Source organism: Paenilisteria newyorkensis, assembly GCF_000766145.1.
Taxonomy (GTDB): Bacteria; Bacillota; Bacilli; order Lactobacillales; family Listeriaceae; genus Listeria_A; species Listeria_A newyorkensis.
Genome location: NZ_JNFB01000005.1, coordinates 1 through 57,671, shown reverse-complemented (window position 1 = coordinate 57,671; position 57,671 = coordinate 1). Strand labels below are relative to the sequence as shown.

The 57,671-nt window shown below is 45.3% G+C and carries 56 protein-coding genes (1 of these 56 running past the window's edge); 42 read left to right on the top strand and 14 right to left on the bottom strand.

Annotated elements, in window-relative coordinates; translation table 11 throughout:
* Together EP58_RS01970 and EP58_RS01965 are read right to left on the bottom strand one after the other, a co-directional pair.
* Positions 1 to 225, bottom strand: the start of a protein-coding gene (locus tag EP58_RS01970) for an FtsX-like permease family protein (protein ID WP_036089384.1). Its footprint begins 3,159 nt before the window's first position; the window shows 225 of its 3,384 coding nt (coding positions 1-225); its start codon is at positions 223 to 225; its stop codon lies beyond the left edge, outside the window.
* 10 nt (positions 226 to 235) lie between these two features.
* Positions 236 to 937: an ABC transporter ATP-binding protein gene (locus EP58_RS01965; RefSeq protein ID WP_036089381.1), complete on the bottom strand. Its 702-nt coding sequence runs from the start codon at positions 935 to 937 to the stop codon at positions 236 to 238.
* Positions 938 to 1,164: 227 nt separating this feature from the next.
* On the opposite strand from EP58_RS01965, the gene EP58_RS01960 reads away from it, so the two are divergent.
* The 3 genes from EP58_RS01960 to EP58_RS01950 are packed head-to-tail and all read left to right on the top strand — an operon-like array spanning position 1,165 to position 2,135.
* Positions 1,165 to 1,467 (top strand): hypothetical protein, encoded by a 303-nt coding sequence (locus tag EP58_RS01960; protein WP_036089379.1) that lies wholly within the window; start codon positions 1,165 to 1,167, stop codon positions 1,465 to 1,467.
* A 14-nt stretch (positions 1,468 to 1,481) separates the two neighbouring features.
* On the top strand, positions 1,482 to 1,847 hold the full coding sequence (locus EP58_RS01955) for an ArpU family phage packaging/lysis transcriptional regulator (RefSeq protein ID WP_036089378.1): 366 nt from the start codon (positions 1,482 to 1,484) through the stop codon (positions 1,845 to 1,847).
* Between the two features lie 33 nt (positions 1,848 to 1,880).
* Positions 1,881 to 2,135 carry a BhlA/UviB family holin-like peptide gene (locus tag EP58_RS01950; RefSeq protein ID WP_051999458.1) on the top strand — a complete coding sequence of 85 codons (255 nt, stop codon included), beginning with the start codon at positions 1,881 to 1,883 and terminating at the stop codon, positions 2,133 to 2,135.
* Positions 2,136 to 2,181: 46 nt separating this feature from the next.
* On the opposite strand, the gene EP58_RS01945 is transcribed toward EP58_RS01950, so the two are convergent.
* The 3 genes from EP58_RS01945 to EP58_RS01935 all read right to left on the bottom strand — a co-directional run bounded on the left by EP58_RS01945 (position 2,182) and on the right by EP58_RS01935 (position 5,742).
* Positions 2,182 to 3,084 (bottom strand): ABC transporter permease, encoded by a 903-nt coding sequence (locus EP58_RS01945; RefSeq protein ID WP_036089400.1) that lies wholly within the window; start codon positions 3,082 to 3,084, stop codon positions 2,182 to 2,184.
* Positions 3,085 to 3,088: 4 nt separating this feature from the next.
* A complete protein-coding gene (locus EP58_RS01940; RefSeq protein ID WP_036089370.1) occupies positions 3,089 to 4,039 on the bottom strand; it encodes an ABC transporter permease in 951 nt (316 codons plus the stop codon).
* A gap of 140 nt (positions 4,040 to 4,179) precedes the next feature.
* Entirely contained in the window at positions 4,180 to 5,742 is a 1,563-nt protein-coding gene (locus EP58_RS01935; protein ID WP_036089369.1) for an ABC transporter substrate-binding protein, read from the bottom strand.
* A gap of 187 nt (positions 5,743 to 5,929) precedes the next feature.
* On the opposite strand from EP58_RS01935, the gene EP58_RS01930 reads away from it, so the two are divergent.
* Complete coding sequence (locus EP58_RS01930; RefSeq protein ID WP_036089368.1) at positions 5,930 to 6,889, top strand: DNA polymerase beta superfamily protein; 960 nt, start codon at positions 5,930 to 5,932, stop codon at positions 6,887 to 6,889.
* A gap of 41 nt (positions 6,890 to 6,930) precedes the next feature.
* On the opposite strand, the gene EP58_RS01925 is transcribed toward EP58_RS01930, so the two are convergent.
* Positions 6,931 to 7,488 (bottom strand): DUF1269 domain-containing protein, encoded by a 558-nt coding sequence (locus tag EP58_RS01925; RefSeq protein ID WP_036089367.1) that lies wholly within the window; start codon positions 7,486 to 7,488, stop codon positions 6,931 to 6,933.
* Between the two features lie 159 nt (positions 7,489 to 7,647).
* Here EP58_RS01925 and EP58_RS01920 point away from each other — a divergent pair, with 159 nt between their 5' ends.
* The 5 genes from EP58_RS01920 (at position 7,648) to EP58_RS01900 (ending at position 9,579) form a co-directional block, all read left to right on the top strand.
* A complete protein-coding gene (locus tag EP58_RS01920; protein ID WP_036089365.1) occupies positions 7,648 to 8,013 on the top strand; it encodes a VOC family protein in 366 nt (121 codons plus the stop codon).
* Positions 8,014 to 8,143: 130 nt separating this feature from the next.
* The gene (locus EP58_RS01915; RefSeq protein WP_077917790.1) at positions 8,144 to 8,323 is read left to right on the top strand and encodes a type II toxin-antitoxin system Phd/YefM family antitoxin; all 180 of its coding nucleotides are present in this window, start codon (positions 8,144 to 8,146) and stop codon (positions 8,321 to 8,323) included.
* A gap of 8 nt (positions 8,324 to 8,331) precedes the next feature.
* Complete coding sequence (locus EP58_RS01910) at positions 8,332 to 8,850, top strand: GNAT family N-acetyltransferase (RefSeq protein ID WP_036089364.1); 519 nt, start codon at positions 8,332 to 8,334, stop codon at positions 8,848 to 8,850.
* Positions 8,851 to 9,009: 159 nt separating this feature from the next.
* Positions 9,010 to 9,231, top strand: a complete 222-nt coding sequence (locus EP58_RS01905; protein WP_036089361.1) for a hypothetical protein — start codon at positions 9,010 to 9,012, stop codon at positions 9,229 to 9,231.
* Between the two features lie 45 nt (positions 9,232 to 9,276).
* On the top strand, positions 9,277 to 9,579 hold the full coding sequence (locus tag EP58_RS01900; RefSeq protein ID WP_077917789.1) for a type II toxin-antitoxin system RelE/ParE family toxin: 303 nt from the start codon (positions 9,277 to 9,279) through the stop codon (positions 9,577 to 9,579).
* Between the two features lie 42 nt (positions 9,580 to 9,621).
* Here EP58_RS01900 and EP58_RS01895 read toward each other — a convergent pair whose 3' ends face one another.
* Positions 9,622 to 10,647: a LacI family DNA-binding transcriptional regulator gene (locus EP58_RS01895; protein WP_036089359.1), complete on the bottom strand. Its 1,026-nt coding sequence runs from the start codon at positions 10,645 to 10,647 to the stop codon at positions 9,622 to 9,624.
* 230 nt (positions 10,648 to 10,877) lie between these two features.
* Between EP58_RS01895 and EP58_RS17320 the strand changes: the two genes are divergently transcribed.
* From EP58_RS17320 to pgmB, 10 genes are all read left to right on the top strand, one after another.
* Entirely contained in the window at positions 10,878 to 12,560 is a 1,683-nt protein-coding gene (locus EP58_RS17320) for an alpha-amylase family glycosyl hydrolase (RefSeq protein ID WP_036089356.1), read from the top strand.
* Positions 12,561 to 12,611: 51 nt separating this feature from the next.
* A complete protein-coding gene (locus tag EP58_RS17315) occupies positions 12,612 to 13,871 on the top strand; it encodes an ABC transporter substrate-binding protein (RefSeq protein WP_373862717.1) in 1,260 nt (419 codons plus the stop codon).
* Between the two features lie 15 nt (positions 13,872 to 13,886).
* Entirely contained in the window at positions 13,887 to 14,768 is an 882-nt protein-coding gene (locus EP58_RS01880; RefSeq protein WP_036060744.1) for a carbohydrate ABC transporter permease, read from the top strand.
* Positions 14,755 to 15,606 (top strand): carbohydrate ABC transporter permease, encoded by an 852-nt coding sequence (locus EP58_RS01875; protein WP_036089351.1) that lies wholly within the window; start codon positions 14,755 to 14,757, stop codon positions 15,604 to 15,606. The genes EP58_RS01880 and EP58_RS01875 overlap by 14 nt, the downstream gene beginning before the upstream one ends.
* Positions 15,607 to 15,969: 363 nt before the next feature.
* A complete protein-coding gene (locus tag EP58_RS01870; protein ID WP_036089349.1) occupies positions 15,970 to 17,022 on the top strand; it encodes a zinc-dependent alcohol dehydrogenase in 1,053 nt (350 codons plus the stop codon).
* An 18-nt stretch (positions 17,023 to 17,040) separates the two neighbouring features.
* Positions 17,041 to 17,832 carry a sugar phosphate isomerase/epimerase family protein gene (locus EP58_RS01865; protein WP_036089347.1) on the top strand — a complete coding sequence of 264 codons (792 nt, stop codon included), beginning with the start codon at positions 17,041 to 17,043 and terminating at the stop codon, positions 17,830 to 17,832.
* 226 nt (positions 17,833 to 18,058) lie between these two features.
* Positions 18,059 to 19,093: a Gfo/Idh/MocA family protein gene (locus tag EP58_RS01860; protein WP_036089346.1), complete on the top strand. Its 1,035-nt coding sequence runs from the start codon at positions 18,059 to 18,061 to the stop codon at positions 19,091 to 19,093.
* Positions 19,094 to 19,098: 5 nt separating this feature from the next.
* A complete protein-coding gene (locus EP58_RS01855; protein WP_373862718.1) occupies positions 19,099 to 21,282 on the top strand; it encodes a glycoside hydrolase family 65 protein in 2,184 nt (727 codons plus the stop codon).
* Positions 21,283 to 21,303: 21 nt separating this feature from the next.
* On the top strand, positions 21,304 to 22,422 hold the full coding sequence (locus EP58_RS01850) for a glycerate kinase (RefSeq protein WP_036089344.1): 1,119 nt from the start codon (positions 21,304 to 21,306) through the stop codon (positions 22,420 to 22,422).
* On the top strand, positions 22,419 to 23,078 hold the full coding sequence (pgmB, locus tag EP58_RS01845) for a beta-phosphoglucomutase (protein WP_036089340.1): 660 nt from the start codon (positions 22,419 to 22,421) through the stop codon (positions 23,076 to 23,078). Before EP58_RS01850 ends, pgmB begins: the two co-directional genes overlap by 4 nt.
* A gap of 46 nt (positions 23,079 to 23,124) precedes the next feature.
* Here the strand turns inward: pgmB and EP58_RS01840 are convergent, their stop codons facing one another.
* Positions 23,125 to 23,679 carry a helix-turn-helix domain-containing protein gene (locus tag EP58_RS01840; protein ID WP_036089339.1) on the bottom strand — a complete coding sequence of 185 codons (555 nt, stop codon included), beginning with the start codon at positions 23,677 to 23,679 and terminating at the stop codon, positions 23,125 to 23,127.
* Positions 23,680 to 23,795: 116 nt separating this feature from the next.
* Between EP58_RS01840 and EP58_RS01835 the strand changes: the two genes are divergently transcribed.
* From EP58_RS01835 to EP58_RS01820, 4 genes are all read left to right on the top strand, one after another.
* Positions 23,796 to 24,386 carry a LysE family transporter gene (locus tag EP58_RS01835; RefSeq protein WP_036089338.1) on the top strand — a complete coding sequence of 197 codons (591 nt, stop codon included), beginning with the start codon at positions 23,796 to 23,798 and terminating at the stop codon, positions 24,384 to 24,386.
* Between the two features lie 95 nt (positions 24,387 to 24,481).
* Positions 24,482 to 25,906, top strand: a complete 1,425-nt coding sequence (locus tag EP58_RS01830) for an MBOAT family O-acyltransferase (protein ID WP_036089337.1) — start codon at positions 24,482 to 24,484, stop codon at positions 25,904 to 25,906.
* An 18-nt stretch (positions 25,907 to 25,924) separates the two neighbouring features.
* On the top strand, positions 25,925 to 27,091 hold the full coding sequence (locus tag EP58_RS01825) for a DHHW family protein (RefSeq protein ID WP_036089334.1): 1,167 nt from the start codon (positions 25,925 to 25,927) through the stop codon (positions 27,089 to 27,091).
* A gap of 11 nt (positions 27,092 to 27,102) precedes the next feature.
* Positions 27,103 to 27,495: a DUF1398 domain-containing protein gene (locus tag EP58_RS01820; RefSeq protein WP_036089332.1), complete on the top strand. Its 393-nt coding sequence runs from the start codon at positions 27,103 to 27,105 to the stop codon at positions 27,493 to 27,495.
* A 313-nt stretch (positions 27,496 to 27,808) separates the two neighbouring features.
* On the opposite strand, the gene EP58_RS01815 is transcribed toward EP58_RS01820, so the two are convergent.
* Positions 27,809 to 28,687, bottom strand: a complete 879-nt coding sequence (locus EP58_RS01815) for a helix-turn-helix domain-containing protein (RefSeq protein WP_036089329.1) — start codon at positions 28,685 to 28,687, stop codon at positions 27,809 to 27,811.
* Positions 28,688 to 28,828: 141 nt separating this feature from the next.
* Between EP58_RS01815 and EP58_RS01810 the strand changes: the two genes are divergently transcribed.
* Genes EP58_RS01810 through EP58_RS01800 form a run of 3 tightly spaced genes read left to right on the top strand, consistent with a single transcriptional unit; the run spans position 28,829 to position 31,110 of the window.
* Positions 28,829 to 29,272 carry a MarR family winged helix-turn-helix transcriptional regulator gene (locus EP58_RS01810; RefSeq protein ID WP_036089327.1) on the top strand — a complete coding sequence of 148 codons (444 nt, stop codon included), beginning with the start codon at positions 28,829 to 28,831 and terminating at the stop codon, positions 29,270 to 29,272.
* Positions 29,273 to 30,625: an MATE family efflux transporter gene (locus tag EP58_RS01805; protein WP_036089326.1), complete on the top strand. Its 1,353-nt coding sequence runs from the start codon at positions 29,273 to 29,275 to the stop codon at positions 30,623 to 30,625.
* A gap of 29 nt (positions 30,626 to 30,654) precedes the next feature.
* Positions 30,655 to 31,110 (top strand): ASCH domain-containing protein, encoded by a 456-nt coding sequence (locus EP58_RS01800; protein ID WP_036089323.1) that lies wholly within the window; start codon positions 30,655 to 30,657, stop codon positions 31,108 to 31,110.
* Between the two features lie 48 nt (positions 31,111 to 31,158).
* Here EP58_RS01800 and EP58_RS01795 read toward each other — a convergent pair whose 3' ends face one another.
* Complete coding sequence (locus tag EP58_RS01795) at positions 31,159 to 32,310, bottom strand: ROK family transcriptional regulator (RefSeq protein WP_036089321.1); 1,152 nt, start codon at positions 32,308 to 32,310, stop codon at positions 31,159 to 31,161.
* A gap of 146 nt (positions 32,311 to 32,456) precedes the next feature.
* On the opposite strand from EP58_RS01795, the gene yicI reads away from it, so the two are divergent.
* From yicI to EP58_RS01765, 6 genes are all read left to right on the top strand, one after another.
* Positions 32,457 to 34,724 carry an alpha-xylosidase gene (yicI, locus tag EP58_RS01790; RefSeq protein WP_036089318.1) on the top strand — a complete coding sequence of 756 codons (2,268 nt, stop codon included), beginning with the start codon at positions 32,457 to 32,459 and terminating at the stop codon, positions 34,722 to 34,724.
* 255 nt (positions 34,725 to 34,979) lie between these two features.
* Positions 34,980 to 36,365, top strand: coding sequence for a glycoside-pentoside-hexuronide (GPH):cation symporter (locus EP58_RS01785; protein ID WP_036089316.1), 1,386 nt, complete (start codon positions 34,980 to 34,982; stop codon positions 36,363 to 36,365).
* A 72-nt stretch (positions 36,366 to 36,437) separates the two neighbouring features.
* On the top strand, positions 36,438 to 36,932 hold the full coding sequence (locus tag EP58_RS01780; protein ID WP_052171323.1) for a peptidoglycan recognition protein family protein: 495 nt from the start codon (positions 36,438 to 36,440) through the stop codon (positions 36,930 to 36,932).
* A 202-nt stretch (positions 36,933 to 37,134) separates the two neighbouring features.
* Positions 37,135 to 37,698, top strand: coding sequence for a VanZ family protein (locus EP58_RS01775; RefSeq protein ID WP_036089314.1), 564 nt, complete (start codon positions 37,135 to 37,137; stop codon positions 37,696 to 37,698).
* A gap of 11 nt (positions 37,699 to 37,709) precedes the next feature.
* Positions 37,710 to 37,988 carry a hypothetical protein gene (locus EP58_RS01770; RefSeq protein ID WP_036089312.1) on the top strand — a complete coding sequence of 93 codons (279 nt, stop codon included), beginning with the start codon at positions 37,710 to 37,712 and terminating at the stop codon, positions 37,986 to 37,988.
* A gap of 14 nt (positions 37,989 to 38,002) precedes the next feature.
* Positions 38,003 to 38,221, top strand: a complete 219-nt coding sequence (locus EP58_RS01765; protein ID WP_137657330.1) for a hypothetical protein — start codon at positions 38,003 to 38,005, stop codon at positions 38,219 to 38,221.
* Positions 38,222 to 38,341: 120 nt separating this feature from the next.
* Here EP58_RS01765 and EP58_RS17765 read toward each other — a convergent pair whose 3' ends face one another.
* The 3 genes from EP58_RS17765 to EP58_RS01750 all read right to left on the bottom strand — a co-directional run bounded on the left by EP58_RS17765 (position 38,342) and on the right by EP58_RS01750 (position 40,695).
* The gene (locus EP58_RS17765) at positions 38,342 to 38,527 is read right to left on the bottom strand and encodes a type I toxin-antitoxin system Fst family toxin (RefSeq protein WP_112859901.1); all 186 of its coding nucleotides are present in this window, start codon (positions 38,525 to 38,527) and stop codon (positions 38,342 to 38,344) included.
* Positions 38,528 to 38,598: 71 nt separating this feature from the next.
* Complete coding sequence (locus tag EP58_RS01755) at positions 38,599 to 39,039, bottom strand: GNAT family N-acetyltransferase (RefSeq protein ID WP_036089307.1); 441 nt, start codon at positions 39,037 to 39,039, stop codon at positions 38,599 to 38,601.
* A 72-nt stretch (positions 39,040 to 39,111) separates the two neighbouring features.
* Entirely contained in the window at positions 39,112 to 40,695 is a 1,584-nt protein-coding gene (locus tag EP58_RS01750; RefSeq protein ID WP_036089304.1) for an acetate--CoA ligase, read from the bottom strand.
* Positions 40,696 to 40,841: 146 nt separating this feature from the next.
* Between EP58_RS01750 and tadA the strand changes: the two genes are divergently transcribed.
* From tadA to EP58_RS01700, 10 genes are all read left to right on the top strand, one after another.
* Entirely contained in the window at positions 40,842 to 41,315 is a 474-nt protein-coding gene (gene tadA, locus EP58_RS01745) for a tRNA adenosine(34) deaminase TadA (protein ID WP_036089301.1), read from the top strand.
* A gap of 444 nt (positions 41,316 to 41,759) precedes the next feature.
* On the top strand, positions 41,760 to 43,184 hold the full coding sequence (locus EP58_RS01740) for a cytochrome ubiquinol oxidase subunit I (RefSeq protein ID WP_036089297.1): 1,425 nt from the start codon (positions 41,760 to 41,762) through the stop codon (positions 43,182 to 43,184).
* A 1-nt stretch (position 43,185) separates the two neighbouring features.
* On the top strand, positions 43,186 to 44,199 hold the full coding sequence (gene cydB / locus EP58_RS01735) for a cytochrome d ubiquinol oxidase subunit II (RefSeq protein WP_036089295.1): 1,014 nt from the start codon (positions 43,186 to 43,188) through the stop codon (positions 44,197 to 44,199).
* Positions 44,199 to 45,914 carry a thiol reductant ABC exporter subunit CydD gene (gene cydD, locus EP58_RS01730; protein ID WP_036089289.1) on the top strand — a complete coding sequence of 572 codons (1,716 nt, stop codon included), beginning with the start codon at positions 44,199 to 44,201 and terminating at the stop codon, positions 45,912 to 45,914. The genes cydB and cydD overlap by 1 nt, the downstream gene beginning before the upstream one ends.
* On the top strand, positions 45,914 to 47,656 hold the full coding sequence (cydC, locus tag EP58_RS01725; protein WP_036089287.1) for a thiol reductant ABC exporter subunit CydC: 1,743 nt from the start codon (positions 45,914 to 45,916) through the stop codon (positions 47,654 to 47,656). The genes cydD and cydC overlap by 1 nt, the downstream gene beginning before the upstream one ends.
* A gap of 373 nt (positions 47,657 to 48,029) precedes the next feature.
* Positions 48,030 to 52,463: an LPXTG cell wall anchor domain-containing protein gene (locus EP58_RS01720; RefSeq protein ID WP_036089285.1), complete on the top strand. Its 4,434-nt coding sequence runs from the start codon at positions 48,030 to 48,032 to the stop codon at positions 52,461 to 52,463.
* A 150-nt stretch (positions 52,464 to 52,613) separates the two neighbouring features.
* The gene (locus EP58_RS01715; RefSeq protein WP_036089283.1) at positions 52,614 to 53,600 is read left to right on the top strand and encodes an ROK family protein; all 987 of its coding nucleotides are present in this window, start codon (positions 52,614 to 52,616) and stop codon (positions 53,598 to 53,600) included.
* Positions 53,601 to 53,612: 12 nt separating this feature from the next.
* Complete coding sequence (locus EP58_RS01710) at positions 53,613 to 53,870, top strand: hypothetical protein (protein WP_036089274.1); 258 nt, start codon at positions 53,613 to 53,615, stop codon at positions 53,868 to 53,870.
* The gene (locus tag EP58_RS01705; RefSeq protein WP_036089273.1) at positions 53,863 to 54,663 is read left to right on the top strand and encodes an HAD family hydrolase; all 801 of its coding nucleotides are present in this window, start codon (positions 53,863 to 53,865) and stop codon (positions 54,661 to 54,663) included. Before EP58_RS01710 ends, EP58_RS01705 begins: the two co-directional genes overlap by 8 nt.
* A gap of 23 nt (positions 54,664 to 54,686) precedes the next feature.
* Positions 54,687 to 55,862 carry an MFS transporter gene (locus EP58_RS01700; protein ID WP_036089272.1) on the top strand — a complete coding sequence of 392 codons (1,176 nt, stop codon included), beginning with the start codon at positions 54,687 to 54,689 and terminating at the stop codon, positions 55,860 to 55,862.
* 54 nt (positions 55,863 to 55,916) lie between these two features.
* Here the strand turns inward: EP58_RS01700 and EP58_RS17410 are convergent.
* On the bottom strand, positions 55,917 to 57,671 hold a 1,755-nt coding region (locus EP58_RS17410), incomplete at its 5' end, for a toxin Cry1Ac domain D-VI-related protein (protein WP_036089268.1).

Sequence of the window (57,671 nt, the reverse complement as noted above, 5' to 3'; positions counted from 1 at the left end):
AATGGCGATATCATCCTTGTTCAAACCGTACGTCGACTGCACCTGCAAATCCATCAAGTTCTGCGCGTCATAGTACTTATCCGTCGTGTTGATCATATCCGGTCCGGTCGCTTTCAAGCCCACAAAAAAGGCCACGCCCAGCGCGATTAGTAGGAAAATCGAAATAAATCTGCCTTTAGATTTTGCGATTTCTCGCCATATGTCTTTCCATAATGCTTTTTTCATCGGATTCTCCTTACCATTCAATGCTATCGATCGAAACAGGATTTTTCTGAATTTTGACATCACGAACTTTGGCGTTATTAATCTCGATAATACGGTCAGCAATTGGCGTGATCGCCGTATTATGCGTTATCACAATCACTGTCGTACCAGTGTTTCGACATGTATCCTGAAGCAATTTCAAAACCGCTTTCCCAGTATTATAATCAAGCGCGCCGGTCGGTTCATCACAAAGCAACAATTTCGGCTGTTTCGCGAGCGCTCGAGCAATCGCAACCCGTTGCTGCTCCCCACCTGAAAGCTGAGCTGGGAAATTGTCCATCCGCTCCTCCAAACCAACTTGCTTCAAAACGACCTCCGCATCCATCGCATTCGGTGAAATCTGCGTCGCTAGTTCCACATTTTCCTTCGCCGTCAAACTCGGCACCAAATTATAAAATTGGAATACAAAACCAACGTCCTGCCTCCGATATCCTGTCAATTGCTTCGCGTTAAAAGCCGCAATATCCGTTCCATCAATATAAACATGCCCCTCATCGCTCATATCCATACCACCCAAAATATTGAGTACAGTAGATTTCCCCGCGCCAGAAGGACCTACAATAATAACAAACTCACCCTGTTCAATTTGAAACGTAATACCATCATTTGCCGTCACTATTTTCTCACCTAGTTGATAGCGCTTATAGATCTGATCCATTTCGACAAAAGCCATTCCAGCATCCCCATCCGTATGTTAGTTTTCGAACATTAATATTTTTATTATAGCACAAAATTTTCAAAAAAACTCCCAAATTTAAAAATAATAAACCGCTTCATTCAAGCTGTATAGCCAACTTTAAAACACATTAAGAACAAGTGTTCGTTTTTTCCTTGACTTCGTATTCGGTGGGGTTTATAGTAGGATTACTCCTTAAAAAATGGGGCAAGGGAGAGATTAAGATGAACAAAAAAAGACAGAGAGAAATTAACGTTCTATTCTCGCGGCTGGTTGATTTTCACAACGAACAAGCGGTCACATTTTACCAATGCAATCGCAAATGCTTCATATGTCGTAAAATCAGAAATCTGAGAAAAGAACAAGAAAAACTAGAAAATAACGATGAGGAAGCAAGCGAAATACGCACACAATTATCCCTCATCAGCTACTTTTCAACCTATTCCAAGCAACAATTAGCAACATGGGACGACCAAGAACGGCAACACCTATATGAATCTATTTTAACCAAAATAAAGCAGTCTTAGGGGGAGCATAATGAATGAGCAAATGCAAAGAAGCCGAGCATTTATTGTTCAAGTACAACGCATTATTACTAAGTCTACCAAAACGAAGTATGCCGAGGCGCACGAAAGAAAACGAATTGCGATTAACCAAAAAAATCTCCGAAGAACCAGCATATATCGAAATTAGACAAATCACAAGCGCGATTAATGGATTAAACAGCGATCAACGGGAGGTCCTGTTAGCCAAATACGTGACGTGGAGGAAACGCACAAATATCGAAGTGTACATGAGTATCGGTTGGAGCGAATCGCATTATTACCGATTAAAGAAAGCCGCGTTGGAAGCATTTCTAGTTGCGTATGAAGCAGAGTGTTCGCAGGAGAAATTGGTTTTCATGTAAGAAAATCATACTGAACGGGGAGGTATGATGGAGATGGAGAAGAAAAACTATTACAGTTTGGAAGTGATTATTACGGGACTAGAGAATTTAGTGGCAAACGCGACCGAAATCACATTTGGCATCCTTTTTGTAGCCTTACTAGTGTGGATGATGCGCAAGAATGATGAACGGGAAGAGCGTTACCAAAGAACAATTGACAATTTGAGTGAATTAGCAAGCGAGATCAAAATCATCGAACAAGCCGTCAACGAGATGCGCGCAGATGTGATTGAACTAAAGGTGAAATAAATAAAACAGCCCCAGTGCTTGATTGCATCAGGGCTGTACATAACGATTATTTATGAACATCACGAGGTTCCAGGCCTTTACGGAACACATCACCAAGAACGTTAAATGACAGGATAGTTAGTAGAATCAAGGCGCCTGGGAAAAGTGCTAAATACGTAGCGTCTCCAATATAACCCTGCGCATTGTTCAACATACTACCCCATGAAGAATTCGGTTGTTGCACGCCGAGTCCAAGGAAGCTTAGCGCCGACTCGGTTAGAATCGCAGCAGCAATATTTAGCGAAGCCGCAACAACAATCGAAGGCATTGCGTTTGGAATGATATGGCGGACGATAATGTGCCAAACACCCGCACCGCTTGATTTAGAATACAGGATAAATTCGCGTTCTTTAAGCGACAGCGTTTCAGCTCGAACAATCCGAGCAACGTCCATCCACGAGAGTAACCCGATAATCAAAATAATATTTCCGATACCAGGCTTCAAATAAGCGTTCAAAATCATCAATAAGAAAAAGGATGGTATCGACATGAATATATCTAGGAAACGCATCAATAGGCTATCGACAATACCACCGAAGAATCCACTGATTGTTCCAGCTACTGTTCCCACAACGAGGGCGATTAACATAGCGAGGAAGCCAACAGTTAATGATACACGACCTCCGTAAAGCACGCGCGTGAAGTAGTCGCGGCCGTGATCATCTGTGCCGAACCAATGCGAACTGCTCGGTGGAAGTAGCTTGTCTTGGATAGATAACGCGTTTGGATCATAGGGTGATAAGAATGCTAGTCCGCAGGCTAATGCTAACAAGACCAGAATTCCAATTGAGATAAGTCCGCGTTTTTCACTTAATAAGAAATGCCAAAATGTACGTTCTCGAGGCAATTGTGCTTTTTCAGGAGGTTGGACATTTTTAGGCTTGGTGAATTTACTTAAATCAGCTTTCATCATGTTAGCTAACCTCCCTTATGCGTGGATCGATAATGGTATAGGCGACGTCGGCTAGCAAATTACCGATAATCAGTAGTAAAGCAGAGAACATCGTAATAGCCATGATCATTGGATAATCCAATTGGAAAATCGCGTTGATGCCAAGCGACCCCATACCAGGCCAAGAAAACACGCTTTCTGTGATAAAAGCCCCCGTAATAATTTGCGGTAAGTACATGCCGAGTAATGTAATAACTGGGAGCAATGAATTTTTCAGGACATGGCCACGCATAATTTGTGCTTTAGAAAGACCTTTCGCGTATCCGAATAATACGTATTCTTCTTTAAGCTGATTGATCGTGTTCGATCGCACATACCGATAATATGAAGCGCACCCTTGAAAAGTCAATGCGGTAACTGGAAGAATGGCATGTTTCGCGATATCCCAGAAAGATTCAACACCGATAGTGCGCATCCCCAGACTTGGAAGCCAATGAAGGCGAATCGCGAATACATCAATCAAAATCATCGCAAACCAAAAAATGGGAATCGAGATACCAACGTAAGAAATCGCATTGAGGACGCGATCTAATTTTGTATTTTCATACGCGGCAGCAATGAGACCAAGTGGAATGGAGAACAAGAGTGTAAAGAACAGCGCTGTTCCCATTAAACCAATTGTTGCGGGCAGGCGTTCGATAATTTGGCCGAGGACAGGCTGGTTATTAATCAAGGAATAGCCGAAATTTCCTTGTAACACATTGCCGAGCCATTTGAAATACTGCACATAAATTGGTTGGTCAAGACCGAGACTTTGACGTATCCGCTCGACATCATCAGGGTTCATATTCGGCGTAACGAAAGAAGAAATCGGATCTCCAGGCGCCAATTGAACCAATGCAAAAGAAACAAGCGAAATGATGAACAGCATTGGTATAATTTGTAGTACACGTTTGAAGATGGTTTGTATCATGAAGAAAAGCCCCTTACCAAGAAAGTATAGTGAAACAACGTAAAGCCCTCACCAGCAGGAAAATTGGAACTTGGCTTTCCTACCAGTTTGGGGCTTCATTTTATACACATTAAGTTATTATAGCATGCGAGAGGCAAAACTTACTTAATATAAAGCTTAGATAGATCACGGAACATCGTTACAGGTTGTGGTGTTGCTTCTTTCGTGCCTTGATATTTCTTGTCAATCGCAAGTACGGCGTTATCGTAAGAAATTGGATATACGACAGCATCGTCTGCAATGGTTGTTTGGATTTGCTCGTAGATAGCTTGACGTTTTGGTTCATCTGCTGTTACAGCGCCTTCGTTCCACAATTTATCTAGAGCGGGGTTGCTGTAGTTTGAGTAATTATACGGTTCGCCTGTCATATAAAGTGTTTTGTACGGATCAGGGTCGTTACCCATGATATAGCCACCGAGCATTAAGGAGTAGGCGTCACTTTTGCGATCCAGTGTGATATTGTTCATCGCTGTTGGATCGGTTGGTTTTAGTTCTATAGAAACGCCGATAGATTTCAGTTGTTCTTGAACATAGAGTGCAATACTTTCTTGTGCTTTACTGTTGTTTAGATAAATGATATTGAGTTTATCAGAAGATTTATAACCACTTTTCGCTAAAAGTTCTTTGGCTTTCGTAATATCTTGGTTATATGTTTCTACCTTATCAGTGAAGAATTTTGTGTTCTCCGTTAAGAAAGAACTTGCAGGTTTTGCGTATTCTTGGGAACCGTAAGCGGCATCGATTAAATCTTTGCGGTCAAGGGTTAATGAAATGGCTTGGCGCAAGTCTTTTGATTTAAGCGCGGCTACGTTTTGGTTGAATGCAATGTAGCTTAAACGATTTTCTGGGTACGTAATAATGTTGACGTCACTTGCTTTTTCGACTTTATTACGCTCAGCAGGTTGGATTGATTTTAGGTTGATCTCACCATTTTGTAACGCTAGGTTTGCTGCGTTTTGGTCTTTTGTGATACGATATGTTACTTTATCCAGTTTTGGTTTACCATCGAAATAATCATCGAACTTCTCTAATGAATAGTATTCGCCAGACTTATAGTTCACAAATTTATATGGACCAGATCCAACAGGTTCATTGTTTTTATCACTTTTACCGATATCTGCAACACCTTCAAAAATATGTTTTGGAATTGGGTAGAAAGTATTTAATGTATTTTCAAAGGCAGGGGCAACTTCTGGTAATGTGAATTTTACGGTCGTGGCATTTTCAGCAACTGCTTTCACAGGCTTATTGTTAAATACCCAGCTTCCGCGGAATGGGCTGTTTTGTTTTTCATCAATAATAGAGTTCACACTGAAAACAACGTCGTCAGCAGTTAACGGTTTGCCATCATGCCATTTTAGGCCATCTTTTAGAGTCACCGTGTATGTTAAGTTATCGGCGGAGACATCGAGTTTATCAGCAAGTGCTGGCTTACCATCGTACTCCCAGAATAACGGTGCATAGAGTGCTTGCTGGATAGTTAAAGTGACGCGATCGCTTGAATATAGTGGATTCACGACTTCAGGATCACCAGGTACACCGATAATGATAGAATTATTATCTTTGGAACCACTCGCACTGTCTGACGAGCTTCCAGAACCACCACATGCTGCTAATACCAACATTAAGGTTAATGTGAAAACGAATAAAATACTTTTTTTCATACTTTCTCCCCTTTTCTCAGGTAACTACTTTTTAATTCTTACTTTATAAGTAGGAATTGGTTATACTTAAAATACCCCGATTCGTATGTAAAGTCAAGATATTTTGATTGGGGAGAGAAATTATTTTTTGGGGAGCAGTTTTTGGTATACTAGTAGTAAATATCAGAGTGGGAAGAGTTGATTTGAAATGACGAAGTATGATGCTGTTATAGAGACATCTGCGTATGATTTTTTAAGGGATAATAGAGATTTGAGAGGGATTGCTTATCTGGTTGCCAGCGGTTCGCATGGTTACGGGACGAATATCGAGACGAGTGATTTGGATTTACGTGGCTTTTTGATAGAAGATAAACGGTATTTGTTCGGGTTGAATACGTTTGAGCAGTTTGAGGAAAAGGAGACGGATACGGTGATTTTCGGGGCGCAAAAGTTTATGAAGTTGTGCGCACAGGGAAATCCGAATGTGCTGGAATTGCTTGGTGTAGATGAGGATGAGATCGTTATTTGCTCAGAGGCTGGTAGGGTAGTGCGAGATAACGTGGATTTATTTTTATCGAAGCGTGTGGAGCAGACGTTTGGGAATTACGCGAACGCACAACTAAAACGATTGCAGAATGCTTTGGTTCGAAATGAGGCATCGCAAGCTGTGCAGGAGCAGCATGTATTGGAAACATTGCAGAGACAAATGAAGCATTTTGAGGGGAAGTATGCAGATTTAGGGGATAATGGTTTGGTGCTGAGGATGGAGAATGCTGAGATTGTGATGGATGCAAGGCTACGAGGGTATCCGTTACGGGATTTTGTTGGGATTTACGGGGAAATGCAGGGAACGATGCGTACGTATGGGAAGCTCGGGACAACGGAACATCCGAAAGATTTACCAAGACTATATAAGCACGCGATGCATTTGGTTAGAATGTTGGTGACAGGGCGAGATATTCTAGAGGGAAAAGGGATTATAACGAAGCGACGGATAGAGCATGAACTGTTGATGGCGATTCGAAATGGGGAGATATCGTTTGAGGAAATTTTTGAGCAGGTTGCTGTTTTACAGAAGGAGTTTGAACGGGCGGCTAGAGAGACAGATCTTCCTGAGCAGGTGGATATGATTCAGGTGGAGGAACTGCTGATTTCGTTGTATAGATAGAAATCCTAGCATAAACGCTATGCTAGGATTGGAGTTTCATATTAGTCTTCTTTTTTGTTGAACCAGCCTTTTTTAGCACTTTTCTTAGCATCGTTTTCTGCTTGTTGTGCTTGGTTTATTTCACGAGCAACAAGGTTTGCGTCCATACGAACAACGCGGCCGCCGAGTTTGTTGTTTACTAATTCGTTGATGTATTCGTTGTGCTCTTCTTCGGCGATAAGGATAACGCCGGTTTGGTCTTCAGGAATGGTTTCCAATGTCTTTTCGAAAACGTTCATGGCATCGCGAATTTCTTTAGCATCTTGTGAAGAGCCAATAATTGCGCCGGTCATCCAACCAAGAAGAACGCCTAGTGGACCGCCTAAAATACCTACTAGCATACCGATTAGGCTGCCTTTCATATTCTTGTCACCGCCTGTGAAATCTAGGAAATCTTTGGCGTTTATTTTATGATTGTGGTCGTGTTCAACAACCGCCATTTGCTCACCGCGAATTTTTCTTTCTGTATGAAGGGTTTTGATTTCTGAAAATGCTTGATAGGACTTGCTTTCTGTTTCGAAGTTCATGATGAGTACGGTTTTATTTATTTGCTTGCTCATGTCGAATAGCCTCCTAAAATTTTCTATAAAATATCGGCAAGTTGTGCCTCCATTTCAGTATACTCGTTATGTGCGGGAAAACAAAATGTTAACTGTTTTAGTTTTGTGTTGGGTAGTTAGGGAAATAAATAATAGGAAATGAAGGATGGAGGAAATGCGATGATTGAAGGCTTAGAAGGAATTAATATTGCGGTTAGTAATCCAGAAGCATTTGTACGTTTTTATAAGGAACAGTTGGGTGTGCCACTGATGTTTGAGGGACATGGCAATCATGTTGGGGCTAAATTGGCTTTTTCGAGGCATGATCCTGGGATTATTGTTTGGGATAAGGCGAGTGGGGATGTGGCAACGCACGGACCTACGGAATTTGTTTTTCGATCGGCGGATTTGGATAAGACATATGAGACATTGAAATTTAATGGTGTAGCTATTCAACCACCATTTTTGGCAGATTGGGGAGGAAAAGAGTTGCGATGTGCTGATCCAGAGGGAAACAGTATTTTGATTCTGGAAGGCGCCTATTAATTGAATTTATTGGGAAATGGCTGGTTTTAGGACTGGCTATTTTCTTTGCTTAAAATCGGTTTTTTACTAGCCATTATATCATAATTATGATATAATAATGATAATATTATGATAAGAGGAGGGCAAGGAGATGCCTGAAATTAGACCGGTTTCTGATTTGAGAAATAATTTTACTGATATTTCCAATATTGTCCACGAACGTAGTGAACCTATTTTTTTGACGAAGAATGGGCATGGAGATATGGTAGTGATGAGTATCGAAACGTATGAAGAAATGTGTCAATATGAGACGCGTGCGGTTACGAAATAAACAGGGGAATGGTGAGATATTTGGAGAAGAAGCGGAATTATCATGTGAAATTTTTGACGGAGAAAGATGTGGCTTTGGCTGAGGAAGTTTGTGCGAAATGTGAGGATTATTTCTTGATAGAGCAAGGGGTGGCAGCGACCAAGGAGAATGCGCGGGATATTATTACGGAGATACCGAAGGGCAAGACAAAGTTAGATAAGTTTGTGATGGCAGTACTTGATGAAGCGGATAAACCGATTGGGCTGATTGATGTAGTGGCGGATTTTCCACGCAAAGGACAGTGGATTATTGGACTGTTAATGTTGATACCTGAAGAGCGTAGCAGCGGATTTGGGAAAGTGCTTTATCAAGTTATTAAGGATTGGGCGTCGGATGGGAGCGCGGATTCATTGCGAATTGGTGTTCTTGAGGAGAATAAAGAGGCTATTGGTTTTTGGTCTCACCTTGGCTTTGAGAAACAGGAAGAAAAAAGACAAACTTACGGTGAAAAAGAGCATACTGTCCATGTGATGGTTCGTAATATATAGATGGCAAAAAGATACTTTGAAGGCTAAAGTATCTTTTTGTATAGGTTAAAAAAGCTTAAAGCCTATGCAAAAAACGAATTTGACACAAAACGAATGAATGAATAGGAAAAGATTTCGATATGTGTTATAATAGAAAGATAAAAGACGGAGGTGCAGAAGATGACAGCGAGCATGGAAGATAGCTTTGTAAATGAAACAGCCACAAAATTTGCATATGAACAGACATGGGTAGCTTCAACGGATGAAATGGTTCATGAGAAACTAATTCAGGCAGAACAAGACTTCGTAACTGGGCGTACAAGCACTTGGGAAGAAGTGAAGAGTCATGTAGCGATTTTGACAGAACGCGTACGCGCAGAATCTGCTGCTGAGTGGGAATAGGCGTATGGGTGATAGCGTGAAGATTAGCCTTTCTAGGCATCTAGCATCGATTATGAAAGCATCTCACTTTATTTGTTAGAAGATTTGTATCAGTCGCAAGCGGAGGAGAATTTTAGCAAGGGCGTGGAGCAGTTGTTTGTGAATTTGGCTGCATTTCCTAAAATGGGTAGCCTATACGATAGTGAGAAGTACCTTTCTAAACCCTATCGTAAACTGAGCTTTGATAGGTATACCGTTTTTTATGTATATCATGAAGAGCAACAGCTCATTGAAGTGCATCGGATTTTGTCTGGACTATCCGATTATACGGTGATTATTAAGGATGCCACGCCAACATATGAAGCATAAAAAATCTGGAAAGAGTCGGTGACAAGCTCTCTCCAGATTTTTTTATGCGTTTAAATGGCTGATTGATGCTCCATTTATGAGTTTGGTTTCGATAATCATGTTCTTGATTGGGGTACCATTTTGCTGGATTAAGTTGAAAAGTAACTCGGTGGCAGCTTTTCCTAATCGCTTAGTGGGGATGTCGATGGCGGTCAGTGGTGGAGATAGGAAGCTAGAGACTACGCGGTCATTGTAGCCGACGATGGAAAGGTCATGCGGTATTTGTAGGTTGTGCTCCGAGGCTACTTTATAAATGCTGAGTACTTTTAAATCGTCTGTGGCAAAAATGGCGGTGGGGCGGTCAGGGTGTGATAGTAGCTGGTGCGCCGCGTTGTAGGCATCTTCGGCTGTGTATCCGCTATCTAAAATCCAGTCGCGACGAATGTCTAGGTTGTGATCAAATAGGCAACTGCGGTAGCCGGCAAGTCGGTCGATGGAGACGTGATGGTTCAGTGGTGCGTGTAGGCAAGCGATGTTTTTATGCCCATTTTTGATGAGTAGGTTTGTTAGTTCGTAGGAGTCTTTGAAATTGTCTGTATCTACGGAGTAAACGTTGGTGTAGTTGCCATCGATTTTCCCAGTCACGACGATGGGGATGTTGAATGGATCGAGTTTTTCGAAAAAGGATTCGTCGGCGGGTGAGCTTAGCATGATAATTCCTTTGATCATTTTTTCTTTGATTTTGGCAATGCATTTATCGAGTTCATCGTCGGTATTGCGAGATGTTTGCAGAATTAAGTCGAAATTCTGATCTTCTGCAATGGCCGAGATGGAATGGATGATTTCTGAGAAAAACGGATTTCCTGCCGTGGTCTTGGTTGGCCGGTTTGAGATGACCATAATCGCGTCGAATCCTGAATTTGTCAGTGCGCGTGCGAGTTTACTTGGCTTATATTGCAGTTCTTCAATGGCTGTGAGAACGCGCTTTTTGGAGTCGGCGGAAATGTTTGATTGATTGTTTAGTACGCGCGAAACGGTAGATTTCGAGACTCCAGCGTGGCGTGCTATGTCGTAAATTGTGGCTCCCATTGTAGTTGTTTCCTCCTTGTTTCTATCTTGATGAGACCGTTCCCATCTTTTTATATATCTATGCTATCTATTCTACTCAATTGTGGTAAAGATGTCCAATGAGAAATGAAATGACTGATAACATAGTGTTAGAGAATATTTTTTAGGAGAATGTGAAAAATAGCATTGACAGAAAGCGCTTTCTGTAATATACTCTTTTTGTGGGAGCGGTACCATAAAAGGAGGTAGAAATGGATATTCTTTTAGGACGATTGGAAAATATATATGGCAGTGAAAGCGCTACATCTCTAGAGAAGGCGATTAGAGAGCGAATAGAAGAAGCGCGAACGAAAAAGTTGAAGCAACGGAAGTCAGGCTGGGATCAAGAAGATGTGGTAATGATTACATATGGTGATCAGTTTTGGGAAAAGGATCAGCCTACACTGACGACGCTTAAGAAGATGTATGATAGATACTTGGATGAGATGTTTGAGGTGGTTCATATTTTGCCATTTTATCCGTATTCTTCGGATGATGGTTTTTCGGTTATTGATTATAAAATGGTGAATCCAAAGCTTGGTGATTGGCGGAATGTTGGGGATTTGACGCAATCGACGCGATTGATGTTTGATTATGTTTGTAATCATATGTCGGCGAAAAGTGACTGGTTTCAAGGGTTTCTGAATCAGGATGCGGCATATGATGATTTCTTTGTTTCGTTGCCGAAAGAGACGGATTTGACGGCCGTGACTAGGCCGCGTGCGACGCCGGTTTTGACAGAGTTTGAGATGGCGGATGGTACGAAAAAGCATATTTGGACGACGTTTAGCGCGGATCAGATTGATTTGAATTTTAGAAATCCGAATGTGTTGCTGAAAATGATTGATGTTTTGGCGTTTTATTTGGAGGAAGGTGCGGAGTATATTCGGTTGGATGCGGTCGGTTTCATGTGGAAAGAGCCGGGGACGTCTTGTATTCACTTGGAAAAAACGCATGAGATTGTGAAGTTGTTCCGTGGTATTTTGGATGAGATTGCTCCTGGAACGGTGATGATTACGGAGACAAACGTGCCGCATAAAGACAATATTACGTATTTTGGAAATGGCCAGGATGAGGCGCATATGGTGTATCAGTTCCCGTTGCCGCCACTTGTTTTGCAGGCGATACATAGGGGTGATGGGCAGGCTTTGTCAGGCTGGGCGCGTGATTTGGAGTTGCCGGGTGAGGATGCTACGTTTTTCAATTTCCTCGCTTCGCATGATGGTATTGGCTTGAATCCGATTCGTGGAATTTTGCCGGAGGAGGAGATTTTGGCTCTGGTAGCGGATTTGGAAAAGGAAGGTGCGCTTGTTTCGTATAAGCAAAATCCAGATGGAACGCAGAGTCCGTATGAGATTAATGTGACGTATATGGATGCGCTGAATCGCTTGGCGGACAACGATGATACACGTTTACAGCGGTTCTTGTTGGCGCATTCGATATTGCTGACGATTCCAGGTGTTCCAGCGGTTTACGTGCAAAGTATTTTAGGCGCGCGAAATGATGTGGATGGTGTCGCACAAACGGGGCATAATCGCTCGATCAACCGCAAAAAATACCCGATTTCGGAGATTGAAACGGGGCTCGCGGACGATAAAACGTTGATGCATCGTACTTTTGAAGGGATTAAAGACATGATCCAAGTTCGCAAAACGCAAGCTTTATTCCATCCCAATGTACCGATGGAAGTCGTGGATTTAGGGAAAGAAATTTTTGCGATTAGGCGTGTGGATGCTTCAGGGAACAGTATTTTGGTGTTGCATAATTTGTCTGATCAGCCGATATCGTGTGATGTCGCTGCGAACTGGGATATTTTAAAAGATCAGCCGATTTCTGGGAGCGCTCCAATTGTTCTTGCTCCTTATGAATTCCGTTGGCTAACAAACAAAAACTAGGAGGGTTTTAAGGTGAAAAAGAGAGGTTCGATTTTACTTGTTGTTGTGTTAATGTTGAGTGCAATTTTGGCGGCGTGTGGCGGTTCATCGGGAAGTGCGGATGACAAAGAAGTGACGATTGAATTCATGCATTCTTCGGTTGAAAAGGAACGTTTGGACGTTATTAAAGAATTAGTTGCGAAATTTGAAAAGGAAAACCCGAACATTAAAGTGAAGCAAGTGCCAGTAGAGGAAGATGCGTTTAACACAAAAGTTGTAACGTTGGCACGATCTGGTAAGTTGCCGGCAGTTTTGGAAGTAAGTCAAGATTTTGCGAAAGTAATGGATAAAGATAAGTTGATCGATCAAGCGGCGATTAAAGACGTGATTAAAGAGGTTGGCGAGGATAGTTATTATGAAGGTGCGTTGAACTTGGTGCGTTCTGAGGATGGCAAAAGTTATATCGGCGTTCCGCTTACGGGCTGGGTGCAAGGTATTTGGTACGACAAGAAGGCTTTAGCTGCGGCGAATTTCGAGGAGCCGAAGAATTGGAATGACATTTTGACAATTGCGAAGCATTTTACGAATAAAGCAAATAAGAAATACGGTATTGCGATCCCTACAGCAGAAGGCGCGATGGCGGAGCAAGCATTTTCTCAGTTTGCGCTTTCCAATGAGGCGAACGTTTTAGATGCGAAGGGCAACATTACGATTGATACGAAGGAAATGAAACAAGCGTTGACATTCTATCAAGAGTTGGCGAAATACACGATGCCTGGATCGAATGATGTAACGGAAATCAAGGATGCGTTCATGAATGGTACGGCTCCAATGGCGATGTATTCGACGTACATTTTGCCGGCGGTATTCACGGATGGCGACCCAAGTAATGTCGGATTTATCATTCCGGAAGAAAAGGAAAAAGCAGTGTACGGAACGGTTTCGGCGTTAGCGCTTTCTGACGGCTTGGATGATGCACAAAAAGATGCAGGTAAAAAATTCGTGGAGTTCCTGTCACAACCTGAGAACCAAACGAAATGGGTATTAATGTCTCCAGGTGGCGCACAACCGGTAAATAAAGGCGTTATCGAGAACGAAGCGTACAAAAACAATGAAGTCGTAAAATCGTTTGGCGCGTTGTCTGAGGAAATCGCGAAATCGTTCGATGATATTCAAATTTTCGGCTTAGTTGACGGTAAAAACTTCACCAAAATGGGCGATATCACAAGTTCAGGCGTTATCGCGAAAATGGTGAATAACGTGACGGTTGGCGGCAAGGATGTCGAGTCGGAGCTTGAAAAAGCGCAGAGCACAGCCGAATCCAATAACTAAGAATAAGGAGGCACTATGAAAACAAAAGCATATAAACGCTCGGATGCAAAAATGGCGCTGGCCTTGCTGTCGCCTAGTATCCTCTTATTACTTGTGTTAGTGGCATATCCGATGATTTCAAACATTCAAATTAGCTTTTTAGAGTTACCGCTCAATCCGAATTTGGATTCAACATTTATCGGTTTGCAAAACTATATTGATATTTTAACGGATGCCGAATTTTATAAGTCATTGGCTTTAACGTTTGGTTACACGATTCTAGTAGTTGTTGGTAGTACAGGAATGGGGCTTCTGGTTGCGATTTTCTTCAACCGGGAGTTCAGATTCCGGAAAACGGCGCGTTCACTTATCATTTTGTCATACGTAACGCCGTCGATTTCACTGATTTTTGCTTGGAAATACATGTTCAACAATAGTTACGGTGTGATCAATTATGTTGGTGGCGATATTCTGCACCTTTGGAAAGACGCGCCGCTATGGTTTGATAATCCCGTTTCAAGTTTCATTTTAGTCGTGTTATTCGCGATTTGGCGCTATTTCCCGTATGCCTTCATTTCGTTTTTAGCGATTCTGCAAACGGTAGATAAGTCGCTTTATGAAGCAGCAGAAATGGACGGGGCAAGCGTTTGGGATAAATTCAAAATTGTCACGTTACCAGCGATCATGCCAGTTTTGGCGACCGTTGTGACCTTGCGTGCGATTTGGATGTTCTACATGTTCACCGACGTATACTTGTTGACGAACAAGGTCAATATCCTTGGAGTTTACTTGTATCAAACGGCCTTTGCGTTCAACGATTTAGGTAAAGCATCGGCGATTTCGGTGATTCTGTTTGTCATCATCTTCGTGGTCATCATGGTTACAAGAAAGCGAGTGAATTTAAATGGCGGTAAGTAGTAAAAAATCAAAACGGACGAAGAAAATTGTCTTTTATGTGAGTTTAGTGTTATTTCTCTTGTTCACGCTGTTTCCATTCTTGATTATGATGATGACGTCATTTAAGAGTCCAAAAGAGGCGATTTCAACGACGCCAACGTTTTTCCCGAAGGACTGGACATTTCAGCATTATTTAGATATTTTCAACCCAGATATTTTCCCATTTTTAACGTATTTTAAAAATAGTTTTATCGTTGCGTTAGTTGCAGCGGGAATTGCGGTTGTTTTAGGGATTTTAGGCGCTTATGCGTTGTCAAAATTGCGTTTTCGAGCGCGAACAACGATCAATGCGAGTTTTTACACGGTTTACATGTTTTCAGGAATTTTGTTAATTGTGCCGTTGTTTAAAATTATTTCGAGTGTTGGGTTATATGACACGAGAACGGCGTTGATTATTACGATGGTTGTGCAGACATTACCGACTGCGATTTTCATGCTGATTAGTTATTTTGATACGATTCCAGTGGATATCGAGGAAGCAGCGATGATGGATGGTTTGAATCGGATGCAGATTATTTTGCGGATTATTGTGCCATTGGCGATCTCAGGGATTGTTTCGGTGTTCGTGTATTGCTTCATGGTAGCTTGGAATGATTATCTGTTTGCATCGATATTCTTGTCGGATTCAGAATTGTTTACATTGCCAATTGGCTTGAATACGCTGTTCAGTACACCAGATTATATTTGGGGTCGAATGATGGCGGCGTCCCTTGTAACAGCACTACCAGTTGTTATCATGTACGCTTTGTCAGAACGCTTCATCAAAGGAAATCTTACCGACGGCGGCGTCAAAGGCTAGGCCAGAGCGACGAGAAGCATTCATCTTCGTCGTTAAAAGTTCCGTTCCAGTGCTCTTCTACACGGAGTTTCGCATAACTTCTCACATGGTTGGGGATAATACTCCCTCCCTGTTTTCAGTTAACGTACGCAAGTACGCTCCGCACCTGGTACTCACTTTTGCCTAGAAGCTAAAAGCTTCTAGGCACTCTGACTCATGTTTGGAGGCACGAAAGTGCCTTGGTGTTGGAAGGAATGTCTGGGTGAGGGACGATTTACCTGCACTGTTAAAAATGCTGTTCTAGTTTTACGTACGCAAGTATGTTTTGTGTTTTATGAAATTTTACAGGAAATGGATTTGGAATTTAGAAAGGAAGTTTGGATAATGAGAAAGTTGATTGCTACGGAGCCGCGGGTTGCGGATTTGGTGGAGTATGTGGATCGGGAGCTGGCGAAGGATGAGGCTCGGATTCAGGTGAAGTTTGCGTCGCCGAAACATGGAACGGAGGTCGTTGATTTTCGCGGTGTGAGCCCGTTTATTGATGAGGAATTCAACGAGGAATGGAATATGTTTATGCCGCGTCCGGAAGGTTCGGCGCGTGGGATCGTGTTCGGTGAGTTTCAGCTTGGGAACATGGTTGTCGGCGAGATCGTTGAGATTGGCGAGGACGTGACGGAGTACGCGATTGGCGACATGGTTTGCTCTTACGGGCCGATTATGGAGACGGTGATCGTGAAGGCGGTCGATAATTATAAATTGCGCAAAATGCCAGAGGGCGCTAGTTGGAAAAATGCGGTTTGTTATGATCCGGCGCAGTTTGCCATGAGTGGTGTTCGTGAGGCGCATGTACGTGCGGGTGATTATGTCGTGGTCGTTGGGCTCGGCGCGATTGGCCAAATTGCGATTCAGCTGGCGAAAAAGGCTGGTGCGAGTATCGTGATTGGTGTCGATCCATTGGAACATCGTCGCGAAATTGCGATGCGTCATGGCGCGGATGCTTGTTTTAACCCGATTGGAACGGACGTTGGATTTGAAGTTAAAAAATTGACTGGCAAACTTGGCGCGGACTCGATTATTGAAACGAGTGGGAATTCGCAAGCGCTTGAAGCAGCGTTACGCGGGATTGCGTATGGCGGAATTATTTCGTATGTGGCGTTCGCGAAGCCGTTCCCGGATGGCTTTAATTTAGGACGTGAAGCGCATTTTAATAATGCCAAAATCGTGTTTGCACGCGCGTCTAGTGAGCCGAATCCGGATTATCCGCGATGGAATCGGAAGCGGATTGAGGAAACGTGTTGGGAACTTTTGATGAATGGGTATCTTGATTGTGAAGATTTGATCGACCCGATTGTGAGTTTGGACGAGAGTGCGGAAGCTTACATGAAGTACGTAGATCAGAATCCGGATTTGAGTATTAAGATGGGAATCGAACTTTAAAAGGAGACGGAGACAGTTATGAAAATTGGGACGCAGAATCAGGCATTTTTTCCAGAGGGTATTATGGAGAAATTCGAATATGTGAAGGAAATGGGTTTTGAAGGGTTCGAAATCGACGGAAAACTGCTCGTGGAAAACGTGGCGGAGATCAAAGCGGCGATTGCGGCGACTGGGATTCCGGTTTCGACGGCGTGTGGTGGTTATGATGGCTGGATCGGTGATTTCATCGAAGAGCGTCGTTTGCGCGGTTTACAAGAAATCAAGGTCATTTTGGAGGCGTTGCAAGAGGTTGGCGGGAAAGGAATTGTGGTTCCTGCGGCTTGGGGAATGTTCACGTATCGCTTGCCACCAATGGTTTCGCCGCGTTCGGAAGCTGGTGATTTTAAAGCTGTGAGTGAGTCGCTCGTTTATTTGGACGGGGTTGCGGCAGAGACGGGGACGACGATTTTTCTGGAGCCGCTGAATCGCTATCAGGATCATATGATTAATTTGCTGGGCGATGCGCGTCGTTATATTGAGCAAAATAACTTGAAACATGTGAAAATTATCGCGGACTTTTACCATATGAATATTGAAGAAGACGGGATTTCGGAGGCACTTCACGCGAATCGTGATTTAGTGGAGCACGTGCATGTGGCGGACAATCATCGCTATCAGCCGGGCAGTGGATCGCTTGATTTTAAAAAGCATTTCGACCAGTTGAAGGCGGATGGCTACGGCGGGTTCTTGACGTTTGAATGCCGAGTTCGTGCGGATGACCCGGAAAAAGCGTATCGTGATGCATTGGAACATTTGAAGAATTGTAGATAAACTCAGCGTGGCGACAAACGCTCACTTTCGTCGTTAAAAGCTCCGCTCCAGTGCTCACGTGCCTTAGTACGCTCCGCGCTGGTACTCGCTTTTGCCTAGAAATTAAGCATTTGTCGCCACGCTGAGGTTTGGCGGTAAATCATAGATTGTAGTTTTTCTATATTCAGAAATACGATACTCCTCTAAAATCCGATTTTGGAGGCAGTATTTCAAGGGGGAACATGAGTTGAAAAAAGTGGCGATTATTGGTGCGGGGCAAGTGGCCGAGAAGGTGCATGCGGCGTATTACAAAACGCGGACGCAGGAGTTGGAACTGGTCGCGGTCGTGGATCCAGATGCAGGGCGTGCACGGGATTTTGCGGAACAGAATGGCTTTGCGCGTAGTTACGTGGATGCGTCGGCGATGTTTGAGGCGGAAAAACCGGATATGGTGAGTATTTGTACGCCGAATCGGTTTCATTTTGATAATGTGATGTTGGCGCTTTCGCATGGTGCTGCGGTTATGTGTGAAAAACCGCCTGCAATGACGGCGAATGAGGCGCAGCAGATGCGTGATTTGGCGGCGAAACAGGGGCTTGTTTTGGCGTATGATTTTCATCACCGGTTTGCGACGGATATGCGAGAGGTGAAGCAGGCTTACGCGGATGGCGTTCTGGGTGAGGTTTACATGACGAAAGCGAAGGCGTTGCGTCGTTCGGGCGTTCCTGGTTGGGGCTCGTTCACGAATAAGGCGTTGCAAGGCGGTGGACCGCTGATCGATATCGGCATTCACATGTTGGACGCGGCGATGTACGTATTGGATTTTCCAAAGGTCAAGAAAGTGACCGCCAAAATGTTTCAAAAAATTGGGACAAAGAAGTCGGAAGGTACGTTTGGAACGTGGGATCCTGCCAAATACGATGTAGAGGACGCGATTTTTGCGTTTATTGAGTTTGAAAATGGTGGCTTGTTGCAGTTGGAGACGTCTTTTGTATTGCAGATGAAAGAGAAGGCTGTGCTGAATGTCGAATTTTTCGGTGATGAGGCTGGTGCGACGTTGTTTCCGGCAGAGATTTACACGGATCGGGCTGGCGAATTGATCACAATTTTGAAAAAGGAAACGGCGGACGAGGAGCGACATGCAAAAAGTATGCAGGCGTTTGTGGACCGAGTGCTTGGTGCGGAAGTTATGGTGGCTGACGGGGAGCAGGGTTATCAGGTTCAGAGTTTGATTGAGGCGATTTACGAATCAGCAGAAAAAGGTGAGAGTGTATATTTATGAGTAGAATCAGTGTATTACGGGAGAGTAGAATAGATCCGCATTATTTCGATACGTATGCGAGTTTGATGACGACGGGGAACGGCTACATGGGCGTCCGCGCGGGATTTGAGGAAGATTATCCGGAGCAAACGCGTGGCATGTATGTGGCGGGAATATATAATAAAGCGCAGGGGCAAGTGAGTTCGGATTTGGTGAATTTGCCTGATGTGACGCGGTTTGAGTTCGAAATCGATGGTGTGATTTTCTCGATGCATAGCGGGGAAGTGCAGGATTTTGAGCGAGTTTTCGATTTGGCGACAGGGGAAGTGTGTCGTGAATTAGTTTGGCAGCATCCGAATGGGAAACGGTTCGGGCTTTGTTTGAAACGCTTTGTAAGTAAGAAGGAATTACATAAGGTGTATGCGAAAGTGGCGATTACGAGCCTTTCGGGGGACGCGGATGTGCGGATTCGGACGGGGATTGATGGTCAGCAGACGAACTTTGGGACGCAACATTTGGTGGAAAAATCGCTTCGTGTGTTTAGTGAAACGTGGATGCAGGGCGATTATGTGACGACGCAAAGTGGGCAGGATGTGACGGTGACGTCGATGATTAGCGCGCCAGGTAGTTTTGCAGCGAAGAATCGGCAGTTGCTCGTGACGGTGAACCAGAAGTTGGCGGAGAATGAACCGTTTTCGCTGGAAAAGGTAAGCGTTATCGCGACGAGTTTGGAGACGGAAAACCCAGCGGAATTTGGACTCGGTGAAATACGCGCGGCGAAGAGTTATGAGGAAGCTTTGGCGGAATCGCGCGGTTCTTGGCAGAAATTTTGGCAGGATTATCGGGTGGAGGTGACGTCGGAAAATGCGTTTGATCAGTTGGCGCTGGATTTTGCGGCGTATCATTTGGAAGCGATGACACCGGCTCACGATGAGCGTTTTAGCGTTGGGGCGAAAGGGCTGACGGGTGAAGGTTACAAGGGGCATGTGTTCTGGGATACGGAGATTTTTATTGCGCCGTTTCATTTGTATAATCATCCGGAAAAGGCTCGGAAGTTGTTGCGCTATCGTTATCTTCATTTGGAGCAGGCACGTGAAAAGGCAGCGAAAAATGGCTATCAAGGAGCGTTATTTCCTTGGGAGAGCGCGTTTAGTGGAGAAGAAGAGACGCCTGAATTTGCTGCGATTAATGTTCGCACTGGGAAGCGTCAAAAAGTGGCGTCGGCTCTTGCGGAACACCATATTGTGGCGGATGTGGCGCATGCTGTGGTCAATTATTACGAAGCGAGTCAAGATGAACTGTTTATGGAACGTGATGGTTTGCAAATTTTGCAGGAAACGGCGCGTTTTTGGTTAAGTAGGGCTGTATTAAAGGATGGAAAATATGTTATATTAGATGTAATCGGTCCGGACGAGTATACAGAACATGTGGATAATAATGCATACACGAATTATTTGGCGCACGAAAATGTGTACCAGACGTTGCGGTTTATGTCTAAATATGGCCAAAAACATACGGCATTTTATGATTTATGCGAGGCGTTTTTACGGAAAATTTATTTACCGCAGCCGGATGTGTCGAAGTTGATTCCGCAAGATGATACGTTTTTGGGTAAACCGGAAATTGATTTGTCGGAATATAAGGCGCGGCAGGGATCTCAGGCGATTTTGCTGGATTATTCGCGTGCGGAAGTGAATGAGATGCAGATTTTGAAGCAGGCGGATGTGGTGATGTTGCTTTATTTGATGCCGAATCTGTTTTCGGAGGAAATTGTGGCGCGGAATTTGGATTATTATGAGGAGCACACGATTCATGATTCTTCGCTTAGTAAGGCGATTCATGCGATTGTGGCGAATCGGGTTGGTCAGCCGGAGAAGGCGTATCGTTTCTTCGAGGAAGCGTGCCGAATTGATCTGGAAGCGGCTCCTGGTGGGACGGATGAAGGTGTACATGCGGCGTCGCTTGGCGCGATTTGGCTGTCTGCGATATTCGGATTTGGCGGTGTGGCGATTGCGGATGGCGAACTGCATTTGAATCCGCGACTACCGGCTGGATGGAAGCGCTTGGCATTTTCGTTCGTATGGCACGGAGAACGTTTGGAAATCGAGCTGGAATCGGATAAAATTCGCGTGACAAAAGACACGACGGCACCAATTCAGATGCACATTTTTGGTGAGAAGCATTGTATGACGACTGGACTAGAAATTTAAATTTTGGAAGGAAGAGCGATCATGAAAATAGTCATTGCCCCAGATTCATATAAGGAAAGTTTAACAGCGCAGGAGGTTGCGGATGCGATTCGAGTGGGATTTGCTGACGTGTTTCCAGACGCGGAGTATCAGCTTTTGCCTGTGGGCGATGGCGGGGAAGGAACAATCAGGATTCTGGCGGATGCGTCTGGTGGCGTGATGGAGGAAGTGCGTGTGACGGGACCGCTCGGTGAAGTTGTGACGGCGAAAATGGCGTTTAGCGCGGATCGGACGCGGGCGTTTATTGAGATGGCGGAAGCGTGCGGGTTGCATTTAGTGCCGCTAGAAAAACGCAATCCGTTGATGGTGAGCACGGCGGGTGTCGGCGAGTTGATCAAGCATGCGCTGGATGCGAAGGTACGGGAAATCGTGATTGGCGTCGGTGGAAGTGCTTCCCATGACGGCGGAATTGGCATGGCAGCAGCACTTGGCGCGAGATTCTACAATTTGCGTGGCGAACCGGTGCCGGCGATTGGTGCGAATTTGAGCGCGATTAGTTCGGTTTCGCTGACGGATCTCGATTCGCGATTGGCGGAAACGACGATACGGATTGCGGCTGACGTGGAGAATCCGTTATGTGGTGAGAACGGTGCTGCAGCTATTTTTGGACCGCAAAAAGGCTTGGCACAGGACAAGATTGCGAGCATGGATAACGCGATGCAAGGCTTTTATTCGATTTTTGAACAGGATGTGCGCGAGTTGCCGGGAAGTGGTGCTGGTGGCGGAATGGGTGCTGGTTTGATGCTCTTTACAGGTGCGAAATTTGAGCCGGGAATCGAGCTCGTTTTGCGGGAGTTGAAGATGGAAGAAGCTTGCGCGGACGCTGATATTATCGTGGTTGGCGAGGGTCGCATGGACGGTCAGACGGTCTTTGGCAAGGCGCCGATTGGTGTTGCGAACTGCGCGCCTGAAAACGCGACGGTGATAGGAATTTGTGGTAGTATTGGAGATGGAATTGAAGCGGTTTATCCAAAAATAGATGCGGTGTTTCCAACGATTGCAACGGCTGGGACGCTCGCTGAAATTTTGCCTAAAACGCGTGAAAATATTGAACGAACAGCCCGAAATGTGGCGGTTCTGCTGAAGGGGAGAATACGGTGAAACAGTTAGAAGCAGTTATTTTTGATTTGGATGGTGTGATTACGGATAGCGCGCACTTTCATTATTTAGCGTGGAAACAGTTGGCGGCGGACATTGATATCGAGATCGACGAGGCGTTCAATGAGACGCTAAAAGGGATCAGCCGGATGGATTCGCTCGACTTGATTCTGGCAAAAGGTGGGCGCGAAAAAGACTTCACACTGGAGCAAAAAGAGGAATTGGCGGCTAAGAAAAACGCGCATTACGTGGAGTTGTTGAAAGACTTGTCTGCCGCGGATATCTTGCCTGGCATCAAGCCATTGCTAGCTGCGATTCGCGCGGCAAACTTGAAAATCGCCTTGGCTTCCGTTTCTAAAAACGCGCCGATGGTTCTGGCAGCGCTTGGCTTGACGGATAGTTTCGACTATCTTGCCGATGCAGCCAAAATCACACATTCGAAACCAGACCCAGAAATCTTCCTTGTCGCAGCAGCTGGACTTGGCGTAGAGCCTGCAAACGCGGTCGGAATCGAGGACGCCCAAGCTGGCGTGGAAGCAATCAAATCCGCTGGTATGAAAGCGATTGGCGTCGGAACTGGCCTCGTTGGAACAGACGAATTAGTCAGCGACACATCGAAATTAACACTTGCCATGATTCAAAAAGTATTCCAGATTTAATATGAAAAAAGTAGCGTGAAATTCAAACTTCACGCTACTTTTTTGTCTAATTTGGGTAGTAAATAATCATGCTCAGCCTACAAACATCTGCGCTCGCATTCGTATACACATGTTCCTGATCCGCCTTGAACCGAATCGAGTCCCCATCTTTAGCCTTCAACTCTTCCCCATTAGTAGCAATCACAAGCTCCCCAGAAAAAACCGTGATAAACTCCTCCGTACCATCTGGATGAGGCGTCGATTCCAACCTTCCATCCGGATCAATCTCCAAATAGTATGTCTCAAAGCGGCGTTCACTGTCAAAAGTAAACATCGGATAGTTGCGACATTTCCCGTCATCAGCAATGAGCGGTTCCCGCGTTTTACGATCAATCACTTCATAATCAATCTTCGGTTTTGTCACGAGTTCTGTAAAAGAAACCTTCAACCCATTCGCGATTTTCCATAAAGTTGATATCGTTGGATTGACGTCTCCGCGCTCGATTTGGCCAAGCATACTCTTACTGACACCAGTGAGTTTCGCTAGTTCATCGAGGCTGAGGCGTTTTTTCTGGCGAGCCAATTTTAGATTTTCTGAGACGACAGCACTAATATTATCCACAAATTTGTCCTTCTTTCATGTTGACAATATAACGCACGTAATGTATCGTATACTGTATAAACGTTATAGTATCCTTTTTGTGTATTATATCATCCAACGAGAGGAAGGTAAAGAATATGTTCAATATCGCAGCATTTTTATCCTATATATTTTTGACAGCCTACACACCAGGGCCAAATAACATTATGGCGATGTCAAATGCAAGTAATGACGGCTTTAAAAAGAGTTTTAAGTTCTGTTTAGGTGTTTTGGCAGGTTTTTTCGTTATTGTACTAGCATCGGCGATTTTTAGCGCAGCATTATATGATTTTATCCCAACTATTGAACCATTTATGCGTTTTGTCGGGGCTGCGTACATTTTGTGGCTAGCTTGGGTGATTTTGCGAGACAAACCGAATAATCCAGACGCGAAAAAAGTGCGATTAGACCCAAATTGCTTTTTTACAGGCATGGTAATGCAATTCATAAACGTGAAGGTGATTTTATACGGAATTACGACCTTTTCAACGCTTGTTTTGCCGTATTTTAGCGGCGTATGGCAAGTATCCCTGTTCATATTGATTTTGACCGTTGTCGGCTTTTCAGGCACGTGTTGCTGGGCTATGTTTGGCTCGGTTTTCAGCAAAATATTTGTAGAACATAAGCGTGGACTGAACATTGTGATGGCGCTCTTGCTTGCCTATTGCGCGGTATCGATTTTGTTGTAAAATGTATATTGTTTTTTACCCTTACTCGTAGTAAAATGAATAAGATATATAGTATTCAAAAAACTTCAAGAATCGAGAGAAAAGGGAGAAAAGTCATGCTATTTAGTACTACGACGTTTTTGTTTGTATTTTTACCACTTGTTTTAGCTATTTATCTTATCACGCCGAAAAAATTGAAAAACATTATGTTACTGTTAGCCAGCTTATTTTTTTACGCTTGGGGAGAACCGAAATTCATCTATGTCATGCTACTTTCGATTTTACTTAACTACGTGTTCGGACTGCTCGCGGACAAGGCGAAGCGGGAAGGAAAGCACGGCAAGTTAGTTATCACATTGATGGTTATCGGAAACTTAGCGATTTTAGGAATTTTCAAATATGCGAACTTTGTTGTCTTTAATATCGAGACGTTTTTTGGTTCCAATTTTGAATGGACAGCGATTGCTTTACCACTTGGAATTTCGTTTTATACGTTCCAAGGGATAAGTTACGTGATGGATGTGTACCGCGGTGACGGGCGTGTGCAGAAGAATCCATTGAATATCGCGCTATACATATCGTTGTTTCCTCAACTTGTTGCTGGGCCGATTGTGCGCTATCAGACGGTTGCGGATCAGATCGAGAGTCGAAAAGTCGATATTAATTTGTTCACGAGTGGAGTAAAGCGCTTTATTATAGGCCTCGCGAAGAAGATGTTTATCGCGAATAACTGCGGACTTGTTGCGGATCAGATTTTTCAAAGTCAAGGCGGTGGCTTATCGGTCGGGACAGCTTGGATTGGCTTGATTTTCTATTCACTTCAAATTTTCTTTGATTTCTCCGGTTACTCTGATATGGCGATTGGGCTTGGCCGCATGTTCGGCTTTAAATTCCTCGAGAACTTTAACTATCCGTATATCGCAAAATCGGTATCAGAATTTTGGCGGAGATGGCATATTTCGCTTGGAACGTGGTTCAAAGATTACCTCTACATTCCACTTGGCGGGAATCGTGTTTCTCCAATTAAGGTCTATCGAAATTTGGCGATTGTATGGCTGGCGACAGGGATTTGGCACGGCGCGAGTTGGAATTTCTTGCTTTGGGGCGCGTACTACGGGCTGTTCATCATGCTGGAAAAAGCCTTTTTGGGCAAAGCTTTGCTGAAAGTCCCCGCGGCGCTGCAACACGTGTATGCGTTAATTGTCATCATTTTCGGCTGGCTCTTATTCCGAATCGACAATGTGAGCGATATTTGGAGTTATCTGGGCTCAATGTTTGGTTCCGGGGTGTTCTGGGATGCACGAGCAACGTATTATATGCATGAATATGCAATTGTTCTAATTGTGGCAATCATTGCATGTACACCGCTTGTGAAAAATTTCTTTGCGAGCGACAAACTCTTAACGTTCATGCAAAGCCATCGAGCACTCCACGTGACAAAAGACGTGGCGACACTTGCAGTTCTAGCTTTCATTTTCGTATATTCCGTCGCGCTCGTTGTTGGCTCGACATTCAATCCATTCATTTATTTCAGATTTTAAAACGTTAGGAGAATAACTGTGAATAAAAAACTATTTAACATACTACTATCGACTGGGTTTCTACTCTTTATTTTCGGCGTTTTTTTCTTCTATCTGTTTGCTGGAAAAAATCAAGTGTCTATTTTAGAAAGTCGTAACTTGGCGCAAGAGCCTGCATTTAGCTCGGAGGCAGTGAAAAGCGGTCAGTATATGAGGAGCTGGGATGTCTTTTTTAACGATCAATTTCCGCGTCGTGATGCGTTTACGGAGCTAAATATGCGCGTGAACCAAGTGGCGCTGGGGCAAGATGTGTACAAAGATGTATACGTCGCGCCAGATGGCTATTTGCTGACAAAAGTGGAGCAATATACAAAGGCTGATGCGGATAAAATCGCTGAGCGTGTGAATGATGTAGGTAAGGAATTGCAAAAACAAGGCGTTACAACCAGTTTGGTGATCGTTCCGAATAAGTCGACGGTGTTTGAGGACAAGTTTCCGACCTATTATCCGAGTTTTGGGCGTGAGGGATACGAGCGTTTGATGCCGCTTATCGACGAGCAGTATGTGCAGAATATCGATGTTTCGAAAGTCCTTTACAAAAATAAGAACGAGAAAAACATGTTTTTCTATACCGATCATCATTGGCAAGCCAAAGCCGCATTTTTAGCATCGGAAAAAGTGGCGAAAGCGATGAATTCTGGCGTGAAACAATTGACGGTGGACGATTGGACTTGGAAATTGGAGGGGTTGCCATTTTACGGTTCGGATGCTCGGAAAACGACTTCTTCGCTTGTGTCTAAGTCGGATCAGGTGATGGTCGCGGAGCAGAAAAATCTGAGTGCGCCGTATCAATTGGATGTGATCAAGGAGAAGCGCGATTCGTTATATGTGATGAGTCGTTTGACGGATCCTGCGGTGTATGCGAATCGTTACACAGCCTACATTGGGACAGATTATCCGGAGCTTCATATTAAGACGCCAGATCCGTTGACGCAGAAGAATTTGTTGATTTTCAAGGATTCGTATGCGAACGCGTTTATCCAATTTATCGCGCCGTATTATGCGAATGTGCACGTGCTGGATTTACGTTATTATAAAAATCTCGATTTGCAAGCCTACGTGAAAAAATACGATATTGACCAGGCGTTGTTGTTTTTCAATAATAATTCGATTTATACGACACCGCAATTAACGACATTTAAGTAGGAGGTAAGCCCATGTTAACGCAAGAAACAATTATGCAAGTCGCGACGAGTGAGGCGAACGCTGGTGATTTCCCGAAAGTCGTGCAAGGATTCAAAGCGGCCGGCGTCGTGAAATACGATTATCTCGTGGAAACGGGGATGTATGTTTTCTGGGATGCAGAGGGCGCGAAGGTCGAAGCGCAGCTGAACGGCGTACCGAAAAGCGTGGCGCTAGCCTCATCAGTAGTTGCCATCAAAGACGCGGTGAAACAAGCCCAATCCGGAAGCATTGATTTCGAGCAGTTTTGCGAATTAGCAGGCACGGCTGGCGTCCCAGTTTGGCATTCCGACTTGGTTGAGATGATGGTTACTTATGAGGATAAGGAAGGTAAGGCGCTACTTCAAGAGCCGATTCCAAGTAAATGATTTGAAAAGTCTTCTTCGGGAGGCTTTTTTAAGTTGGCAGCACACCTCAAAAAACGATTCCACGTGTACAAAACAGTAGAATCGTTTTTTTGCGCATATTTTTTTTCGAATAGGGTAAACAATTAGAGTTGTTAGTATTTGTTTGAAAAGGGGCTATGTGATGTATCTATTAATCATTGGGATTGTAGTGTTAGGTATTGGACTTTTCATTTTTGAACCGCAGAGCAGGGAGCGCCCAGACGAGTAACCGTTAGCGTATCTAAAAATAGCATTTTCTATCGTTTGAGTTTTGGAAATTATTCCAGAGCTTTTTTTATGTTTTCGCTTCATAAAGCAGGCAACTCAGATAAGCAAACAGCAACCCGTCCGTTTTTCGCAGCGACAGGTTCGTCAATTCTTGAAATTTATCGATGCGGTATTGAATCGTGTTGCGGTGCATGAATAGCGCTTTTGCAGTCATACTCAGATTCCCTTGTTGCTCCCAAAGCGCCTTAATCAGCGGTTTCCAAGTCTCATCTTTCTCAAAAAGCTGGCCGATTTCACGCGCTAATAAGCTGTGTGTCAACTGCTCGGCAATCATCGGTAAGCAGTTGGATTCGACGGTTTGCACGAGTTGGCTGGAATGCTGCCGGAATAGGCGTTGTTCTTCGGCGAATAAGTCGCGGAGCAAGGCGTTTTTCTCGTGGAATAGTCCCATGAAAAAGTGAACCTGCACGTAAAAATCACCTTCCAGCGTTGTCGCGATGGCATCGAGTTCTTCTTCACCGAGCAGGGATCCCGCTATTTTTTCAATCAAAATGCCGTAATTATCGGTCAGCATGAGTAATTCGGTGTCCTGCGCGAAGAAACTAATCAACGCTTTTTGCCACTCGAGTAGTGTTTTTTTGGATGGCGGTGTGGACTGGATTTGGAATTGTGTGATGCGGTAAGAATGCGGCTCTGGCTTGATTGTGAGCGATTCTTGCGTGAATAGTAATGCGTGCCATTCGGTGAGCCGTTCGTTTTTGAAAACAGGTGCTGGTGCTTGGAAAAGCGTTTGCAGTAGGTCTATTTCCTCTTTTCTGAGCGTTTTCTTAGGAATCGCGAAATAGTATGGATTCTCGTAAAAGAAGAGATGTGTCGTATTTATTTTTAACGGTTTTTCGGAATATGTAAGGTCGGGATAGCGCTCTTTTAGTTTTTTGATTTGCATCGTTCTAGCCTCGCTTTCTACTCTATTTATTGTGTCAAAACCGCTAGATAAAGTCAAATTTGATTGCGGCGGGAACTTATATTCGGTATAATGAGTAAAGTTGATGTCGCAACCATTTAGAGGTTGGAAAAGGGGAATTTTATGGTGAAACATTATGAGATTATTGCAAAATCGATGTCTATCGTGAATCGGTGTGGAAATACATTTAAGTTAGAGCGATTGAAGGAGTATGGCCTGGGCGTTGGGCAGTTACGTTATATTACGACGCTTTATCATGAGGATGCGTTGTCGCAAGATGAGATTGTGAAGCGATTTATGGTGGACAAGGCGAACGTGGCGAGGCATATTCATCGTTTGGAAGAGTTGGGCATGATTCGCCGAGAAGTGAATCAGCAAGATAAGCGTAAACATATGGTTTATTTGACGGAAAAAGGGAAATCGGTGCAACCTGTTATTGAGGAGACGATGAAGGCGTGGTCTGGCGTTTTGACAGGTGGATTTTCCGAAGCAGAGCGGGAGCAATTACTCGATTTATTGCTTCGAATGGCGGACAATGCGCAAAATCATGAGAAGGCGGGTGAGTAGATGAAGGAACAAAGTAAGCGCTTAGGTGAGGATAAAATTGGTTCGTTGATGTGGCGTCTTTCGGTTCCTGCGTTTGTCGGAATGTTCGTGATGGGTATGTACAATATTGTCGATACGATTTTCGTGGCGCGGGGCGTTGGATCGCTTGGTGTGGCAGCGCTCTCGATTGCGTTTCCAGTACAGATGATTATGATGGCGATGGCAGCGATGTTCGGAATTGGCGGTGCGTCGATTATTTCGCGGGCACTTGGCGCAGGAAAAGGCGAGGAAGCAAACCGGGTGTATCATCAGGTTATTTGGCTTGTGGTCATTTCGAGTTTGCTGCTGGCGATTGTCACGTTCATTTTCCTGGATCCGCTGGTGACGATGTTTGGCGCGACGCCGGAGATTCACCAATACGCGAAGGATTTCTTGCAAATTCTACTGCTGGGCTCGGTATTTCAAACCTTTGCGATGGCGATGAATAACATTGTTCGTTCTGAGGGCAATGCCAAAATTGCGATGCTGACGATGATTATTTCGGCGGTTTTGAACATGATTTTGAATCCAATTTTCATTATGGGACTAGATATGGGGATTCGAGGTTCGGCTTTTGCAACGTTGATAGCGCAGGCGGTTGGCGCGGTTTGGCTGTTAATCTACTTCTTATCTGGCAAAAGTTCGCTGACGTTAAAAGGGTTCCGATTCCATATTGATTGGAAATTGTCGGGAAGCATCATGGCGATTGGGTTCCCGTCGTTTATCATGATGTCGGCTGGGAGTATCGTGTCGATTTCGGTGAACTGGATGCTCAATATTCATGGTGGGACGATGGCGATTGCGGCGTATGGCGTGGCGAACAGAATCGCATCGTTCATGATTATGCCGATTAATGGCGTGACACAAGGGATGCAGCCGATTGTCGGTTTTAACTACGGCTCGCGGGAATATAAGCGCGTGGTGAAAGCTGTGAAAATGTCGATTGTGGCCGCGACCGTGATGTCCGTCGTTGCTTTTGCGGTGGTGGAACTGTTTCCAGACTTATTGGTTAGCGTCTTCACGAATGACAAACAACTGCTGAAAGATGGGGCGCATGCGGTGCAAGTTGTCTTGTTAGCAGCTCCGACGATTGGCTTCCAGATTGTGTGTGGTGGTTTATATCAAGCACTTGGCCGAGCGCGGATTTCCTTCGTGATTTCGTTGATGCGTCAGATTATTTGCCTGATTCCACTGCTCTTAATCCTACCGAATTTTTGGGGACTCGACGGCGTTTGGTATGCCTTCCCACTTGCAGATGTCGGAGCCTTTACGGTTTGTCTGATTATCATGCTGCGGACATGGCGCGGGTTGTTTAAGAATCCAGAAATGGTTTAGTTTTATGCAGAAAAAAGGAGGCGAGAAAAATGTCTGAGATTATTAAGAAATACTGGGAATCATTTGCTAAGGAGCGTGGCTTAGACTTGGAATGTCCAGAGGCGTGGGCGTTTGGCTATGGTTCTGAAATGGCGGATCGGTTGGGAGCGCTCGTTGTGGATGGCGTTAAAACGGCCTCGTGTGCGGCGCATTGTGTGCATGAAATAGAGGGCGAGCCGATTCCAGAATTTGGGGAGTATAATATCGTTTTGGATGGGAAAAATGAACCATTGGTAATTATTCGATATACGGAAGTGGAGCTTGTGAAAATGAATGAGGTGTCGCAGGACTTTGCGAGGTCAGAAGGGGAGGGCGATCTTAGTTATGAGTATTGGTATGACGCGCATGTACGGTTTTTTACGTCGGAATTAGAGCAGTTTGGATTGACGTTTACGCCAGATTTATTGCTTGTGTGTCAGCGGTTTGAGGTGGTTGATACGAGATGAAAAAATAAAGACGTGTAGCTACTTTTCGAAGTAAATGCACGCCTTTTCTTATTTTAATTCAAATTTTGGGACTTCTAAAAAGTTGGAAATTGTCACAACCGCGGCGCCGAATAGAATGGCTTCTTCGCCGAGGCTGGCTTTTTTGATTTCGATGTTTTGTGCGGTCAAATATGGTAATTTTTTCTCTATCTTCTCTGGGAAATCAGGAATGAGGCGACTGATTTCACTGTGAATCGCGATAACTTTTGGATTGTAGAGCGTGATGACATTGTGAACGGCGATGCTCAAATAGTCCACCATGTTCGCGATGAGCTTCGTAGCAATGGCATCATTCGCGGCATAAGCGCGGTACAGGTCGGGAATGATGGCTTCCTGATTATCCGTTAGTTCGCGATACGTGTCTAAAATCACTTTTTCGGAGCTGTAGGTCTCGAGACAGCCTTTACCGCCGCACGTGCAGGGATTTCCTTTTGCCTGGACAATCATGTGGCCAATCTCGCCGCTGAGGCCATTTTCGCCAGTGTAAAGGGTGTCGTTTGTGATGATTCCGGCGCCAACTCCTGCGTGAATACTGATACAAACGAGATTGTGGTAGGCGCTATGCTTGGCGTGTTCACTGAGTGCGAGCAGATTCGCTTCGTTTTCTAGGAAAATCGGATAGTCAAAGTGCTCTTGCAGGGCTTCGGCCAGCGGGAAATCAGTGAAATCATAGGCGGGCGTGAAGTTAATCTGGTTGTTGTGGACAATGCCGTGAATCGCGATGGTCATACCAACGATGCCAAAAGGTGATTTTGGGAGCTTTGCGGTGATTTCTTGGATGATGGTGACTAAATCAGCGGTGATTGTGGCTTTTTCGATGGTTCGAAAGGGAAGCAGTTTGCGATTTCGGATGGTGCCGTCTAGGTAATGAATCATCGTATCTATGTAATCGTAGCCAAGATCCACGCTAATCGCGAAACCTGCTGCTTTATTTAGCTCAAGCATAATTGGTTTTCGACCGCCTTGAACGGTGCTTTCGCCGATACCGATTTCTGTGATTAATTGTTGTTCGATCAGTTTTTTGACGATGGCGGAAACACTTGCTTTGTTTAGGCCGATTTTTTCGGAAAGATTCGCGCGTGAAAGCGGACCGTCGTTAACGATGACGCTCAAAACCGTGCGTTCATTGGCTTCTCTAATTCCAGTTCGATTTGCAAACATTGTGGTACCCCCTTGTTCTCTTATCTATTGTAGCGATAAATGAGGGCTTTGTCTAATAAGAAAGCGCTTGACAAAATGTCACGTTCGTATTATTATAATGTTAGTTAGTTTATTATGCTAACTAACTTGATGAGGAGGGACCAGTGATGAAATTTACAGATGGTATTTGGCTCGTGAAAGAGGGTTTTGAAATTCAGAATCCGAAAGAAGTATTTGACTATAGTTTGAAAGCGGATACAGTGACCGTTTTTGCTCCTTTTAAAAAAATTAAATCGCGTGGGGATACGCTGAATCTTGGTTTGATGACGACGGAGATTAGTTCGCCGCGAGAAGATGTGTTTACAGTACGTTTGAAGCATCATGATGGCGGAGAGCGCAAGTCGCCTGCGTTTGGGATTAATGAACAGCAAGTTCTTCTGAATACGACGGATGATGAGAAAGCGATTACAATTCAGTCTGGTGATCTAAAAGTCATGATTGATAAGGAAAACTATGCGTTGTCTTTTTACGGGAACGAGCAGTTTTTGACGAAATCGGATGTGAATGGGCAAGGTTATATTACGTCTGCGGATCAGAATTACATACGCGAACGGCTTGATTTGGGCGTTGGAGAAAACATTTACGGGCTTGGCGAGCGCTTTACGAACTTTGTGAAAAATGGCCAGACGGTGGATATTTGGAACAAGGATGGCGGCACGAGTAGTGATCAGTCGTACAAGAACATTCCATTTTTTGTGAGTAATAAGGGGTATGGTGTTTTTGTGAATCATCCGGAGCATGTGTCGTTTGAGGTTGGTTCGGAGCACGTGTCGAAAAATCAGTTTAGCGTTGCGGGTGAGGCGCTGGAGTACATGATTATTTATGGTCCGACGATGGAGGCAATTTTGCGGAAGTATACGGATTTGACTGGGAAACCTGCGTTGCCGCCTGCTTGGTCGTTTGGCTTATGGCTGAGCACGTCGTTTTGTACGGATTACGATGAAGCGACGGTGAACGCTTTTATTGATGGCATGAAGGAGCGCGATATTCCGCTGGATGTGTTCCATTTTGACTGTTTCTGGATGAAGGATTTTGAGTGGTGCAATTTTGAGTGGGATCGTCGTGTTTTCCCAGAACCTGAGAAAATGCTTGCGAACTTGAAGGCGAAGGGTTTGAAAATCTGCGTTTGGATTAACCCGTACATTGCTCAGAAGTCGGCGCTTTTTGCGGAAGGTAAGGAGCATGGCTACTTCATTAAAAATTGGGACGGTTCCGTGTGGCAGTGGGATTTATGGCAAGGAGGACAAGCGATTGTCGACTTTACGAATCCGGCGGCGTGCGCGTGGTATCGCGATAAGTTGAGTGCTTTGATGGACATGGGTGTGGATGCGTTCAAGACGGATTTTGGCGAGCGTATTCCGACCGATGTGCAGTATTTCGACGGTTCTGATCCTGAAAAAATGCATAACTATTACGCGTACATTTACAATGAAGTCGTGTTTGACCTGTTGAAGGAGAAGCGTGGTGAGCAAGAAGCGGTACTATTCGCGAGATCGGCAACGGTTGGTTCGCAAAAATTCCCGGTTCATTGGGGCGGTGACTGCCTTTCTACGTATAGCTCGATGGCGGAATCGTTGCGCGGCGGGCTGTCGTTCATGCTATCTGGATTCGGATTTTGGAGTCATGATATTGGCGGGTTTGAGGAGGGCGCGACGCCGGATATTTACAAGCGTTGGACGCAGTTCGGCTTGTTGTCATCGCATAGCCGTTATCATGGGAACGTGGAATATCGCGTGCCGTGGATTTTCGATGAGGAAGCGGTGGACGTGACGCGGAAATTTACGAAGCTGAAAATGCGTTTGATGCCGTACTTGTTTAAGCAAGCGGTGACGGCGCACACGGATGGTATGCCGATGATGCGTCCGATGGTGCTTTCATACATGGAAGATCCAGCTGCTGCAACGCTTGACCGTCAGTATATGCTGGGCGAGAATTTACTCGTAGCTCCGATTTTTAACGACGAAGGCCGCGGCGAGTTTTATCTACCAAAAGGCAAATGGACGAATATCCTGACAGATGAAGTTTATGACGGCGGGACGTGGGTTAGCGAGCATCATGACTACATGAGTTTCCCGTTATTGGCGAAGGAAAATAGCATTATCGTGTGCGGTTCGCGGGATGATCACGCGGAATATGATTATGCGGAAAACCCAACGATTCACGTATACGGTTTTGAAACGGCTAGCACACACGCGGAAACGGTGATTTACCAAGCAAACGGTACGCAAAAAGCAACGATTCGCGTGGAAAACAACAACTCCGAAATCACGGTTCACACGGAAGGCTTGGCGAACTATGAAGTCATCTGGCACAAACAACACGAATCAGGGACAAAAACATATGAAACATCTGAAAAAACAATCAAACTAGCATAAAAAATCAAGAGGTCGGGACAAAACTCCAAATAAGAAAAAAATCGCCTCGCCCGTTATTTTGGGTAAGACGAAGATTGAGCTTCACACAAATCGAGCGAAAGCGTTTGTATTCAGGTGATTTTGTGGAAGCCGGAAGCGGAGTGTACGACTGTACATGAGAACCGGAAGTCCGCTAAATCACCTGAATGCGAGCGCTTGTCGCCGATTTATTTGGCTTATGTCCCAGACTTGACTACTAAAAAAGGTGGAGATTTAATGGAAGCGACAGGAAGAATATCGACGGAACAGCCATTGAAAGCAATGGTGCCATGGAAAGAACGAATTAGTTACGGTTTAAGTGATACAGCATGTAATCTAGCATTTCAAGTTATTTCGACCTATTTAATGTTTTTCTATACAGACGTTTACGGACTAAGCGCGGCCGCAGTTGGAACGCTATTTCTAGTCGCGCGCGTGATTGATGCCTTTGATGGACCGATTATCGGGATTTTCATCGATCGCACCAATACACGCTGGGGCAAAAGTCGACCATTCTTCCTCTGGTTCGCGATTCCATTTGGCCTCATGTGCGTGTTAACCTTTACGACACCAGGCTTTGACGACGCTGGAAAATTGGCATGGGCATATATCACATATATTTTAGTAGGTATTTTATATTCTTGCGTGAATTTGCCGATCACATCGATTTTGCCAAGTTTGACGAATAATCCGCAAGAAAGAACGGTTTTGGGAACAATTCGCCAATTTGGTGGTACGTTAGGGCAAATCATTGTAACCGTATTCACGTTGCCAATCGTAGCAGCACTCGGAAAAGGAGACGACCAAAAAGGCTTTTTCCTCACGATTTTGATTTTTTCCATCGTGGCTGTGGTATTATTGCTGAACACTTTCTTCAACACGAAAGAACGGATTGAAAATGTGCAAAAAGTGGTGCGCGTGAAAGATAGTATAAAGGCGATTAAGCGCAACTGGCCATGGGCAATTATGATTTTGATGAACTTCATTTACTGGATGGCTATGACGATGAAAAACCAAACGACGATTTACTTCTTCAAGTACAATTTAGGACGTGAAGATTTGGTGCCGATGATTATGGCGCTGGCGTTTGGTTCACTTTTGACATTGCTGATGACGCCTGCTGTAGCGGGAAGATTGGGCAAACGAAACACGATGGTCGGCGGACTTATTTTGGCGATTATTGGACAAGTGATTATGGGCGTTGGGGCGTATAGCTTGAGCGTGCCGATTATCATTGTCGGCGTTGTGATTAACGCGTTTGGAACTGGATTTATCTCCGGATTACTGTCGGTTATGCTTGCCGATACCGTCGATTATGGCGAGTGGAAAAGTGGTGTGAGAGCACAAGGATTGCTGACTTCCGCATCGAGTTTCGGCGCGAAATTCGGGATGGGAATTGGTGGCGCGATGACTGCAGGAATTTTAGCGGCGGGTGGTTATCAAGCGAATAAAGTCCAATCCGCGAGCGCGCTACATGCGATTGAGTTCAATTTTATTTGGATTCCGATTGTCGGCTTTGCGATTGCAGCGATTGCGTTGATGTTCTATAAAGCGGATAAGCAGGAGAAAATGTATCTTGTGGAATTGGCGGAACGGAACAGGAAATTGAGAGAAGAGAAATAATGAGACGAGCCACTCCGAAATTGGGGTGGTTTTCGTGTGTTATACTTTTAGAAAAAGCAAGGAGGCGAATTCATGGCGATGATTAGTCCACTAGCGACCCCGCATGATTTTGAAAGTTTTGTGAATCCCGGTGAGGAGAGATGGAACAGCAGAGAAGGCGCAGAAATCACGACGGTTGTTGTTCATCACATGGCAAAAATCGATTTTGATGATGTCCCTGAGGTTTGGCGAGAACGGGAGGCTTCGGCGCATTATGGCATTGGACCGAGCGGGGAAATACGTGCGTATGTTGGCGAGGAAAAGAGAGCTTGGCACGCACGAGCGGCGAATTCTTATTCGATCGGGATTGAATGTTGTAATGTTACGGAAGCGCCGGATTGGAAGGTTAGTGAAGCGACGATTGATTCGCTTGTGACGCTGATTCGAGATTTTAATACGCGGTACGGAAGGAAGATGCGGATCGTTGGGCATCAATGTGCGGAGGGGAATTCGGTGGAGACGACGGAGTGTCCGGGGCCATCGCTGAGTCCGAGATTGGTGGAAATTATTCGGCGGGTGGATGAGTAAACAAATTTCGAAGCGTGGGCGTAATCACGAGTTATATAAGATGAGAGATGCAACTATTTAATTCGCTAGTATGGAAGGGTTGATCTTATGTTAATAGTTAAAATAAGAAACTAGGAAATAGCACAGCTCCATCTATAAGAGCGGCTACTACTGGGTCACCGCAAATGGCACGCTCAAAAACAAATAGGCAGGTGAGACAAACGTGACGATAAAAGCGGAATTACTGCTCATCCTAGCACCACTAATTTACATTCCATTTCTAATCAACTGGATACGAAACAAAACACCCATCGAAAAAATTGTTTTCAAAAGCTTCATGTTCTTTTATTTAGCGGGAGTCATCGGCTTTACATTGTTTCCAATTGAACTTGATCCGGAGCTTCGAAAGACGATGTTTGCGAATATGCGCTGGGTTAATGTGATTCCATTCGCGACGATTAGCGAGGTATATGTCTATCGGAATTTTGATAATTATGGCACGGTTTTTCAGGCGGTTGCGAATATCATTATGTTCATTCCACTTGGCTGTTTGTACCCGCTGTGCTCGAAATATAGCGTAACATGGAAGCGGATGTTGGTGACAGCGCTTATTTTTACCCTTGCAATCGAGACGGCGCAACTGGTTCAAAACTTGCTATACCAAGCGATTCCGCATTCCGTCGATGTGGATGATCTTCTATTAAATACAGCAGGCGGCATGATTGGATTCGCAATTTTTTGCATGTGTAGGCCACTTTTTCGGAAATGGAATGTCTACGGATTTTAGGAAGGTGAGAAATGCTGAGAAGGATATTACTGGTTGTTGGAATTTTGCTAGTCGGATTGTTGGTATACATGGGCGTCCGGTGGGTTAAAAATGTCTGGCCGATTGAGGATACTTCGCTAAAAAATGAGGGCATCGGTAAATTGTCTATTGGCATGGATGAAGCGGATATCGGGCGTTATTATCCGGAATTCACGGTGACGCGTGAGGATGAGGGGAATGCGTATTATTTTGGCGATGAGGCTGATTTTATTGTGAGAACAGATGCTAAATGGAGCTTAGGGACAAGATAGACGAGCAGGATTTTATGACAAAAAAGGGAATAGGTGTTGGGAGTAGTTTTGCTGATGTAAAACGGGAGTATGGGACGAATTACAGGAAGAAAAATACGGAGATATATGGAGAAATGATTGAATTTCAAGATTCGAAGACTAATCAAAAAATAAGATTTGGAATTGATTATGAAAATAATAGAGTCACAGTTATTGTGATTTATGATTATGATACGTATAAATTTCCGTATTAGATTATCTTGAAAAAATATGTTATACTGAATCCAGTAGAAGATATTCATATGTTACCCAAAGCGAAGCCCCCATCTCGGGTAAGGAGATGAGGGCTTCTTTTTTGGTTAGCAAACCGTCTACTATTTGTTTTTCTTACGTCGTGTCTCTAACCAATGATTGAAGACTGCAAGGACGCAACCAACAATGACCGGCGCAAGAATGGTAGAAAAGATATTCACATGTTTCCCTCCTTCCCTAGATGCAGTTCTCGTCTCTAGAGGTAGACGGCTCTTCAAGTATAGCACGCTGAGAGGGCTGGATTTCATGACTTCATCACAATTTGATTTTACCCACAATAAAAAATTGGAATGCCCAATCAAACTAGGCACTCCAATCCTCATTTATAATCTTTCCCCATCCGATAATGTCCGCCAATTTTCGGAATCACGAACTCTTCTCCAACCGAATAGAATCCCATTTTTTCGTAGAATCCAGTAGCTATCACGCGTGCGTTACACCACAGCAAATCCACATCACGTCGCTCCAGTTCTTCCTCTGCAAACACAATCACTGCTTTCCCAAGTCCGCGCAATCGTGCGTTTGAATCGCTCGCCATACCGCGTAATCGGTACTGTTTTTCACCTTCAAAATGGTTATCTGATTCTTCGTAAAAACTCCCAATCGCAACCAGTTTCTCGTCGTCATCAAACACGCCAACATGAAACGTCGTCTGATCCTCGTCTCCGGGGTAGACAAGTGCCTCCACTGGGTGATCTGGAATTAGCACGCGGTGGCGCAAATCGTGTGTTTGGGTGGCCTCTATAAACCGTGTTTCCATCTATACCATTCCCTCTCTCAAAAGCAAGTTACTTGGAATGATTGTACCCAATTTTGCGGGATTTGGCAACGATTATTGTGCGGTTTTCGCGAATTCTGCGTCGCGCAGGGCCACTCGGCGAACTTTTCCGGAATCGGTTTTTGGCAAACTTTCTACAAATTCAATGCGGCGTGGATATTTATACGGTGCGGTGTGTTCTTTCGTGAAGTTCTGCAGCTCTTTCATAAGCGCCGTATCCCCAACAAAACCGTCTTTCAAAACGATGAACGCCTTCACAACCGTACCGCGAATCTCATCAGGGCTCGCTACAACCGCTACTTCTTTCACGCTCGGATGATTTGTCAACGCATCTTCCACCTCAAACGGTCCAATTGTATATCCGGAACTAATAATAATATCGTCATTGCGGCCTTGGAACCAGTAATAATCGTCCTCATCACGATACGCGCGGTCGCCGGACACGAAATAATCGCCGCGAATCGCTTTTTCCAGACGCTCAGGTTCTTTGTAATATTCTTGGAACAGCGCTGGGAAATCCTTGCGCATCGCGATATCGCCAATTTCGCCGACACCAACAGGCTGGCCATTTTCATCAATAATCGCCATGTACTCCGGCATAATCGGCTTGCCCATCGACCCCGGACGAATCGGAAACTCCACAAGCGTCCCAATCAGAAGCGTACTCTCGGTCTGGCCATAACCATCGCGAACCTTAATGTCAAAATTGTCTTGGAAAACCGTGATCACTTCGCGGTTCAGCGGCTCACCAGCAGAAACGGCGCTGCGCAAATGACTCAAATCATACGCACCCAAGTGATCTGCTTTCGCCATCAAACGGTATTCCGTCGGCGTACAGCACAACACGTTAATCTTCCTATCTTGCAAAAGTTCCAACTGTTTCGCGGGACGGAAACGACCGCTATAAATGAAACCCGTCGCGCCCTTACCTAGAACAGACAAGAACGGCGACCAAACCCATTTTTGCCAGCCAGGTCCAGCCGTTGCCCAAACCGTGTCGCCCTCGCGGATATCCAACCAGTGGTCCGCGGCAATCCGAATATGCGCGTAACCCCAACCATGCACGTGCACCACGCCCTTCGGATTCCCCGTCGTGCCTGACGTAAAGGCCAGCAAACACGGATCATCCTTGCGCGTCGCTACCTTCTCAAACTCAGCGTCGGCATCCTCAACCAACCGCTCATAACTCTGCCAACCATCGCGCACACCGTCCGCCCCAACAACAATCCGCGTCACGACACTGGGCGCGTCCACAATTTTATCAAATTCCGCCGTACAACTCACGTCCGCAATCACGGCTTTCACGCTCGCATGATGAATCCGATACTCCAAATCATGCGCCTTCAAAAGCTCCGAGGCCGGAATAATAATCGCGCCCGTCAGCCAAATCCCCATGTAAGCCGCGTACGTCTCAAGCAATCGCGGCATCATCACAATCACATGATCGCCCTTCCCAATTCCAGCATCCTTGATTACATTCGCAAACCTGTTCGCCTGCTCCAACAAATGATGATAAGACCATTCCTTCACGTCCCCAGCCTCATTCAGCCAAATCAGCGCCGTCTTCTCCGAGTCAAATTGTGCAATCTCATCCGTAATATTATAAAATTCAGGGGCAATTAAATTTTCTGATTTCATTTGGTAACATCTCCTTGTTTTCAATTCGTTTTTTTATGACCTAGTATTAATACATGGTACTATACGATTCCAACCAAAGCAAATAAAAGACACAAACCGCATCCCTATGCTAAAATAAAGAATAATCAAGAGGGGGAAAACAATTCATGTCTAAAGAAACCTACATGCGCGAGGCCTTACTCGAAGCCGAAAAAGCACGCGAAAAAGGCGAGGTCCCGATCGGCGCTGTTGTCGTGCTTAACGGGGAAATCATCGGACGCGCGCACAATCTCCGCGAAACAACGAAAAACGCCGTCACACACGCCGAAATCCTAGCCATCCAAGACGCCTGCAAAAATCAAGATGCTTGGCGACTCGAAGGTGCAGAACTCTATGTCACGCTTGAGCCATGCCCAATGTGCAGCGGCGCGATTTTACTCTCCCGTATTGCCACCGTCTACTACGGAGCTGCCGATCCAAAAGCTGGAACTGCCGGAACACTCATGAACCTACTCCAAGATTCGCGCTTCAATCACCAGTGCGAGGTCGAATCAGGAATCCTAGTGGATGAATGCGGTGCCATTTTAACGAACTTTTTCCGAGATTTGCGCGCGAAGAAAAAACAGCAAAAGAAGCCTTAATACCTATTTTAATGCAATTAACATCCATTATACTGTTTTATGTGAAAAAATGCGCAATAAACTGATGCCACTCAACTAAGCCACCCGACTCATTTCGAGCCTCCACGTTTTCCCTTATGAAAATAGAACCAAAAGAACTAAACAAATCTAGAGCAAAATGAGATAGAATAAGAACTAGGTAAAACTTATTCTAATGAACCGAGCTGTACATATTTATGTGAGAAAATAGACAAAGCCTGAAAAATAGAAATTTTTCACGGTAAACAGGGGATTTTCACATGTTTCTTTTCTTACAAAATCATTTGTGAATTAAAACACAACCAACTGCAATAGTATTCGCAGTTTTTCACAAGCGATTAACGTGTATAGTATACAATCGGCAAATTATGATAACGCTAAACAAAAGGGGTTAAACGCCCAAATAACACAAAAGGAGGAAAAAAGGTGGATAAACTTTTCTTAGCTAGACTTCAATTCGGATCAACAACCGTTTTCCATTTCTTATTTGTACCGCTTTCTATTGGACTTGTATTTATGGTTGCTCTTATGGAAACGTTGTATGTTGTGAAGAAAAAAGAAATCTACAAAAAAATGTCGAAGTTTTGGGGGCATTTGTTCTTAATTAACTTCGCGGTAGGGGTAGTAACAGGGATTATTCAGGAATTCCAATTCGGGATGAACTGGTCGGATTATTCGAGATTCGTAGGGGACGTATTTGGGGCACCGCTTGCTATTGAAGCGCTACTTGCTTTCTTTATGGAATCGACATTTATCGGACTTTGGATCTTCGGTTGGGATCGCTTGAACAAGAAATTACATTTGGCGTGTATTTGGCTTGTTGCACTTGGAACGGTTTTCTCCGCGTTCTGGATTTTAGCGGCGAACTCATTCATGCAACATCCAGTAGGGTTCCAAGAAATCAATGGACGTGCGGAAATGAACGATTTCTGGGCGCTTATTACGAATGGACAGTTACTTGTGGAGTTCCCACACGTTATCTTTGGTGCGTTCGCGACGGGGGCGTTCTTTGTAGCCGGGGTCAGCGCGTACAAATTACTTAAAAAGCAAGATGTGGACTTTTTCCGAAAATCGTTCCAGATCGCGCTCGTTCTCGTTATTATCGGTGGTTTTGGTACGGCCTTCAGTGGTCACCAACAAGCGCAATATCTTGTTAAAACGCAACCGATGAAAATGGCGGCGACGGAAGGGATTTGGGAGGATACAGCCGATCCGGCACCGTGGACGATGATCGCGGGGATTGATGTGGAAAACCAGAAAAACACGTGGGAAGTCAATATTCCATACGCGTTAAGTTTCCTTTCTTACTCGACGTTCTCTGGTAGCGTGCAAGGTATGAAATCGCTACAGGCAGAGTATCAAGAGAAGTATAAAGATCGTTTCGGGGCGGACATGAACTACATTCCACCTGTTAAAACGTCCTTCTGGAGCTTCCGGATTATGGTGCTTTCAGGGATGTTGATGATTCTATTCGGCTTGTGGGGAGCTTTCCTTGCATGGCGCAAAAAATTAACGACTTCAAAAGTGTATCTACGTCTGATGATTCCGATGATTGCTTTCCCATTCATCGCGAACTCGATGGGTTGGATCATGACGGAAGTTGGACGGCAACCGTGGGTAGTCTTTGGCTACATGTCAACGGCGGACGGGGTTTCACCAAACGTTTCGGCGGGCTCGATATTGTTTTCGCTCATTGCATTTTCGGCGATTTATTTAGCGCTCGCGATTGTACTCGTGTGGCTATTTGTTCGTGAAATTAAGGCTGGACCTGACGCGCATAATCATGATAAGAAAAAAGGTAAAAAAGAACCGGCGTCTGTGGATCCATTTGATTTAAAGGGGGCGAATTAAGATGGAATTAAACGAACTGTGGTTCCTTTTAGTTGCTGTACTTTTCATCGGCTTTTTCTTCTTGGAAGGTTTTGACTTCGGGGTTGGGATGTCGACTCGTTTTGTGGCTCGGAATGATTTGGAGCGTCGTGTTTTAATCAATACGATTGGACCGTTCTGGGATGCGAATGAGGTTTGGTTGCTGACGGCTGGGGGCGCGATTTTTGCGGCGTTTCCTAACTGGTATGCGACGATGTTTAGTGGGTATTATATTCCACTTGTGTTCTTCTTGCTGGCGCTCATTGGCCGTGGTGTTTCGTTTGAATTCCGCGGGAAACATGATACAAAAGCTTGGGTGAAGACGTGGGATTGGGTTATTTTTATCGGTAGTATTTTGCCGCCGTTCTTGCTTGGCGTCTTGTTCTCGTCACTTGTTGCGGGGATGCCGATTAATAGTGAAATGAATATGAATGCTGGTTTCTTTGATTATATTACGCCGTTCTCGCTTATGGGTGGGGTGACGGTGACGCTGATTTGTTACTTCCACGGTTTGCTGTTTATTACGCTTCGTACGCATGATGATCTGCGTGAACGTGCGACTCGTATTGCCAAACGGATGTGGTTTGTAACGGTTCCTGTCCTTGCGATTTTCGTCGTGATGGCATTCTTCTACACGGATATTTTCCAAGCTCGTCCGATTTTGTTGCCGATTATGATTGGCGCGACGGTCGTGTTCTACGTAATCTCTGCGCTTGCTCTTTGGAAGGGCCGCGAAGGTTGGGCGTTTGCCTTTAGTGGACTTGGAATTGTTGGGACGATCGGTGCGATTTTTGCAGGATTATTCCCGCGTGTAATGATTAGTTCGACAAGCTCGTTGTATGATTTAACGATTCATAATGCAGCATCCGGCGATTATTCGCTAAAAGTAATGACAATCGTGGCTCTGACGCTTTTGCCGTTTGTACTAGGTTATCAAATCTGGAGCTATTATGTGTTCCGCAAGCGTGTATCCAGTAAGGAGAAAATGACGTACTGATGGGTAGAGATTTATTGAAATACCAAGGTATAAAACCGATCCTTGCCGTGCTAGCCGTCCTGACAATCGTTCAGGGCGCGGCTATCATTGCGATGGCGAAATACTTAGCAACTGCGATTACGACGCTGTTTCACGGGGATCCGTGGGGTGACGCGCTGTTCGATTTAGGCCTCTTTGCGGGGGCTTATCTCGTACGGCATTTTTTGAATGTATGGAAACGTAAAATTGTGTACGATTATGCTGCCAAAACGGGGACGGCAATGCGTGAGGCGTTGCTTTCGAAACTGTTTCTACTTGGGCCGCGTTTTACGAGTGCGGAGGGGACAGGGAAAGTTGTGACGATGGTCATGGAAGGTGTCGCGGATTTCCGTCGTTATTTGGAGCTGTTTTTGCCAAAATTGATGAATATGTCGATTATTCCGGCGATGATTTTAATCTACGTATTTATAGAAGATACGACGTCGGGCGTGATTCTGATTCTGACGTTGCCGATTTTGATTCTGTTTTTGGTGATGATTGGGCTGGCTACGAGGGCGCAGGCTGATCGTCAGTTTGAGACGCATCGGGTGTTGTCGAATCATTTCGTGGATTCGCTAAAAGGGCTCGAGACGTTGAAGTATCTGGGAATTAGTCGCTCGCATGAGGGGAATATTGCGAAGGTGAGTGAGGATTATCGGAAGGCGACGATGGGGACTTTGCGGATGGCGTTTTTGTCTTCGTTTGCGCTGGACTTCTTTACGATGCTTTCGGTCGCGACGGTGGCGGTGTTTCTGGGCTTAGGCTTGATTGAGTCCACGATGATTTTGCAGCCAGCACTCGCGATTCTGATTTTGGCGCCGGAGTACTTTTTGCCGGTTCGTGAGGTTGGCTCGGATTATCACGCGACGCTGGACGGACAAGAGGCTGGGCGCGTGATTCAGGAGATTATTGATAAGGATATGACGGAGGTCGCGACGGGTCAGGTTTTGGATTTTGATGCGAATACGTCGTTTGCTTTGGAAAATGTGACGGTGCAACATCAGCCGGATGCGAAGGCTTCGCTTGATGCGGCGAGTTTTACGGTGTCGGGTTTTGAAAAGATTGGGATTATTGGTGCGACGGGGGCTGGGAAGTCAACGATGATCGATGTTCTGAGTGGTTTTTTGGAGCCGACAGATGGTGCGTTTTTGTGGAATGGGGAGGAGCGTGTGGGGTTGCGTGATGCGGCTTGGCAGAGTCAGGTGACGTATATTCCGCAACATCCTTATTTGTTCCACGAGACGGTACGGGAAAATATTCGCTTTTATGCGCCGGATAGTGATGATGTCAAAGTGGAGCAGGCGGCGAATGCGGCAGGTTTGCGCGACTTGGTTGCGGAGCTTGACGCGGGTTATGATACGCTTGTTGGTGAGGCTGGGCGTGTGCTTAGTGGTGGCCAGGAGCAGCGGATTGCGATTGCGCGGGCTTTTCTTAGTGATCGCCGAATTGTGTTGATGGATGAGCCGACTGCGCATTTGGATATTGAGACGGAGTATGAGTTGAAGCAGCCGATGCTTGATTTGTTCGCGGATCGTCTTGTCTTTTTTGCGACGCATCGTTTGCATTGGATGCTTGAGATGGACCGGATTATCGTGTTGGATCATGGCGCGATTGTGGAAGTTGGTACGCACGCGGAATTACTCGCGAAAAATGGCTTTTATGCGAAGTTAATCAAAGCCCAATTGGAGGAGATCTGATGAGACAAAGTAGCTGGATTGGGCCTTATATTAAACAAAATCGGATGCTTTTCCTCTGGGTTATTTTGCTTGGTTTGCTCACCGTTTTTTCAACGGGGGCGTTGATGTTTACGTCGGGGTATTTGATTTCGACGGCGGCAACGATTCCGGAGACGATTTTATTGATTTATGTGCCGATCGTTGGGGTTCGGGCATTTGGAATTATGCGTGCGGTATCGCGGTATATTGAACGGCTGGCGAGTCATTCGCTCGTTCTGCGGATTTTGGCGAAGATGCGTGTGCGTTTGTACAGAATCATTGAACCGCAGGCGTTGTTGATGCGTTCGCGTTACCGGACGGGAGATATTTTGGGGCTTCTTTCGGATGATATTGAGCATTTGCAAAATTACTATTTGACGACGCTGTTGCCGAATATTGTGGCGATGGTTTTGTATGGCGGGATTGTGATTTCACTCGGCGTCTTTTCGATACCGTTTGCGATTTTATTTTTCGCGTATATTGCGCTTCTTGTGCTAGTGATGCCTTGGATTTCGTTACTTTACGCGCGCGGGAAAAATGCGTACATGAAGCAGGAGCGGAATAAGTTGTATCAAAAGTTCACGGATGCGGTGTTCGGGATTAGTGATTGGATGTTTAGTGGTCGTGAAAAAGGTTTTATCGCGGATTATGAGGCGGACGAGAAAGAGCTGTTGGCAGCGGAGACGAAGCAGGCGCGTTTTGCGACGTTGCGGGACTTTGTTGGGCAGCTGATTATTGGTGTCATGGTGCTTTCGATGGTGTATTGGACGAATCGGCAAGTCGTGGATGGCGCTTTTGAACCGACGTTTATTGCGGCGTTTGTGTTGGCGATTCTGGCATTGTCGGAGAGCTTTATTCCGGTGAGTAATGCGGTCAGTGATGGCTCGCTTTACAAGGATTCGATTGCGCGTTTGGAGGAAATCGAGGACGCGGAACTTCTGACTTGGGAAGAGGAAGGTGCACTTGAAAAAATCGCAATCGATACGGAAAACGTGACTTTGCGTACGGAAAAACTGACTTTTAGTTATGCGGAGTCGAAAGTGCCAGTTTTGCGTGCGTTGGATTTTGAGTTGAAGCAGGGCGAGAAGGTCGCGATTTTGGGCCGGAGTGGTACGGGGAAATCGACTTTTCTGAAATTAGTGCAGGGGGCTTTGGTGCCTACATCGGGTTCGGTTACGTTAAACGGGGATGATGTGGCGAGGCTCAGACCGCAGATTTCGGAGATGATTTCGATGTTGAACCAGAAGGCGCATTTGTTTAACACAACGGTGCTGAATAATATTCGGATGGGGAATCAGGATGCGACGGATGAGGAAGTGGCGGAGGTTGCGAAACAGGTGAAGCTGCACGACTTTATTATGAGCATGCCGGATGGGTATCATACGCAGATGACGGAGATGGGCGCGCGTTTTTCTGGTGGCGAACGTCAACGGATTGCGCTGGCTCGGATTTTGCTGCAGGATACGCCGATTGTTGTGCTAGATGAGCCGACTGTTGGACTTGATCCGATTACGGAGAAGGAATTGCTCGGCACGATTTTTGAGACGCTGCAAGGGAAGTCGCTCGTTTGGGTGACGCATCATCTTGTTGGTGTGGAGAAAATGGATCGGGTGTTGTTTTTGGAAAATGGCGATGTGATTATGGACGGAACGCATCAGGAATTGCTGCGGACGGAAGAGCGGTATCGTCATTTGTATGAATTGGATCGGCCAATCAAGCTGTGAAAAAAGTGATATAAAGTAATTTTTTTAACGTAGTAAAGACCTGTTTTTGTTGTTTTCGACAATAAAAGCAGGTTTTTCTTAGTTTTATAAAGAAATATGTGTTATTATTTACTTGCTGCGTAAAAAGTCACAATTTAGACACATTTAACTTTCGATACATATGCATCTTATCGAACAAAAAATAGTGCTTTTTTAATTGCGTTGGAAAGCTCGATTTGAGTGGACGGCGTTTTTATATGACACATCTTGAACAGGCTTATGGTTTATTGGACTCAGCAGAGAATTACCATAAAACTTAGGGGCCATCCTAGATTCAGCAACATGTTGTGCAGTGCGGGAACTGTGCAAATAAATGAAGAGGGGATATTTAGAGATGAAAAAGGCAGTAGTTTTTACGGTTTTGGTGATGTTAGTTATGTTTCAATTTGTGTCGGTTATTCCAGCGAGTGCGGATGGTGTCGCGGATGATTTTGTGAAGGATATTACAATTGAAAAGCAGGATGGAATTTCTGATGGCGATTTGAAGGTCGTGTATGCCTGGGAGTCTGGGATGGGCGTTGTGCAGGCTGGGACTGATACGGTCTTGGAGTTGCCTGAAAATCTAATTGCTGCAAAACAGGTAGTGGACTTGAAGGATGCGTCGGGGGGAGTTTACGGGAAAGCAACGTTGGACCCAGTTACCCGGAAAATGGAAATCAAGGTGGATACGGAGATTCCTCGTTCGGCGAGTGGGAATTTGTCGTTTTTGGCGAATGTGGAGAATAAAGAGGCTGACGTGAAGCTGGCGTTTGATATGGGGGCGAAGTCAAAAGAGGTAACGGTTCCGATGAAAGCTGCGCCAAAATTGAAAATGGGGAAAAAAGCAATTACCGGGTCTGTGCTTACGGACGTGGCGTTGACGGATAAGGATGGAAACGCTTTTACGGAGGGGAATCGGCCTACGGTGGATTCGGCGGCGAATATTTATTTTGAATGGGCGTTGTTGGATGAGTGGAACGTGCAAGGTGGCGATACGTACACGTTTCAATTACCTGATATTTTCAAATTGTACTCGAATGTGACGGGGTCGCTTGGGGATTATGGGACGTTTGTTGCTTATACGGACGGGACGGTGGTCATGACTTTTAATGAGAATGTTGCACTCGATTCGGGCGTGACTGGATCGCTGCAATTCAATACGAAGTTTGATTTGTCGAAAGTGGATACGTCGACTTCGCAAGTTGTGGAGTTCCCGGTGGAGGATTCGGATAGTTTGACGCTTCATTTTATGCCTGAAAATGGGAAGGATATAGATAAAACGGGCGTGGCGAATCGGGCGTTTAGTCCGGATGGTTTGAATTGGAAGATTCAGGTGAATGGGAAGCAGAACGTGATGCAGGACGCGGTTTTGAAGGATGCGATTCCGGATGGTTTGGTGCTTGATGCGGATAGTATTGAGGTTTATCGTTTGGATGTGTTTATGGATGGGAGTTCGAAGGTTGGCGAGCTTGCGGATGCTTCGGAGTATACGATTGTGAACACGGATGATGGATCGCTTGAGATTCGGTTTGCGGATGGATCGACTGCTGCGTATGAAGTGCGATACAAGACGGCGATTGAGGATATGAGCAAGGTTGATTTTACGAATGTGGCGACTTTTGAAAATGGTGGGAAGACAGTGACGGATTCGGCGACGGTTCCGATTAAGCGCGGGGAGCATTTGAATAAGCGTGGTACGTTCGATCCGAAGACGCAGCGTGTGAAGTGGACGATTGAGTATAATTTTGATGGGATGAGTGTGGCGCAGCAGGATGCGGTTTTGCATGATTTGTTTGATGGGACGCATAGTCTTGTGGACGGCTCGATTGTTGTGAAGCATGTGAGTATTGATACGGACGGGAACGCGGTTGCCGGGGATGTGGTTCCTGCTGAGGATTATGTGGTGACGCCGGTTGTGAATGGGACGCAAAATGGGTTTGATTTGCAGTTTAATGACGGGGTACAGACGGCTTATGTGATTACGTATGAGACGGAAATGACGGACGCGAATGCGGATTTGACGACGGTTGTGAACGAGGTAGAAACACCGAATGCACCGCCTAAGAAAACGACGGTAAGCGTTGTGGCGCATAGTATTACGAAGCAATTGGTGGATGCGGATTATAGTTCAAAAACGATGAAGTGGGAGCAGCATATCAATGTGCATAATTATGCGATGGATAATGCGGTGATTCGGGATACTTTTGCTTCGGGTGGTTTGACTTTATTGCCGGAAACGTTGAAGTTGGTCGATGGTGAAAAAGTGTTGACGGAGGGCGTGGATTATACACTGAGCTCGCATGCGGGCGGTTTTGAAATCGCGCTGATTGGGGATTACGCGAGTCAGATGACGCATGAGCTTGTTTTGACGTACGCGACTTCTTTTCAATTTGAGGATATTCAAAATGGCTCGGTTTTTAAAAATGATACGAAATTAGAGTGGAATTTGGGCAGTGGGAAGAAATCGAGTACGGATTCGGTGACGGTTGACCCGGGGTATTATACGCAGAAAAATGGCTTTAAATTGGGGTCTTATGATGCGTTAAGCAAGGAGATTACGTGGACGGTTGGCTTTAATTTTAACTTGTTGACGATTGAAAAACCGATTTTGAAGGATGTTGTTCCGGATGAGCAGAAGCTGTTGCCGGAGACGGTGGAAGTGCATAAGATGGCGCTTGGCAAGGACCCGTATAGTTATTCGGATGGTGGTATAGTCGATGCGGATGCTTACACGCTTGATACGAGTGATAATACGGTGACAGTGACTTTCAAAAACGAGATTTCTGAGGCGTATTATGTGACTTTTAAGACGAGTATTGCGGATGGAAAAATTTTGCCGGTGTATGAGAATTCGGCGACTTTGGCTGATGGAGATCAGGTTTTGACGAAGGTGGATGGTTTTGTTACGATTCCGCATGGTGGGAATTATGTTAGCAAAAATGGCGTGCAAGATGGCGATAATATGCGCTGGGACGTGACGATTAATGCTGGGCAGTCGGTGATTCATAATGCAAAAGTGGTCGATACGCCGAGTAATAATCAGATTTTACTGCCGGAAACGATTCATTTGTATCACACGGAAATGGCGGCGAATGGGAGTTTTGTGAAGGGCTCGGAGCTCGTTCAAGGTGAGGATTATGAGCTGGTTGTGCATCGGGATAGTGTGACGGGGGAGCAGTCGTTTGAGATTGTTTTTGCGGATACGATTTCGACGGCTTACTTGCTGAGTTACGAGACGTTTATTGATGCGGCGGACATGGAAGTGGTCAGCAACGGGATTCATTTGACGGGATCTAATTTGACGACGGAGCAAACGACGACTTCGGCGGACGTGATTGTTAGGACATCGGATGGATCAGGTGGCGCTTCGGGTGGACGCGGGATGTTGACGGTGCATAAGGTGGATCAGGCGACTTCGGAAAAATTGGCGGGCGCGGAGTTTGGCTTGTATAGCAAGGATGGGTCGGTACTTTTACGGACGGCGACATCAGATGAGTTTGGAGTCTTGACTTTTGCGTCGATTCGTTACGGGGAGTATGTCGTGAAGGAATTGACGGCGCCGACGGGGTATTTCAAATCAGAGAGCTCGGAGGCCGGGATTGTCGTTAAGATGGACGCGGCGAATAAAGATGTGACGGTTGTGAATGAGGCTTTTGTCGGTGAGGCGCGGCTCGTGAAGTATGAGAAAGGCACGACGGAACGCTTGGGGGGCGCGACTTTTAGCTTGATGAAGGGCGAGGAAGTCGTGTTGACGGATTTGAAAACAGATGAAAACGGTGAAATCGTAGTGCGTGATTTGGAGCCGGGAGATTATAGTTTTGTAGAGACGATGGCACCGGATGGCTATAAAATCAATGAGGAACCGCAGTACTTCACGATTGGTGAGAAGCAGAACGCGCTGGTAAATGTGGTCGTGGAGGATGAATTGATTCTCGGAACGTTGGTTATTACGAAGCAAGACCAGACGTCAAAAATGCCACTTTCGGGTGCGATGTTTGATTTGGTGGACAAGGATGGAAACGTTGTGGAAGCTGGACTCATCAGTGATTTTGAAGGGAAGATTGTGATTGATAATTTGCCGCTCGGGGAGTATAAACTTGTGGAAACGCAGGCGCCGACGGATTATCAATTGGACGCGACGGAGATTCCGATTGTGATTTCAAAAGCGACGGGGGATCAGAATGTGTATTACCAAACGGTGGATAATACACTGATAAAAGGTGGCGTTGTTTTGACGAAAATGGATAGCGTGGATGCCGCGAAACATTTGGCGGGGGCCGTTTTTGATTTGATGGATAGTGATGGGAATGTGATTCAGGCGAATTTGGTGACGGATGATTTGGGACAGATTGTTGTTGCGGATTTGGAGCCGGGGGATTATCAGTTTGTGGAAACTGCGGCGCCAGAGGGGTATAAGTTAGACGCGACACCGATTCCGTTTTCGATCGTGAAGTCGCAGCAAGAGTTTGTGCATGTTGGGGTGAGCAATGTGATTTTGGATACGCCAGAGGAATTGCCGGAACCACCGACACCGGTCACGCCAGAGGAACCAGGAACACCAGTGAAGCCGGATCAAGAAGTGGTTCCGCCGAGTGATGAGTCACCAGAAACGGCAATTCGTGTCACACCAGAAAAAGTTACGCGAAATCAGATGGCGCAACCTATGACTCAAAAAATGACAGCGCATCGTTTGCCGAAAACTGGCGATACAGAAAATCAGACGCTAATCTGGATTGGTGGAGTTTTTATTTTGATGAGTGGTATTTATTTAAGCAAGCGTAGAAAATAATAGTGAATGGTGCTCTCGCGCATGACAGGTCGGTTTCCTGAAGTGCGCGGGAGCTTTTTTGTGAAGAAAGGCTTTACATTTCCGGTTAATTTTTATATAATTAAGGTACTTAATTAAGTCTTTTAAATATATTCCGGAGCGGTGAAATAAATGGAAAATAAGCATGTGGTGAAAGCGGCAAATTTGAATAGAATTCGGCGTATTTTGTTCAAATATGGCTCGGCGACGAAAGCGAAATTGGCGAGCGAGTCGGATATAAGTACGGTTACGGTGAATGGTCTCGTTAAGGAGCTTGTGGAGGCGGGCGAGTTTATCGGTGGGGAATTGATTCACCCTAAAATCGGGCGTCCGTCTGTGCATTATCATTTCAACTATAATTTTGAGCATTACGCGCTCCTTTCGATTCAAGAAACGGCCGGGAAATTACATATTGTGGCGCGAATTGTGAATATGCGTGGGGATGTAAAGCTGGCGAAGGATTATCCAATGGAAAATGTGAAAATTGACGCGGTTGTTGATGCTGCCACGGAAATTTTGGCGGAGGAAATTGCGATTTCTGGCATTGCGATCTCGATTCCTGGCAAAACGGTAGGTTCCAAAATCGCGGTTAGTTGGCATAATGCGCTCAACGGCTGGGATTTGGAAGCGGAAATTGGGAATCGTTTTGGCATTCCGGTTCATGTGGAAAATGACGCGAATTTGGCGACGATCGGTTATTGCAAGGCGATGAAAATCCCGGAATCGGATTATGTTGTTGGGATTTATTATTTGCCGATGAGTATGCCTGGCGCGAGTCTTTTTCACAATAATCAGCTTTTCAGAGGGCAGAATGGTTTGGCGGGGGAAGCCCGGTATTTGCCGCAGTTGATTGGTCAGGATTGTGCGAGCTCGTTTGCGGAATCGGTGCAGAATTTGTTGGAGATAATCGGGATTTATAACAGTCTTTTGGCACCGCATACGTTTGTGATTCACATGACGGGTTTGAGTCAGTCGGAGCTTATGACGCGGATTTCGGAGGATGGAATTTTGCAGGGACAGCCGAATGAGGCGCAATTTTTCTGTGCTGATTCGTTTGATGAGGATGTGATGGCGGGCTTGCAGTGGCTGGCGATGTCGGATTTGGCTTATCTTACTTGAGGAGTGTTGGCGATGAGGGGATTGCTGAGAGTGGAGAAACAGGAGTATCGGCGGGAATATGATGTGGGATATCGGTTGTCGCAGAACAGTTTGTATATGATGGCGCTTCATCAGGATGACGTCACGATAATTCCGATTCGAAAAATTTTGGCGACGTGTGAGCTGGATAATCGCGCTGGGATGCGGTTTCACGATGCGGGTTTTACGTATTGGATTCAAAATGAGGCATTGGTTGAAAAATTATGGGAAGTGGTGAAAACGGATGATTAAATTAGTGATTACGGATATGGATGGGACGTTTTTGGATAGTAAGGGTGCGTTTAATCGGAAGTTTTATCAGGAAGTGAAGGAATTGATGGCCCGAAAAAATGTGGCGTTTGCGGCTTGTACTGGGAAGCAATGTGACCGCGTGGAGGAAATGTTTGGACCGGCAGACACGAAGGATTTGTGGATTTTGGGGGATAGTGCGGCGCGGATTAAGCGGAACGGGGAGTTTGTTTATGAGTCGCTGATTCAAAATAAATTGGGGCTTGAGATGATTGCAAAATTGGAGGCATATCGTCTGGATTATGTGATTATTGCTTGTACTTCGGCGGGCGCGATTGTGAAGGATACGGTGCCGGATGAGATTTTTAATCGGATGAAGCATTCGTATTCGGAATTGCGTCGGGTTGCGGATTTTAACGAGATTGATGTTGATTTTGTGAAGATTTCCATTTATGATGTGAAAGAGGATAGTTTTCAGACGCGGACGCAGTTGGAGGACTTTTTTGATAAGGCGTATATCGTGGCGTCGGAAGGGGCTTGGATTGATATTTCGGATGTTGGCGTTCACAAGGGGACGACGGTGGCGAGATTGCAGGAGATTCTGGGCGTGACGCATGATGAGACGATGGTTTTCGGCGATGGGCTGAATGATTTGGAGCTGATGGAGGCTGGGCTTTATAGTTTTGCGATGCGGAATGGTTTTCCGGAAACGAAGGCAGCGGCGAATTTTATCGCGCGGTCGAACGATGAGGACGGCGTATTGTGGACGATTAAGCAGATTTTGACACTGCAGTAAATGGGATAGAAAAGGGAGTTTTTATGGAGAAAAAGTGGTATTATGCGATTTTGATAATTTTTACGACGTGTGGATTTAGTTTTTCGAGTTGGATTTCGCGAACGCCGGAATTGCGGGACGCGTTGCATGCGACGACGGGGACAATGGGGGTTATTTTGCTCGGGTTGTCGATGGGATCGATTCTCGGATTGGTGTTGGCTAACTTTTTTGTGCGGGCACGGGGCGGAAGATTTGCGATTATGACGAGTGCATTTTTCATGTTTAGCGGGTTTATCGCGCTTTCGATCGGTGCGCTTGTCGCAAGCCAAATCGTGGTTTTCGCAGCGCTCTTCATTTTTGGAATGGGCGCGGGGATGTGCAATGTCGCGATGAACTTGGAAGGAACGGAGATCGAGTACCGGATCAAAAAGACGATTTTGCCAGTGTTGCACGCGATGTTTAGTATTGGGACGTTGGCGGGCGCTGGAGTCGGGGCGATTTGTATCAAATTGGACATCTCGGTCAGCTGGCATTTGACGGTCGTGGCGTGTTTGTTATTCGCGACGCTGATGATTTCGACGCGGTTCGTGCCGGCGGGAATTGGTAAAGATTCGGAAGCGGATAAGATGGCGAGTATCGAGGAAAAGACTGCGGATCGGCGTTTGTGGCTGAATAAACGGACGGTGGCGCTGGCGATTATGGCGTTGTGTCTCGCGTTCGTGGAAGGATCGGCGAATGATTGGATTCCGCTCGCGATGGTGGATGGCTATGATGTTTCGCATAGTTTTAGTACGATTATTTACGGGGTTTTCCTGACCGGAATGATTAGTGGGCGGTCGGTGAGTGGGCGTCTGATTGATACGTATGGCCGCGTGTTGCTGCTCCGCATTGCGGTGGTTCTCGCTGCAATCGGTCTACTTCTAGTCATCTTGAAAATTTCCATCGTGCTCTGCGTCATCGCGATTTTCTTATGGGGACTTGGCGCTTCGCTCGGATTCCCGATGACGATTTCAGCGGCTGGAGATGAGAGTGAGTTCGCGGTTCGGCGTGTTAGTTTGGTGACGCTGGCTGGATATAGCGCATCGCTTGCAGGGCCGCCGTTGCTGGGATTCCTAGCGAATCATTTCGGCTTGCTTAACGCGTTTATTTTCGTGCTTATCGCGATTTGTGTGGCGGGATTATTTACGAGTAATGTGGCGAAGGTTCGGCAGGCATCATAAAAATACCCCGATTTCTCTGAGTTTCAATGAGAAATCGGGGTATTTTTGTCTAGATTATTGAACAATTTGTGTGGAAGTGTAAAGAATGTTACCAGCTGTGTCTAATGCTTTTACTTCAAAAGTAGTACCGGCGATACGTAGAGCTGGGACATCGTAGATATATACTTTGTAGTCTGTGCCAGTGACTGCACCATAGCGGACAAATTTACCGTCTACATAGAGTGCGATCATGTGAACATCGCCAGTGACTGTACCTGTGTTGTAAGTCGAAAGTGTTGTTGTTTCATTCGGTAAGACGTTGCCTTTTACTGTTTTCGATTTGACATCGGATGAAGCGCGTTCGCCTTCGTTGCCAAGGTTATCGACAGCGACTACTTCGAATGTTTGACCTTCTGTTTTCATTAGAGCGACATCAGATGCATAGATTTTGAATGTGTCACCTGTAACAGCGCCGTAGCGGACGAATTGACCGTCGATGTAAAGCGCGATTTTCTTCGCTTCAGAGGAGACTGTACCTGTGATGTAGCTTGTGCCTTTGAAATAGTCGTCAATCATTGGTTTTGCAATTTTCTTAGGTGCTACTTTTGCGGAAACTACAGAGTTTGATTTAAGACCGATTGTTCCGTCTGTTGCGATTGGAGCGACTTCGAAGGCTTGTCCAGTGACCTGTAGTTCGGGTGCTGTGCTAGCATAGATTTGATACGTGCCATTGCTTGCAGCAGCTGTGCGGATAAGTTTACCATCCACATAGATACCGACTTTAGTTACGCCTGTTTTCGTTGTTCCTGTGATATAGTTGCCGCCGATAGTGTAAGTGTCGATTGTAACTTCACCGAGTGCGAGTTGGCGTTGGGCTTTGTTGACTGCTTGTTGTAGCTCGCTTTTCTTGGCTGGATCAATCACAGAATTGACGAGTTGTTGAGCAGCATCGATGGCAGCTTGGTCCGTCGTGTTTTTGATAGTGCCTTTCGTATCGTCGTTGTTGAATAGTGCTTTGACTGTACTTTCAGCTTGTAGAGCGGCATTTTGTGCATCAAGGATACTTTGAGCTTTTGCGATGTCTTGTTCTAAAGTAGCTTTAACAGTTGGGTCAGTGACTGTATTTACAAGAGATTTCGCGTCATCAATGGTGCTTTGACTAGTTGTGTTTTTGATAGTGTCGCTTGAAGTGTCATCATTTGTGAAAAGTTCTTTGACAGCTTTAGAAGCGGCATCTTGACGGTCTTTTTCTGCTTGAATAGCGGCGTTTTTAGCATCAAGTAAATTTTGAGCTTTTGTAATGTCTTGTTGTAGAGCAGCTTTTACAGTAGGGTCGGTGACTTTGTCTACTAATGCTTTTGCAGCGTCGATGGCTGTTTGGTCTGTTAAGTTTTTGATGCTGTTGCTAGAAGTATCGTCGTTCGTGAATAACTCTTTGACAGCTTTAGAAGCAGCATCTTGGCGGTCTTTTTCTGCTTGAATAGCGGCATTTTTAGCGTCAAGTAAATTTTGAGCTTTTGTGATGTCTTGTTCTAGAGCAGTTTTGACAGTAGGATCAGTGACTTTGTCTACCAAAGCTTTTGCAGCGTCGATGGCTGTTTGGTCTGTTAAGTTTTTGATGCTGTTGCTAGAAGTATCGTCGTTCGTGAATAATTCTTTGACAGCTTTAGAAGCAGCATCTTGGCGGTCTTTTTCTGCTTGAATAGCGGCATTTTTAGCATCAAGTAAATTTTGAGCTTTTGTGATGTCTTGTTCTAGAGCAGTTTTGACAGTAGGATCAGTGACTTTGTCTACCAAAGCTTTTGCAGCGTCGATGGCTGTTTGGTCTGT

Coding starts and splice junctions, on each gene's coding strand:
- EP58_RS01965 (WP_036089381.1), bottom strand. CDS start 937: ATGGCTTTTGTCGAAATGGATCAGATCTATAAGCGCTATCAACTAGGT.
- EP58_RS01960 (WP_036089379.1), top strand. CDS start 1,165: ATGAACAAAAAAAGACAGAGAGAAATTAACGTTCTATTCTCGCGGCTG.
- EP58_RS01955 (WP_036089378.1), top strand. CDS start 1,482: ATGAGCAAATGCAAAGAAGCCGAGCATTTATTGTTCAAGTACAACGCA.
- EP58_RS01950 (WP_051999458.1), top strand. CDS start 1,881: ATGGAGAAGAAAAACTATTACAGTTTGGAAGTGATTATTACGGGACTA.
- EP58_RS01945 (WP_036089400.1), bottom strand. CDS start 3,084: ATGAAAGCTGATTTAAGTAAATTCACCAAGCCTAAAAATGTCCAACCT.
- EP58_RS01940 (WP_036089370.1), bottom strand. CDS start 4,039: ATGATACAAACCATCTTCAAACGTGTACTACAAATTATACCAATGCTG.
- EP58_RS01935 (WP_036089369.1), bottom strand. CDS start 5,742: ATGAAAAAAAGTATTTTATTCGTTTTCACATTAACCTTAATGTTGGTA.
- EP58_RS01930 (WP_036089368.1), top strand. CDS start 5,930: ATGACGAAGTATGATGCTGTTATAGAGACATCTGCGTATGATTTTTTA.
- EP58_RS01925 (WP_036089367.1), bottom strand. CDS start 7,488: ATGAGCAAGCAAATAAATAAAACCGTACTCATCATGAACTTCGAAACA.
- EP58_RS01920 (WP_036089365.1), top strand. CDS start 7,648: ATGATTGAAGGCTTAGAAGGAATTAATATTGCGGTTAGTAATCCAGAA.
- EP58_RS01915 (WP_077917790.1), top strand. CDS start 8,144: ATGCCTGAAATTAGACCGGTTTCTGATTTGAGAAATAATTTTACTGAT.
- EP58_RS01910 (WP_036089364.1), top strand. CDS start 8,332: ATGGTGAGATATTTGGAGAAGAAGCGGAATTATCATGTGAAATTTTTG.
- EP58_RS01905 (WP_036089361.1), top strand. CDS start 9,010: ATGACAGCGAGCATGGAAGATAGCTTTGTAAATGAAACAGCCACAAAA.
- EP58_RS01895 (WP_036089359.1), bottom strand. CDS start 10,647: ATGGGAGCCACAATTTACGACATAGCACGCCACGCTGGAGTCTCGAAA.
- EP58_RS17320 (WP_036089356.1), top strand. CDS start 10,878: ATGGATATTCTTTTAGGACGATTGGAAAATATATATGGCAGTGAAAGC.
- EP58_RS17315 (WP_373862717.1), top strand. CDS start 12,612: ATGTTGAGTGCAATTTTGGCGGCGTGTGGCGGTTCATCGGGAAGTGCG.
- EP58_RS01880 (WP_036060744.1), top strand. CDS start 13,887: ATGAAAACAAAAGCATATAAACGCTCGGATGCAAAAATGGCGCTGGCC.
- EP58_RS01875 (WP_036089351.1), top strand. CDS start 14,755: ATGGCGGTAAGTAGTAAAAAATCAAAACGGACGAAGAAAATTGTCTTT.
- EP58_RS01870 (WP_036089349.1), top strand. CDS start 15,970: ATGAGAAAGTTGATTGCTACGGAGCCGCGGGTTGCGGATTTGGTGGAG.
- EP58_RS01865 (WP_036089347.1), top strand. CDS start 17,041: ATGAAAATTGGGACGCAGAATCAGGCATTTTTTCCAGAGGGTATTATG.
- EP58_RS01850 (WP_036089344.1), top strand. CDS start 21,304: ATGAAAATAGTCATTGCCCCAGATTCATATAAGGAAAGTTTAACAGCG.
- EP58_RS01835 (WP_036089338.1), top strand. CDS start 23,796: ATGTTCAATATCGCAGCATTTTTATCCTATATATTTTTGACAGCCTAC.
- EP58_RS01830 (WP_036089337.1), top strand. CDS start 24,482: ATGCTATTTAGTACTACGACGTTTTTGTTTGTATTTTTACCACTTGTT.
- EP58_RS01820 (WP_036089332.1), top strand. CDS start 27,103: ATGTTAACGCAAGAAACAATTATGCAAGTCGCGACGAGTGAGGCGAAC.
- EP58_RS01815 (WP_036089329.1), bottom strand. CDS start 28,687: ATGCAAATCAAAAAACTAAAAGAGCGCTATCCCGACCTTACATATTCC.
- EP58_RS01810 (WP_036089327.1), top strand. CDS start 28,829: ATGGTGAAACATTATGAGATTATTGCAAAATCGATGTCTATCGTGAAT.
- EP58_RS01805 (WP_036089326.1), top strand. CDS start 29,273: ATGAAGGAACAAAGTAAGCGCTTAGGTGAGGATAAAATTGGTTCGTTG.
- EP58_RS01800 (WP_036089323.1), top strand. CDS start 30,655: ATGTCTGAGATTATTAAGAAATACTGGGAATCATTTGCTAAGGAGCGT.
- EP58_RS01795 (WP_036089321.1), bottom strand. CDS start 32,310: ATGTTTGCAAATCGAACTGGAATTAGAGAAGCCAATGAACGCACGGTT.
- yicI (WP_036089318.1), top strand. CDS start 32,457: ATGAAATTTACAGATGGTATTTGGCTCGTGAAAGAGGGTTTTGAAATT.
- EP58_RS01785 (WP_036089316.1), top strand. CDS start 34,980: ATGGAAGCGACAGGAAGAATATCGACGGAACAGCCATTGAAAGCAATG.
- EP58_RS01780 (WP_052171323.1), top strand. CDS start 36,438: ATGGCGATGATTAGTCCACTAGCGACCCCGCATGATTTTGAAAGTTTT.
- EP58_RS01770 (WP_036089312.1), top strand. CDS start 37,710: ATGCTGAGAAGGATATTACTGGTTGTTGGAATTTTGCTAGTCGGATTG.
- EP58_RS01765 (WP_137657330.1), top strand. CDS start 38,003: ATGACAAAAAAGGGAATAGGTGTTGGGAGTAGTTTTGCTGATGTAAAA.
- EP58_RS17765 (WP_112859901.1), bottom strand. CDS start 38,527: ATGAAATCCAGCCCTCTCAGCGTGCTATACTTGAAGAGCCGTCTACCT.
- EP58_RS01755 (WP_036089307.1), bottom strand. CDS start 39,039: ATGGAAACACGGTTTATAGAGGCCACCCAAACACACGATTTGCGCCAC.
- EP58_RS01750 (WP_036089304.1), bottom strand. CDS start 40,695: ATGAAATCAGAAAATTTAATTGCCCCTGAATTTTATAATATTACGGAT.
- tadA (WP_036089301.1), top strand. CDS start 40,842: ATGTCTAAAGAAACCTACATGCGCGAGGCCTTACTCGAAGCCGAAAAA.
- cydB (WP_036089295.1), top strand. CDS start 43,186: ATGGAATTAAACGAACTGTGGTTCCTTTTAGTTGCTGTACTTTTCATC.
- cydD (WP_036089289.1), top strand. CDS start 44,199: ATGGGTAGAGATTTATTGAAATACCAAGGTATAAAACCGATCCTTGCC.
- cydC (WP_036089287.1), top strand. CDS start 45,914: ATGAGACAAAGTAGCTGGATTGGGCCTTATATTAAACAAAATCGGATG.
- EP58_RS01720 (WP_036089285.1), top strand. CDS start 48,030: ATGAAAAAGGCAGTAGTTTTTACGGTTTTGGTGATGTTAGTTATGTTT.
- EP58_RS01715 (WP_036089283.1), top strand. CDS start 52,614: ATGGAAAATAAGCATGTGGTGAAAGCGGCAAATTTGAATAGAATTCGG.
- EP58_RS01710 (WP_036089274.1), top strand. CDS start 53,613: ATGAGGGGATTGCTGAGAGTGGAGAAACAGGAGTATCGGCGGGAATAT.
- EP58_RS01705 (WP_036089273.1), top strand. CDS start 53,863: ATGATTAAATTAGTGATTACGGATATGGATGGGACGTTTTTGGATAGT.
- EP58_RS01700 (WP_036089272.1), top strand. CDS start 54,687: ATGGAGAAAAAGTGGTATTATGCGATTTTGATAATTTTTACGACGTGT.